This window comes from Hydrogenophaga sp. (assembly GCF_030373225.1).
Taxonomy (GTDB): domain Bacteria; phylum Pseudomonadota; class Gammaproteobacteria; order Burkholderiales; family Burkholderiaceae_C; genus Hydrogenophaga.
In genome coordinates this window covers 57,672-113,670 of the sequence record NZ_JAUCZG010000011.1, presented here as the reverse complement: position 1 = coordinate 113,670, position 55,999 = coordinate 57,672, and the positions used below count along the sequence as shown (strand labels likewise).

The window sequence follows — 55,999 nt, the reverse complement described above, 5'->3', positions numbered from 1 at the left end:
GGTGGGCGTGAGCACCTCGTCCTGCGCGTTGAGGGTCTCCAGCATGTAGTCGGCGAGCTGCTGCATCACCTCGCGGCGCACGGCCGCCCCCGGCGCGCCGAGGTGGTGGATCTCGACGAACAGCAGGCGGATCAATTGCGGTCCCGCCGCCAGGTGCGCCAGGTAGGCGCCCAGCGCCTGCTCGACCTGGTCCTGCCAGGGCCTCTCGGGCTGCACCGCGCCACGCAGCGTGCGCAGGGCCGACGCACTGGCCGCCCGGTACAGCTCGAGGAAACATGCGTCCTTGTCGGCGAAGTGCTCGTAGAAGGTGCGCTTGGACACACCCGCTTCGGCCACCACCGCGGCAATGGACGTGGCCGCCAGGCCCTGTTCGGACGCCACCTGCGCCATCGCCTGCAGCAAGCGTGCGCGGTGCTCGTTCGGGACCGCCTCGGCGGACAAGGTGTTCTTGGGTTTCATGAACCCGCATCTTAGGTGCAGCGCCTTGACAGGCAGCTCGTTGCGGCGCACGATTCGAAGCTGTGGTACGTCAACGTACCAGCCACCCACCCACTTCTGCGCCACGCCATGACCACCCTCACCGTTCGCCGCCTGCTGATCGATCTGGACCAACCCGTGGCACGCCACTGGTGTGCCGACGATGCCTTTCTCACCGCCTGGTTCAACGCCCTGTCGATGAGCTTCCCGGTGGGCGAGCAGTTCTTTCTCGATTCGGTGCGCCACGGCGCCCGTGGCCTGCCGCCCGAGCAGCAGGTGGCGTGGCAGGCCGAGGTGCAGGGCTTCGTGGGCCAGGAGGCCACGCACCGGCGCATCCATGGTTTGTTCAATGCACAGATCGAGCGGCACGGCCTGGTGAACACCTGGGGGCCCCGCATCGAGGAGCGCATGAAGATCCTGGCCGGCGCCGACCCGCGCCATCACCTGGCGATCACCGCGGCCAACGAGCATTTCACTGCCCTGTTCGCCGAATGGATGCTCTCCCACCCCGAGGTGTTCGAGCACACCGAGCCGCGGCTGAAGAACCTGTGGCTGTGGCACAGCGCCGAGGAGTCGGAACACAAATGCACCGCCTTCGACCTCTACCAGGCGCTCGGGGGCAGCCATGCCTGGCGCGTGAAATGGATGCGCCGCGTCACCGTGTTCTTCCTCACCGACGCGCTGCGCCAGACCGTCCTGAACCTGCACAGGGACGGCACGCTGTGGCGCTGGTCCACCTGGCGCAGCGCGGCGCGCCATTTGCTCGGCCGCGAAGGTTTGCTCAGCACCAGCTTCCGACCCTGGCGCGCCTATTTCCGCCCCGATTTCCACCCCAACCAGCAATCGAGCGATCTCTCCAGCCACTGGCTGAGCAACAACGCTGACCAGTACACGCGCGTCGGGGCGGGTTGAGCGCGCCGCCGTGTCGCCACCCCATGGGGTGTCATCGATAATGGCCCCATGTCCGAACGTGTCATCCCCCTGATCGATCAGCGCCTCGTCAACACCGTGGCACGCGTCCCCACCGCCCTGGTGGCGCCCACCGGCCTGTTGGGCGACGCGCTCGGTCGCCCGCTGCGCGACCTGCGCATCAGCGTGACCGACCGCTGCAATTTCCGCTGCAGCTATTGCATGCCGAAGGAAATCTTCGACAAGGACTACGCCTACCTGCCGCACAGCTCGCTGCTCACTTTCGAGGAGATCACTCGCGTGGCCACGCAGTTCGTGGCCCACGGCGTGCAGAAGATCCGCCTCACGGGCGGCGAGCCGCTGCTGCGCAAGAACCTGGAAATCCTGATCGAACAACTGGCGGCGCTGCGCACCACCGAAGGCCGGCCGCTCGACATCACGCTGACCACCAACGGCTCGCTGCTCAAGCGCAAGGCCGCCTCGCTCAAGGCCGCGGGTCTGCAGCGCGTGACGGTGAGCCTGGACGGTCTGGACGACAGCGTCTTTCGCGCCATGAACGACGTCGACTTCCCCGTGGCCGATGTGCTCGAGGGCATCGAAGCGGCGCAGGCCGCCGGCCTGGGGCCGATCAAGGTCAACATGGTGGTCAAGCGCGGCACCAACGACCATCAGATCCTGCCGATGGCGCGCCACTTCAAAGGCACGGGCATCGTGCTGCGCTTCATCGAATACATGGACGTGGGCGCCACCAACGGCTGGCGCATGGACGAAGTGCTGCCCAGCGCCGAGGTGGTGCAGCGCATCCACGCCGAACTGCCTCTGGTTCAGCTCGGTGCGTCCGCACCGGGCGAGACCGCCGAACGCTGGGGCCATGCCGACGGCTCGGGAGAAATCGGCGTGATCAGCAGCGTCACGCAGGCCTTCTGCAGCGACTGCAACCGCGCCCGCCTGTCCACCGAAGGGCAGCTCTACCTGTGCCTGTTCGCCAGCCAGGGCCACGACCTGCGCCCCCTCATTCGCGGCGGCGCCACCGACGCAGAGCTGGGCAGTGCGATTGCGGCCATCTGGCAGGGACGCAGCGACCGGTATTCAGAACTGCGCGCCAGCCTTCCGCCCGACGCCTCGACCGGCACCCGCAGAGTCGAGATGAGCTACATCGGCGGCTGATTGAAATACCCCTGCGCCGGTTCCACCGCATGCCGGGCAAGACACCTCTTTGATCGGAACGATTTGTGATCCACAGCCATGAAATCACGGGCCTGGTGCTCGCCGGGGGCCGCGGCTCCCGCATGGGCGGCCTCGACAAGGGCCTGCAGAACTTCAACGGCACGCCGCTGGCGCTTCACACGGTGCTGCGCCTGCAGATGCAGGAAGGCGGCCTGATCGGGGAGCTGATGCTCAACGCCAACCGCAATCTCGCCGCCTACGAGGCGTTCGGCGCGCCGGTGTGGCCCGACACCCTGAGCGACTTCGCCGGGCCGCTGGCCGGCTTCATGACGGGCCTGGAACGCTGCGAGACGCCCTACATGCTCACGGTGCCTTGCGACACGCCGCTGTTTCCCTTCGATCTGGCCCAGCGCCTGGCCAGGGCCTTCGACGACGAAAGCACCGAGATCGCCATGGCCGCCGCACCCGAGGAAGACGGGCAACTGCGACCGCAGCCGGTGTTCTGCCTGATGCAGGTGCACCTGCTCGAGAGCCTGGTGGCTTTCACGCAGGGGGGCGGCCGCAAGATCGACGCCTGGACTGCGCAGCACAAGACCGTGATCGTGCCGTTCGACCAGCCCGGTGACGATCCGCGCGCTTTCCACAACACCAACACCCTGGCCGAATTGCACGCGCTGGAAAAGGGCTGATGGCATGAAGACGATCGAGCAGATCGCGGCCGAGCTGCAGGGTTACGACCCGCAAGCGCTGAGCGCGGACCGTGTCAACGAATTCCTCGCCCAACTGGTGCAGCCGGTGACGGCCACCGAAGCGGTGGGTGTGTTCGAGGCGCTGGACCGGGTGCTCGCTGCCGACGTGATCTCGCCCATCAGCGTCCCGCCGCACGACAACTCGGCCATGGACGGCTTTGCGTTCGACAGTGCACTGCTCAAGGCGGGCGCGCCGCTGAGGCTGCGCGTGGCGGGCACCGCCTTCGCGGGCAAGGCCTGGGCGGGATCCTTGCAAGCCGACCAGTGCCTGAAGATCATGACCGGCGCCATCATGCCGGCCGCGCTCGACACGGTGGTGCCGCTGGAGTTCGTGAAGGTCGACGGTGATGTGGTCGAGATCCCGCCGGGCGTGGTGAGGTCGGGCGACAACCGACGCCTGCTCGGCGAAGACCTGATGGCCGGACAGCCGGCGTTGCGCCAGGGCCAGACGCTGGGACCGGCCGCCCTCGGCCTGATCGCCAGCCTGGGCTTGCCGACGGTGACGGTGTTCCGCCGCATCAAGGTGGCGTACTTCTCCACCGGCGATGAAATCCTCACCTTGGGTGAACCGATCCGCGAAGGCGCGGTGTTCGACAGCAACCGCTACACCGTCTTCGGCCTGCTCAAGCGCATGGGCGTGGACGTGATCGACATGGGCGTGGTGCGCGACGAGCCGGCCCTGCTCGAAGCCGCTTTCCGCGCCGCCGCGCAACAGGCCGACGCCATCATCACCAGCGGCGGGGTGAGCATGGGCGAGGCCGACCACACCAAGGCCATGATGAAGCAGCTGGGCGATGTGGCGTTCTGGCGCATCGCCATGCGGCCGGGGCGCCCGATGGCGGTGGGTCGAATCTCCGAAGCGGGCAAGTCCTCTGTGCTGTTCGGTTTGCCCGGCAACCCGGTGGCGGTGATGGTGACCTTCCTCGCGTTCGTGCGCCCGGCCCTGCAACGGCTCATGGGTGGCACGGCAACGCCGCCGGTGCTGCTGCAAGCGAAGAGCCTGGAGCCGCTGCGCAAGAAGCCGGGGCGCACCGAATATCAGCGAGGCATGGTCAGCCGTGCGGCCGACGGCTCACTCACGGTCCGCATCACGGGCAACCAGGGATCGGGCGTTCTCAGCTCCATGGTGCAAGCCAACGGCCTGATCGTCCTGCACCACGACCAGGGAAATGTTGCCGTTGGCGATCTCGTTGACGTGATGATGTTTTCTGGAGTGGTCTGAGGTTTTTCACCGGTGAGCCCGGTCATCGGCGACCACGGGGCACGGCTCCGCGAATGTCCTCCGGGGCCTGCGGCCCCTCCCCCTTTACTTCGCTGCGCCGCGTCCCATGGCCGCCGATGCCCTCGTTTGTACTCGTCCAGTGCTCACTCCAAGTTCACTTCACCTCGTGAGCGCATGGCGCTCTGCGCAGCGAAGTAAAGGAGGAGGCGGCTCCAGCCGCCGGGGGACATTCGCGGAGCAGAGCGCCATGCGCTCACGAGCCCGCGAGGTGCAGGAAAGAAACACAACGCCAGAAAGAATCACTTCGCCGCAACGACCTCTACAGGCACAGGCACATCCACCGGCGGCTGATGCGACTTCGCGCGCGACAACAGCGAATACATGGTGGGCACCACAAAGATCGTGAGCAGGGTGCCCACGCTCATGCCGCCCACGATCACCCAGCCGATCTGTTGCCGGCTCTCGGCGCCCGCACCACTGGCCAGGGCCAGCGGAATCGCGCCCAGCACCATCGCACCGGTGGTCATCAGGATGGGGCGCAGGCGCAGTGCCGCCGAACGTTTGACCGCCTCGAGCTTGTCCATCCCCTGCTCACGCAGCTGGTTGGCGAACTCCACGATCAGGATGCCGTGTTTGGTGATCAGGCCCACCAGCGTGATCAGCCCGATCTGGCTGAACACGTTGAGCGTGCCGCCGGTCAGCTTGAGCGCCAGCAAGGCGCCCAGCATGGAGAGCGGCACGCTCAGCATGATGATGAAGGGATCGACAAAACTCTCGAACTGGGCGGCCAGCACCAGGTAGATGAACAGCAGCGAGAGCACGAACACGATCGCCAGCGATCCCGATGAATTGCGGAACTCGCGGCTCTGGCCGTTGAGGTCGGTGGTGTAGCCCGCGGGCAGCAGCTCGCGTGCGGTGTCGTCCATGAAATCGAGGGCCTCGCCCATGGAGTACTCGGGCGAGAGGTTGGCCGTGATGGAGGCGCTGCGGCGCTGGCCGAAGTGGTTGAGTTCGCGGGGCACCACCACCTCGCGGGTGGTCACCAGCGAGGCCAGCGGGATCATGGCGTCGCCGCGCCCGCGCACGAACAGGCGGTCGATGTCCTCGGGTGTGCTGCGGTTGGCCGAGACCATCTGCACGACCACGTCGTACTGCTCGCCGTCGCGTTTGTAGCGCGTCACGGTGCGCCCGCCCAGCATGGTCTCCACCGTGCGTGCGATGGCATCCACGGTCACGCCCATGTCGGCTGCGCGCTCGCGGTCCACGTCCATGCGGATCTCCGGCTTGTTCAGCCGCAGGTCGGTGTCCACCTGCACGAAGCCCGGGTTCTGCGCGAGCTTGTCCTGGAACTGGCGCACCACCCGCGAGAGGTTCTCGTAGCTGTCGCCGGTGACGATCACGTAGTTGATCGGCCGCTCGCGAAAGCCCTGCCCCAGCGACGGTGGCGTGATCGGAAAGGCACTGATGCCGGGCAAGGCAGCGATCCTGGGCGCCAGTTCCCGTGCGATGTCCATGGTCGTGCGGTCGCGCTCTTCCCACGACTTGCCGCGCATGATCACGCTGCCTTGCGCCACCGACGGGTTGCCCACGATGGTGAAGATGCGCTCGAACTCGGGAATGTCCTGGCCCATGCGCTCGATCGCTTCGGCGTATTTGCGGGTGTAGGCCAGCGTGGCGCCATCGGGGCCGTTGATCGACGCCAGCACCACGCCACGGTCTTCCATGGGGGCGAGTTCCTGGCGCGTGTTCTGCAGCAACAGCCAGCTGCCCAGCGCACTGGCGAGCATCACCGCCACGACCAGCCAGCGCAGGTTCAGCGACCGACCGAGCACGCGCGCATAACCGTCACTCAGTGCGGTCAGGCGGCGTTCCATGAAGCTGTCGAAACGACCCGGTTTGGGGTTGTGCCGCAGCAGCTTGGAGCACATCATGGGCGACAGCGTGAGGGCCACGAAACCCGAGACCACCACCGCTCCCGCCAGCGCCAGCGCGAACTCGGCAAACAGCCGCCCGGTGCGCCCTGGCGTGAACGCCAGCGGCGCGTACACCGCGGCCAGCGTGAGCGTCATGGCCACCACCGCGAAACCGATCTCGCGCGCACCCTTGATGGCGGCCTCGAAGGGCTTCATGCCTTCCTCGATGTGGCGGTAGATGTTCTCCAGCACCACGATCGAGTCGTCCACCACCAGTCCGATGGCCAGCACCAGCGCCAGCAGTGTGAGCGTGTTGATCGAAAAGCCGAACAGGGCCATCAGCGCGAAGCAGCCGATCAGGCTCACCGGGATGGTCACCAGCGGAATGATCGAGGCACGCAGCGTGCGCAGGAACAGGAAGATCACCAGCGCCACCAGCACCGCGGCCTCGGCGATGGTGGTGTACACGGCCTTGATTGACCGGTCGATGAAGATCGAGTTGTCGTTGGCCACCTCCACCCGCACGCCCTCGGGCAGGTCGGCCAGGATGCGTGGCAGCATCGCCTGCACACCGGCAGACAGGTCCAGCGGGTTGGCGGTGGACTGGCGGATCACGCCCAGCGAAATGGCGTCGCGCCCGTTGTAGCGAACCGAGGTCCGCTCGTCTTGCGGCGCCTGCTCGACCCGGGCCACATCGCCGACGCGGATGGTCTGACCGTTGACGGTGCGCACACCGATCTGGCGAAACTGCTCGGGCGTCTGCAGGTCGGTCGCAGCGGTCACGTTGAACTCGCGCTGCGCGCTTTCAATGCGGCCGGCCGGCACTTCGAGGTTGGAGCGGCGCAAGGCGTCTTCCACGTCCTGCACCGTGAGGCTGTAGGCGGCCAGCCGGTCGGCATCGAGCCAGATCCGCATGGCGTAACGCCGTTCGCCGAAGATGCGCACGTCGGCAGCGCCCGGTGCGGTCTGCAGGCGCGGCTTGACCACACGGTTGGCCAGGTCGCTGAGCTCCAGCGACGACATGGCGTCCGAGGTGAGCGCCAGCCAGACCACCGGCTGGGCGTCGGCCTCGACCTTGGCGATCACCGGTTCGTCCACGTCCTGAGGCAGCCGCTGGCGCACGCGGCTGACCTTGTCGCGCACATCGGCCGCGGCCGAATCGGGATCGCGCTCGAGCTTGAAGCGCACCGTGATCTGGCTCTGCTCCTGGCGGCTGATCGAGGTGATGATGTCCACACCCTCGATGCCCGCGAGCGAGTCCTCGAGCACCTTGGTGACCTGGGTTTCGATCACCTCGCTGGAGGCCCCGCCGAAGGTGGTCGATACCGTGACGTTGGGCTCGTCGATGCGCGGGTACTCCCGCACGGTGAGGCCACTGAAGGCCACCGCGCCCACCAGCAGGATCAGCAGCGAGAGCACGGTGGCAAACACCGGGCGCCGGATGGCAATTTCAGGCAGTTGCATGGGAAGTCCCGGTGCTCGGGTGTCAGGGCCTGGAGGCAGGAGCGGCGGGCGCCGCCCCGGCGTTGGTGTTCGCCATGTTGACCACCCGCACGGGCGTGCCGTCGCGTTGCAGGCGCTGCTGCCCGGCCACCACCACGGTGTCGCCGGCGGCCACGCCCTTGACGATCTGCACCTCGGCGCCGCGGCGCACACCGGTCTCGACCTCGACGCGACGCGACACCAGCTTTCGCGCGTCGCCCTGCCCCTGCTCGTCGAGCAGAAAGACAAATTGCTTGCCACCCTGCGGCACCATCGCCTCTTCAGGCACCACCAGGGCCGCGTCGTTCACCGCGAACACGATGAGCACGCGGGCGAACATGCCGGGGCGAAGGTCTGAGCCGGGTGTTCTGGGCATCACCGCGCGCACCGACATCGAGCGCCCGTTGGCATCGAGCAGCGGGTCGACCGCCAGCACCCGGGCCTCGAAGGTCTGGCCCGGCAGCGCGTCGAGCTGCACCTGCACACCCTGACCGGCGGCGATGCTGCTCTGGTACCGCTCGGGCAGACGGAAGTCCACCGTCAGCTCGGAGGTGTCCTCCAGGTTCACCAGGGGGTCGCCATCGCCCACGTACTGGCCGAGGTTGATGCTGCGCAGGCCCAGGGTGCCGTTGAACGGCGCGGTGATGCGCATGCGCTGCATGCGCGCCGTGGCCAGCGCCACCTGGGCTTCGGCCACCTGCAGGTTGGCCTGGCTTTCTTCCACCACGCGGGTGGCCACGAAGTTCTCGGCCACCAGTTCCTGGTTGCGCTTGAGATTGGCGCGCGCGATCGAGAGTTGTGCCTGCGCCTGGCTGAGCTCGGCGCGCTGCAGGGTGTCGTCGAGCTGCACCAGCAGCTGTCCGGTCCTGACCTGTGCACCGTCGGCAAAAGCGATGCGGGCCACGCGACCACTGACCTCGGGCTTGAGGGTGACGCTCTGGCGCGAGCGCAGCGTGCCCACCGCCTGTGCGTCGTCCTGCAGCCGAACCGCCTTGACTTTCGTCACCTCGACGCCGGGTGTGCCGCCGCCGGGTCGGGCAGCGCCCGCAGGGGCTGCGGCGGGTGCGGCCGTGGCGGCCGGCGACCCTGGCTTGTTCTGCAGCCACCAGGCCGCGCCCGAGGCCAGGCCGATGCCCACAATCGCCACCAGCACATAAATCGGTTTCTGGGCCATGGTTGTTTCAGGAGAGGGTCAGACAGGGAATGCCGACAACGAGCAAGGCCCATGCCGGACCATCGGTTGCATGCTCACCGTTGCGCAATGTAACAGTGCTGAGCGAAGCGCTGGAGGCGAAGTTCCCATCGCCCCTCACGCCCGTCGGGTGCTGGTCAGCCGGGCACGCCGCGGTTGGCCAGCGCGTCGGCACGCTCGTTGCCAGGGTCTCCGGCATGACCCTTCACCCAATGCCATTCGATCTGGTGGATGCCGCCATGCACCAGGGCGTCCAGGCGTTGCCAGAGGTCAGCGTTCTTCACCGGCTGTTTGGCGGCGGTCGTCCAGCCCTTGCGCTTCCAGCCGTGGATCCATTCGGTGATGCCCTTGCGCACGTACTCGCTGTCGAGGTAGAGCGAGACCCGGCACGGGCGCTTGAGCGCGACCAGGGCCTCGATCACCGCGGTCAGTTCCATGCGGTTGTTGGTCGTTTCCCGCTCTCCCCCCCAGAGTTCCTTTTCATGCCCATCGGACTTCAGAAAGACGCCCCAGCCACCGGGCCCGGGGTTGCCCTTGCAGGCGCCGTCGGTGTAGATCACCACATGGTTCAAACGTCACACTCCTCGATGGGTTCTTGGGAAAAAGGAAATCTGTCAGCGCCGGTTGGCCACCGGCACCGGGGCGGGCGAAGCAGCGCGCCTGGGCTTCCAGGCCGGACCCAGCAGCCGCATGCCGCGCACCCGCTTGACCGCGACCACAAAATACACGGCGCCGAAAATCGGCCACCAGCGCGCGCCCGCCCGGTCCATCCACGCCGCGCGCTGCAGCCATTGGTCGGTCTTCATCGCCGGACGGTAGCAACCATACCGGTCCGACTCGAGCTCAAGGCTCAGCAGCTGCAGCCAGTCGCGCAGGCGCCAGGGACCGATGAAATCACCGGCGTCCGGCAGGAAGAGGTTGGAGGCGCCCAGCATCGACACGCCCATGCGCTCGCACAGGCGTGCGCGGCCCTGACGCAGGCCCCACAGGCTGCCGGGGTTGAAGCCGGAGATGACCACGCGCCCCTCGGGCACCAGCACCCGCTCCACCTCACGCAGCACCTGGTGCGGATCGGCGCTGAGTTCGAGCGTGTGCGGCAACACCACCAGATCAAGGCTGGCCGCTGGAAAGGGCAGCGCCGCGGCATCGGTGACCAGGGCAACGTTCAGGCGCGGCGGCGCACCGGCAGCCCCGCCCGCGTCCACCGCGGCGGTGCTGGCCGGCAGCGTCTCTTCAGGCAAGGCCAGCCAGCGGTGTGGCATGCGATTGGATCGCAGGGTCTGCAGCTCGGGCAGACCCAGTTGCAGCGCGTTGTAGCCAAACAGGTCGGCCACCGCCAGATCGAACTGGGCCTGCTCCCAGCCCAACAGGTATTGGCCTGGCGGGGTCTGGAACCATTCGGTCAAACCATTCATTTTTTCGGGCATCGATCGCTGGGGACGGGCATGGAAACAGCCGAAGTCTGCGACACTGCAAACCACCGGGCAAACCCCCGCACTCTACACGCCCAACCCATCGAGACACACCCTTCGACCCATGGAACTTTTTCCCCTGCCGGCCTTCAGCGACAACTACATCTGGACCTTGAGCGACGGCCAGCGCGCGCTGGTGGTGGACCCGGGAGAATCCGACGGTGTGCTGGCCTGGCTCGATCAACACCGGCTGCAGCTCGACACGATCCTGATCACCCACCACCACGCCGATCACACCGGGGGCGTGGCAGCGCTGCGCGAAGCCACGGGTGCACGGGTGATCGGGCCGGCGTACGAGCCCATGCCCGAGCCACTGCAGCGCGTGGGCGCCGGTGAAGAGGTCGAAGCGCTCGGTCTGCGCTTCGAGGTGATCGAGGTGCCAGGCCACACCGCCGGCCACATTGCCTTTTTTGCCGCCGGGGCCGAAGGCTCACCCTTGCTGTTCTGTGGCGACACGCTGTTTTCGGGTGGCTGCGGTCGGCTCTTCGAAGGCACGCCCGCGCAGATGCTCGACTCGCTCTCGCGGTTGGCCGCGTTGCCGTCGGCCACGCGCGTGTGCTGCACCCACGAGTACACGCTGTCCAACCTGAAGTTCGCCCAGGCGATCGAGCCCGAGAACGACGACCTCACCGCTTACACACGGCACTGCCAGCAACAACGTGCCCTGAACTTTCCCACCCTGCCCAGCTCCATCGGGCTGGAGAAACGCATCAACCCGTTTCTGCGCACGGCAGAGGCGAGCGTGGTGCAGGCGGCCCGGTCCCACGAGCCGGCCACCGCTGCCGATGCCGTGTCGGTCTTCGCCACGCTGCGGACCTGGAAAAACAACTTCAAATGACCCAAGCTTCCGATTTGCAGACACGCCCTCTCCCTTTTCCGAGCCAGCACCGCTGGCGTGCCGCTGCCGCCCTGGCCCTCGGCCTGTTCCTCACCGGTTGCGCCACGGTCGACACCGGCTCCGCCAGCAGCACCCCTGTGGTTCAAGACCCCGTGGCCACCGCACCGAGCGGGCCGCGCCTGCCCTCCTACCGGCTGCCCGGCAACATCCCGCTGAGCGACATCGGCGTGGCCAGCACCAGCGTGCCACCCGTGGCCACACTGGCCGCCCCGGCCGACCTGTGGGAGCGCATCCGCCGCGGCTTTGCCATGACCGACCTCGACAGCGATCTGGTGCGCGACCAGGAGCGCTGGTACGCCACGCGCCCCGACTACATCCAGCGCATGACCGAACGGTCGAGCCGCTACCTGTTCCACATCGTTGAAGAGATCGAGCGGCGCAACATGCCGATGGAGCTGGCGCTGCTGCCCTTCATTGAAAGCGCCTTCAACCCGCAGGCGGTGTCCAGCGCGCGCGCCGCCGGCATGTGGCAGTTCATGCCCGCCACCGGGCAATCGTTCGACCTCAAGCAGAACGCCTTTCGCGACGACCGCCGCGACGTGCTGGCCTCCACCCGCGCAGCACTCGACTACCTGCAGCAGCTGCATGGCCGCTTTGGCGACTGGCACCTGGCGCTGGCCGCCTACAACTGGGGTCAGGGCAATGTGAACCGTGCCATCACCAAAAACCAGCGCCTGGGCCTGCCCACCGGCTACACCGACCTCAACATGCCGCTGGAGACGCGCATGTACGTGCCCAAGCTGCAGGCGGTGAAGAACATCATGGCCCGGCCCCAGGCTTTCAACACCACCCTGCCCCAGATCGGCAATCACCCGTTCTTCGACACCGTCACCCTCGAGCGCGACATCGACGTCGCGGTGATCGCCCGCCTGGCCGAGGTGAGCGAGGCCGACTTCCGCGCGCTCAACCCGTCACTCAAGCAACCGGTGGTGATGGCCGCCGGCACACCCAACATCCTGCTGCCCTGGGACAACGCGGTGATCTTCCAGAACCAGCTGCAGACCCACACCGGTCCGCTGGCCAGCTGGACGGCCTGGGTCGTGCCCGCCACCATGACCGTGGCGCAGGCCGCTTCGCGCGTGGGCATGAGCGAGAGCGAACTGCGCGCGATCAACAACATTCCGCCGCGCATGAGCCTGCGCGCCGGCTCCAGCCTGCTGGTGCCGCGCACCGGCCAGCGCAACAGCGACGTGCCGCTGCACGTGGCCGACAACGCACGGCTCAGCCTGCAGCCCGATGTGGTGCTGCGCCGCTCCGTGGTCAAGGCGCGCAAGGGCGACAACCTGGCGCGGCTGGCACAGCGCTACGGCGTGAGCGCGGTCAGTGTGGCGGGCTGGAACAAGCTGGCGGTGAACGCCGCCCTCAAGCCCGGTCAGCGCGTCACGCTGATGCTGCCGCACAGGGTCTCGAAGGCGGCGTCCGGCAGCGTGCCGTCGAAGAAGCAGGCGGCGAGTTCCGGCAGCACCCGCAAAGTCGCCAAGACCGCCGGCAAGCCCACCAAGGCCAAAGCCAAGGCCGTGGCCGTGGCCGGCAAGAAGTCACCCGCCAAAGCCGCCTCGTCCAGCGCCAAGACGCGCGTGGCCGACACCGGCCAGGTGAACAAAAAGCCCTGAATCGGCGGCGCCTTGCCTCAGGCCTTGAAGCGGGCCTTGGCCTTGCGCGCGAACACGTTGGTGAAGGTGCTGGCCAGGTCGAACCGCTCCATCGAACCGGGCTCGTCGAACTGGGCCACCAGGCGCGCTGCGATCTCCGGGCCTCCGGGAGGCATCACGCCGTCCGGTGACCATGCCTCCCGCGCGCGGTTGAATGCGGCCAGGTAGAGCGAACGATCACCCTGGAAATACCGCTCCGGCACCACCCTGACGATGTCCGACGGGCCGGCCGTCTGCAGCCATTTGAGCGCATGCACCATGGCGTCGGCCATGGACTGGCTGGCGCGCGGGAACTGGGTGAGGAATTCGCCGGTGGCGCACAGACACGCCGAGGGCATCGGCCCACCGAACACATCGGCATTGCCGCGCAAGCTGCGCGTGTCGGCCACCACACGCAACTCACCCGCCTGCTCCAGGTGGGTGATGGCCGGGTCGGGGTAGCTGATGGCGTCCAGCGTGCCGTTGCGAAAGGCGGACACCGCCGCCCAGGCATTGGGAATCGCGACGAACTGCACATCGTTGGTCTTGAGACCTGCGCCACTGAACACCGCGCGCGCCACCCGGTGCGAAGTCGAGCCCAGCGCCTTAACACCGATGCGTTTGCCCCGCAGGTCGCGCACCTGGCGGTAGTGCGGCATGGTCCTGGCCGACACACCGACGACGATCTGGGGCGTGCGGGACTGCAGCACGAAGGACTGCAAGGTCTGGCCGCGCATCTGCCAGGCGATGGTGCTGCCGTAGGAGCCCGAGACGGCGTGGGCGGCACCCGACATCAGCGCCTGCAAGGACTGCGCGGCATCGGGGAAGTCCCTGAGCTCGACGTCCACGCCCTCGCTGGCAAAGTAGCCCAGCCGATCGGCAACCGTCAGGGGAAGGCACGAGAAGTCGGAGCGGTTGTCCACCGCAATCACCAGCCTGGGCGCCGTGCGTGGCAGCGGAGTGGCCGGCGGCGACGTCAGTTGGGCGCGCCCTTGCGGAAGCCCCGCTGCCAGGGCCATGGCAGCGGCCGCCCGACCCCAGTCTCTCCGATTCAACATGCCGGATCTTCCTCTCTGTATTGCTTTATGAATACACAGAGCCTAGGTGGGCCACCAAAAACCCGCATCGGGACCATTCCCGAGCGGGTTTGTACGGAGCGAAATCAGGGTCTTTTTTGCAAGCCGACGTAACCGGCCCGGTGCCTGCGGTCGCTGCGCTTCAGGCGAACAGGATCGCGACGTTCGCCACCAGGGCCAGCACCCAGACCAGCGTGCGAACCGTGGCCATGTCGGCCACGTACATCATGATGTAGAGCAGGCGCAGCACGATGTAGAGAAAGGCCAGCACATCCAGTCGCAACTGGGCCGCGCCGAGCTGGTGAGCGATGATCACGGCCCCGATGAAGAACGGCAGCGCCTCGAAGCTGTTGGCCTGGGCCGCATTGGCACGCGCGCGCCAACCGCCCTGCTTCTCCAGCCATTGCCGCGGATGGTTGTTGTCGTAGCCGCCCTCGCGCTTCGGCCTGGAAAACGTGCCCCACTTGGCCAGCCCGGCGCACAGGATGGGCAGCAGGGAGGCCACCAGCACGCACCAGTAGGCCACGGTCAATCCCGCCAGTTTCATGGATGAATTCCTTCAAGAAAATGCATCGGGTGGCTTCAGCGCCGGTCCACCAGCGCGTGCGCGATGGTGCCAAGGTCCACGTATTCCAGTTCGCTGCCCACGGGCACGCCGCGCGCCAGCCGCGTGACCTGCACGCCACGTCCTTTGAGCGCCTGCGCGATCACGTGGGCAGTGGTTTCGCCCTCGGCGGTGAAGTTGGTGGCCAGGATCACCTCACGCACCTCGGACACGCCGGTCGGCGTCTGCGCCGGGGCATCGATGCGGTCGAACAGCTTCTGCAGGCCGATGTCGTGCGGTCCCACGCCGTCGAGCGGGCTGAGTTTGCCCATCAACACGAAGAACAGCCCCTTGTACGCGCCCGTGCGCTCCAGCGCGGCCTGGTCGGCTGGCGTCTCCACCACGCACAGCTGGCTGCGGTCGCGCCGCGGATCGAGGCAGGTGTGGCAGATGGCGTCTTCGGTGAAGGTGTGGCACAGCGCGCAGTGCTGCACCGTGGCAGCCGCGTGGTCCAGCGCGCGCGCCAGCGCCAGGGCGCCTTCACGGTCGTGCTGAAGCAGATGAAACGCCATGCGCTGGGCCGACTTCACGCCCACGCCGGGCAGGCGGCGCAGGGCCTGCACCAGATGTTCGAGGGAATGGGCTTCGGCCATGCGCAGGAGCGGTGGCCTTCAGAAAGGAAATTTCATGCCGCCGGGCAGGCCGGGCATGCCGGCGGTGAGCTTGCCCATCTTCTCGGCCGAAGTCTCTTCGGCCTTGCGCACCGCTGCGTTGAAGGCCGCAGCCACCAGGTCTTCGAGCATGTCCTTGTCGTCGGTGAGCAGGCTGGGGTCGATGGTGATGCGCTTGACATCGTGCTTGCAGGTCATGAGCACCTTCACCAGTCCCGCGCCCGACTCGCCCGTGACCTCCACGAAGGCCAGTTCGTCCTGCGCCTTCTTCAGGTTGTCCTGCATGGCTTGCGCCTGCTTCATGAGGCCGGCGAGTTGTCCTTTGTTGAACATGCTGTGTCTTTCTTGATGGGAATGAATGGGGGAAGGTCTCAGGCCCGTGCGGCCTTGAGCGTGCCAGGGACGATTTTGCCGCCAAAGTCGCGCATCATGGTCTGCACGAAGGGATCGCCCATGATCTGCGCTTCGGCCTGACGCTGCAGCCGCTCGGCCTCCAGCGCGAGGCGTTTGGCCGGCGAATCGATCACCGTGCCGATCTCCACCACCAGGCGCACCTGGTGGCCAATGGTCTGCAGGGCAGTGGCCAGCCGCTCGCGGCTGTTGCCCTGGTTGAGCGACTCGCGCTCCACACGCAGCACCCAGCGGTCGGTGTCACGCGCCACCAGCTGCGACTGCAGGCCGAGCTCACGGACCAGCGCAGCAATCGCCTCGCTGCGCACCAGTTGCATGACGGCCTCGAACCAGAAGTCCCCTTCTTCACTGGGGGCCATGCCCGAGAGCGCAGCCGGTGCGGCCTGGTTGCGGGCCTGCGGCTGGTCGAGCCGGCCCGGCTCACCCGCGTCCCGCACCGGAATGGCCACGGTGCGGCTCGCGGCGGGCGCGGTCTCGCTGGTGGAAGCTTCTTCCCACGGTGGCCCGTCGTCTTCGGGCCAGGGCGCCTCGTCCATGTCGGGCGGGGCCGGGACCGGGCTGGCGATGGCGACCCCGGGAGCGGGCCCGGCCACGGCAGCAACCACCGCGGGCGCCGACACCACAGCGGGTTTCAGGACGGGTGCTGCAACGGCCGGCGCCGCCAGGGGCTCAGGCGCGGCCTCAGCGGGTTTCAGAGTTTTTTTTTCCGTGGTGGCGCTGGCAGCACCCGCGGGCTTGAAGGCCAGCAGCCGCAGCAGCACCATGGTCAGACCCGCGTACTCGTCGGGCGCAAGACCGAGTTCGGTGCGGCCATGCAGGCACAGGCTGTAGAGCAGCTGGGTTTCATCGGCGGGCAGGCTGGCGGCCAGACGCTGGATCTCGACCTCGTCGGGATCCTCCAGGCCATCGGCCGACACACGGCCCGGCACCGCCTGCAGCACCGCCATGCGCTGCAGCACCCCGGTCATGTCTTCCAGCGTGGTGGCCGCATTCAGCCCGTTCAGGCGCAACGCATCGATGGTGTCCACCACGGTGGCGCCATCACTGCGGGCCAGTGCATCGATCAGGCGCAGCACGTACGAACGGTCCACGGCGCCGAGCATCTGGCGGACCGTGGCCTCCTGCAACTGCCCCCCACCGAAGGCGATGGCCTGGTCGGTGAGGGAAAGCGCGTCGCGCATGGAGCCGCGCGCCGCGCGCGAGATCAGCCGCAAAGCCTGCGCCTCGGCAGGCACCTGTTCGGCCTGCAGCACCTGCAGCAGGTGCGCCTGCACCGTCTCGGGCGCCATCGGCCGCAGGTTGAACTGCAGGCAGCGCGAGAGCACGGTGACCGGCACCTTCTGCGGATCGGTCGTGGCCAGCACGAACTTGAGGTACTCGGGCGGTTCTTCGAGCGTCTTCAACATGGCGTTGAACGCCGTGTTGGTCAGCATGTGGACCTCGTCGATCATGAAGACCTTGAAGCGGCCCTGCACCGGCTTGTAGACCGCCTGCTCCAGCAGGGCCTGAACCTCGTCCACGCCACGGTTGGAAGCGGCGTCGAGCTCGGTGTAGTCCACGAAGCGGCCGCTGTCGATGTCGGTGCAGGCCTGGCACACGCCGCAAGGCTCGGCGGTGATGCCGCCCTGCCCGTCGGCGCCGAGGCAGTTGAGCGACTTGGCCAGGATGCGCGAGACCGTCGTCTTGCCCACGCCGCGCGTGCCGGTGAACAGGTAGGCGTGGTGCAGGCGCTGGGTGGTCAGGGCATTCGAGAGGGCTTGCACCACATGGCCCTGGCCCACCATTTCGGTGAAATTGCGCGGGCGGTATTTGCGGGCCAGAACGACATAGGACATGCGTTCGATTCTAAGCGGCGGGTTCCCGGTCGCAGCCCTGCGCCGCGCTGGCGCATCGCCTACAATCACCCTCGACGGGCCTTCCCGCATGGTGAAGCGGCCAACCGGGTCAGGTGGGGAACCAAGCAGCCCTAACTGTGAATCCAGTGCCGGGGTCAAGGCTCGTCACCTTCTTCTCAAGATTCGGTCGACCTGTCGCAAGGGCTTGACCCTTTCGCAGATCGGCTGCCCACCCTCCCATCGATCGTGATACAAGCGGCGGCAAAACCAGCGAGGTGGAGCCATGGGGAAGGTGTGTGCGAAGTGTGGAACCAACAACCGCGACAAGGCCCTGTTCTGCATGGGCTGCGGCGGGAAATTGACCGCCTTGCAGGGTCCGGCGTCGGCTGAAGACACGGCGTCAAACACGACCCCACCGCGCGCCGCAACCTTCCCACCCGACACAGGTCAGCCCGCTGCTGGTGTGAAGCCGCCGGCCGCAGGCAGCACGCTCTCGAGCCACCGCCTTCTCTCGCTGGCGGGCCTGCTGCTGGCAGCCGCTGCACTGGCGATCTGGTTCCATCTGCACCAGCAGAAAGGCCGGTCGATCCCGGCAGCGCCGGTGTCCGCGCCGGCACAACGGCTGCCATGCCCCCGCAGGCACCGCCCACCAGCGCGCCGGATGCCCGAACCCCCAGCCCCACGCAACAGCCGGTGGTCGACCCTGCCGCAGCGGCCGCCGGGCTCGAGGCGGAGCAGCGCCTGAACGCATTGAAAGCACAGAACGCACGGCTGAATCAGCAACGCCTGGAACGCGAGCGGCGCGAGCGCGTGCTGGCGGCTCAGGAGCAGGCCCGCGCGGTGCAGGCCCTCGAGCGGCAGCGCGCGGAGCAGGCACGCCGCCAGGCGCAGACGCCACCCGCGCAGCCGGCCGCTGCGCTGCCCGCTGCGCCCGCCGCAGCGCCACCCGAGGCTCCGGCGCTCAACGTGGCCCGCCTGTGCGAACCGGCCGGCAATTTTTTCGCGCGCGAGCTCTGCCGCCTGCGCGAATGCCGCAAGCCTGCTCTGGCGAACGATCCGGTGTGCGTGAGCTTCCGACAGATGGAAGAAGCCAACCGGGCCAGGCAACAGAACAACTAGTCTGCCTGCGCCACCGGTGCAGGCGAGATCCAGCGACCGACACCCTCCCCCGCCGCCACGCCGCTGGCCAGACAGGCCGTGAGCAGGTAGCCACCGGTGGGGGCTTCCCAGTCCAGCATTTCGCCCGCCACAAAAAGGCCCGGGCGCCCCTCCACCATGAGGTCGTTGTTCACGGCTTCCCAGCGAACGCCGCCGGCGCTGCTGATCGCTTCATCGATCGGTCGGGCCGCGCACAGGGTGATCGGCAAGGCCTTGATGGCGGTGGCCAGACGCAGCGGATCGTTGATCGCGTCCTTGTCCAGCACCTCGTGCAGGAGGCCCATCTTGATGCCGTCGAGACCGAGTCGGCTCTTGAGGTGGTTCGACAGGCTGCGCGACCCGCGCGGGTGGCGCACCTGGGCCAGCACCTGATCGGCACTTCGGTCGGGCAAGAGGTCGAGTTCGAACGTGGCCTGGCCGTTGCGCGCGATCTCTTCGCGCAGCAAGCTGGAAGCGGCGTAGATCAGACTGCCTTCAACGCCGGTCGTTGTCGCGACGAACTCGCCCTTGCGGTGGAACCCGTGGCCCAGGCTGTCGGTGGCACGGATGGCGACCGACTTGAACGGCTGGCCTGCGAACCGCTCGCTGAAATGCGCGCTCCAGCCCCGGGCCAGGCCGTGGGCGACCGAGCCTGCCACATCGAACCCGCAGTTGCTCGGGCGCAGCGGGCTCACCGCCACGCCCTCCGCCTGCAGCCAGGGCTGCCAGGCGCCGTCGGAGCCGAGACGCGCCCAACTCGCCCCGCCCACGGCCAGCACGGTGGCGCGGCTTTGCACGTTCACCCGGGCGCCGGGCGCATCGAACACCAGCGTGTCGCTGCCCGGCCCGGCCCACCCCAGCCAGCGATGGCGCATGTGGAACACCACGGGCACGCCGCCGGCTGGTGGATGGCGCAACCGCTGCAACCAGGCGCGCAGCAAAGGAGCGGCCTTCATGTCGACCGGAAACACGCGGTTCGACGTGCCCACGAAGGTGTCGACGCCCAGACCGGCGGCCCAGTCGCGCACGGCTTGCGGCCCCCAGCGCTGCAGCAGGGCCGCCACCCGGCCTTGCGCCGTGCCGTAGCGGGTGACGAAGGTCTCCAGTGGCTCGGCGTGCGTGAGGTTCATGCCGCCCTTGCCGGCAAGCAGGAACTTGCGCCCGACCGAGGGCATGGCGTCGAACAGGTGCACGGCCAGACCGGCGCGGCTGAGCACCTCGGCGGCCATCAGGCCGGCAGGACCACCGCCGATGATGGCCACGTCGAGAGTCAGGGATGGCCGTGCGCCGGGGTCGGTCATGGAGCGATCGGTGTGTCCTGCAGTTCGATCAGTCGACCGTGCAGGTTGATGAAGGCCAGGCGCACCACGGCGCCGGGCCGCGCAGCTTGCACCGCGCGTCGGTAGCGCTGCATCTGGATCAGAAGGTCCTTTTGCTGCTGCGGGTTTTCCGCGCTCTTGAAATCGAGCACCCACCAATCGCCGGTGTCGGTGCGGCGCACCAGCCGGTCCAGTCGCAGCAGCTCACCGCCGTGGAAGATGTCGACCTCGTTGCCGGTGGCGTCGACCATGGCACCGTCCCAGGCCCAGGCGGCTTCTCCCTGCACGATGCGCCGTGCCATCGCCTGTGCCTGGGCGGCCTGGGCCGGGCTCAGCGCGAACTCCAGGGACACGGCACGGGTGTGTGCGGCCGTCCAGTCGAAAGCCTGCGCACCGGTGGGATGCCACTGCAGCAGCCGGTGCAGCGCCAGTCCGATGCGGGTGCGTTCGTCGTCGGCCAGCGGAGCCACCTGGGTCACCACCGCCGTGCCGGGCGCTTGCGCCAGCGGGGGCAGAACAGGCAGGTTGAAGGCGTCGGGCAACGGTCCCGCCGCACCCGCTGTCGGCAACGCTGCGGCGGGCAAGTCCAGCGGCCGGGTCAGTGGCAGCAGGCGCTCGTACCAGGTGGGGGCAGCGCCGCGCGCATGTGGCTCGAAGCTGGAAATCACCAGGCGCGTTTCGGCCCGTGTGAGCGCCACATACAGGGCATTGAGCTCTTCGAGCGAGCGGGCCTGTTGCTCCACCGCCAGCGCGGTGGCCGCGCAGGCCGGTGGGTTGCGCTCGCTCGCCAGAAACACGAAGCGCCGCGGCACGGGCGCCTCGCCCGGCCAGTCGATCAACACGCCCATGCTCTCGGGCCGCGACGGACCGGTGTCGGTGTCGAGCATGAGCACGGTGTGGGCCTCCAGGCCCTTGGCGCCGTGGATGGTGAGCAGGCGCACCGCGCCGCTGTTGTGCGTGGGCGTGGCCTTGATGCCGCCGGCCTTGAGCGCGCGCACGAAACGGTAGGGGGTCAGAAAACGCCCGCCGTCCTGCGCCAGCGCGTTGGCCAGCAGGTCGCGCAGCTGGGCCAGCACCCCGGCTCGCTGGCTGGCGGGCACGGCCCGGGCGAAACGCGCCAGCACGTCGCCATCGCCATAGATGGCCGACAGTGCATCGTGAGGCGGCAGGCCCTGCACCCAATGGCGGTAGCGAAGCAAGCGCACGGCGGACGCGGTGAACGCCAGCGCCAGCGGCTCGGACACTGGCGGCAACGCGGCGCGCTCTGGATCTGTCAGGGCAGCGAAGCGCTGCAGCACGGCCCACCATGAAGGCTTGGTCGGCCGGGCGTCTGCGCCGGGGCGCACCGTCCAGTGCTGCTGCAGGCGAGCCAGCCAGGCCAGCGCATCGTCGCTCCAGCCGAACAGCGGTGACTTGAGCGCGCGCGCCAGGCTCAGGTCGTGGCGGGTGGACACCAGGGCGTCGAGCAAGGCCACCACGTCCTGCACCGCCGGGGCTTCGCACAGGTCGAGTTTCTCGGGCTGTTCGCTGGCGATGCCGCGTTCGCGCAGCGCCTCGAACATCCAGGCCAGCCGCTCGCGCCGGCGTGCCAGCACCATCACGCCGTCGGCGCTCAAACGACCCGCGCCGATCTCGCCGGCCAGCCAGTCGGCGGCCTGGCGCGCCTCCAGCGCCGACAGCGTGTCCTCCATCAGCACCCGGGGGGTCACCAGGCTGTCGCGCCAGCTGGCGACATCACCGCCACCGCCGCGTTCGCGCGCGCTGCGCAGCACCTGCGGCAGGGCCACCACCTGCCCGGCCTCGAGGCTCTCGGTGGTGTGCGGCCGGAAATCGCTGCTGTAGTCCCCCGCCTGCACGGCCGCCAGCATGGCGCTGTTGAGCACATCGACGACGGCCCCCGCGCAGCGGCGGGTGTGGTCGCAAGTGAGCAAGGCGCCCGAGAGGCCTTGCACCACAAAAGCCTGCGCGGCCTTGAACACCTGCGGCTCGGCGCGGCGGAAACGGTAGATCGACTGTTTCGGATCGCCCACCAGAAAGACACACGGCGCTTCGCCCGGTCCGGCGCCCGCATAGGCCGAGAGCCAGCCGTAGAGCGCCTGCCATTGCAGCGGATTGGTGTCCTGGAATTCGTCGATGAGCACGTGGCGCACGCGCGCGTCGAGCCGCTGCTGCAGCCAGCCCGACAGCTCGGCGTCGCCCAGCAGGCGGCGCGCGGCGGTCTCGACGTCGTTCATGTCGACCCAGCCGCGCTCGCGCTTGAGGTCGGCAAAACAGGTCAGCAACACCCGTGTGAGCCGGGCCATGCGCTGGTGGTGCAGCCAGGCCTGCTGCTGGGACCGGGCGGCCAGCACCCGCAGCGCGGTGTCCTGCGCGGCACGAACCTGTTCGATGCCGGCGATCTTGTCGCTGAACTTGCGCGGCTCGTTCTTCTGCGTGAGCAGGGTCTCGATCACCCGCGCGCCGTGCTGATCGGTGAGGGCCTGTTCCAGCTCCGACCCCTTGGCGGCAAAGGACGCGGCGCTGGCCTGCCCGAGCGCCACCGCGGCGGCCGACAGCAGCTGGCGGTTGGACGCTTCTTCGACCAGCCAGCGAAGCGGGTCGTCAAAACCTGTCATCCCGGGGAACTGCTCGACCATCGTTGCCACCGAGCGCTGCACCACGCCGGCGGCATCGGCCAGCGCAAATTCCACGCGCTTGTGCAGCGCCTTGCGCAGGGCCTGCCCGGCCTGATGCCGGCCGTGTGTGGCCACCGCGTCCACATAGTCCTGGCGATCGGACGCGCTGACGGCCAGGGCGCCATAAAACCGCGGCCACACCTGGTCGATCACCTGTGTGTCGTCTTCGAGCAGTTCGTACTGCACCGGCAACTGCAGCTCCTGCAACACCGACAGCGGGGCGCCACGCAGCAAGGCCGCGAACCAGCCGTGAAAGGTGCGCACCTGCACCGGCCGGCCCAGCGCCGTCACGCGGGCGTGCAGGCTGCGGGCTTGCGGCGCGCGGCGTTCGGCCTCGGTGGCCGGCAGGCCGCGCTGCCGCAGCGCGGCCACCAGTTCCGCGTCGGACAGACCGGCCCAGCGGCGCAGCTCTTCGCCCAGGCGCTTGCGCATCTCGCCGGCGGCCTTGCGGGTGAAGGTGATCGCCAGAATGTCCTGCGGCGGGCAGCCATCGAGCAGCGCGCGCAGGATGCGCGAGACCAGCATCCAGGTCTTGCCGGCGCCGGCACAAGCTTCCACCGCGATGCTGCGCGCGGGGTCACAGGCCAGCGCATAGAAAGCTTCGCGAGTCACCGGCGCACCATCGATGCTGTAGGCGGCGGTGTCGTTCATGGCAAAGCTTTCGGGGCGCGGGTCAGCCCGGGCGTGTACCGGCGGGCGCTCATGCCGGGCTCCAGAAATCCTTGCGGCACAGGCCACGCGCCTTGCAGAACTCGCACACCCGGCCTTCGCCGAGCGCGGGCATGGGATGCCCCGCCGCCACGCGCGCCATGTCGTGCGAGAGTCCGGCGCGCAGGTGCTCGCGCGCCTCCAGCACACCGGTGTGCTCCACCAGCCGGGTCGCGCCGTCGTTGGCTGCGGCACCGGGGCGGTCGTTGATGCTGAGGTAGGCCGCGCGCAAGGTGTCGTCGGGCAGCAGCGCGGCATAGAACGCCAGCTGCACGTCTTCCAGCGGCTCCTTCAGGCGATCGGTGGTTTTGCTGCGACGCTCGGTCTTGTAGTCGATCACGAACGGGATCGGACCCTCCGGGCTGTCCTGCGCATCCACGCGGTCGAGCTTGCCGTAGAGCTTCCACGGGCCGACGCTGGCGGTCATCACCGCTTCGGCCTGCACGAAGCGGGGGCCGGGTCGCTCGGCCGTGGCCTCGAACGTGGCCAGCCATTGCAGGTACCCATCGCGCGTGGCCGGCCAGGTCACCTCATAGGGCAGGAAGCCCGCACCACCCTCGCCCGCGTTCAGGCCCATGGCAGTGGCGGTCTCCAGGGCGAGCCGGTCGAGCGAGGCGCGATCGGCCGCCTCGCCCGGGCGGGCATCGCCGCGTTGCTCGTGAAAGGCGCGCAACACCGCATGCAGCCAGTTGCCCATGTCGCGCTGGTCGGGCTCCAGCGCCAGCTCGGACGCCTCGACCAGCCGCAACTGGCGCAGGGCAAAGAACCGGTAGGGGCAGTCGCGCAGGTCCTGGTAGGCACTGGCCGAGAGCGCTGCGGGCAACACGTCGCCGGCCGAGGGCGAGGGGCGCAGCGAGGGCGCCGACAGCAGCGCCGTTGACGGGCGCGGATCGCTGCCGTGGCGGGCATCCTGCGCCGGCAGGGCCAGCACCCAGGGGCTCGGCATCACGGGCTCACCGAGCTCCTGCGTTCGCCACAGCACATCCAGACGCGGCATGCGAAGCAGCGACTGCCAGCCGCTGGCCGCCGCCAGCGACAGCGCCTCACGCGAGGGCAGACCCAGCAGTTCGCGCTGGGCAGACGTCCACGAGCCGGGCGGCTCGGGGCTGGGGTCGAGATGCACCTCGTCGCACCCGGGCACCACGGTGGCGGCAAAGCAGCGGCCGAGCAGTTGAGCCATGGGCAGGATGACCACCGACGCTTCGCCAGCGCCACGCGGCAGGAAGGTGGCGCCCTCCAGCACCTCGCGCACCCAGGTCGTGAACGCGGCCAGCGGCAGACGCGCAGCAGCACGGCCGGCACCCGCAGCGGGCCCTATCGCCGAGAGCTCGGCCGCTGCGCCTTCGTCCAGCCGCAAGACCCGCACGGCCTGCTGACCCGCCGCATCGGCCTGCAAAGCGTCCCACAGCCCGGTGGCCCTCAAGGCCTGCGCCACGGCGTCCAGCCAGGCCATCAGGCTGCGCGGTGACTGCAGGCTCTCCAGCAACGCGTGCAGACCCTCGGGCAAGGCGGCACTCAGGCTGGCGGTGCGCACGGCGGCGCGCCATTGCGACACACCCGCCTCGCGCGCCAGCTGCTCCAGGGTGAGCACCGCTTCTTCCGGCCAGCGAGTGGCCTGCTTGAGCAGATCGAGCACGTCGTCCATCGAGGCGCGCGGCGAAGCTGCGCGCAACAGGCTCATGAGTCGCGCAGCGGCATGGGTGGTGGAGAGTTTCCAGCCGGTCTCGTCGCGCACCGCCACGCCGGCGCCGTGCAACAGGGCGCTGACGCGACGCGTGAGCAAACGGTCGGTGGCGACCAGGGCCACGGGCTGGTGGCCACGGTTGATCTGCGCGATCACGCAGGCGGCGGCGCGCTGCGCCTCGTCTTCGGCGTCATCGCAGGCGTGCAGCGTCGCGTCCGTCGGCCGGTGGGCCGGCGCGTGGACAGCGGTCCACGGCAGGCTCCGTGCGCGCGCGCCCCAATGCTCGACCAGCGCACCTGCCAGCGGATCGGTCTGAAACCCTTGCAGCACGACCAGCGTCTGCGCGCCGGTGCCGGGGCTGGCTTGAGGACTCCACAAAACGTCGGTGGCGTAGGCGGAGGTGCTCGCCCAGGTCAGCGCCAGCGAGGCCACCAGCCCCTCCCACTGCAGCGAGGCCGGACCGGGCAGCAGATCGGGTTGCAGGGCTTCGGCCCAGGCGGTGCGCCGCTGCGGCGGCACCGCCGCAGCCAGGGGTGCGAGCTGTCGCGCCGCCTCCACGAGGCGCCGCACCATCACGGCACGCAATTCGGCGTCGGCCCGGGCCGGCGCCACGCGGTCGATGAATGCGCCGGCCACGAGGATGTCGCGCGCCATGTCCATGCTCAGGTCGGTTGCGCCCGGCACGAAGGGCTGCAGTGAGGCCGCCCAGTTTCGACTGGATTCGAACCGTGGTGGAAAACCGTCGGGATGGCGGGCCGACCAGGCGCGTCGCCCCACCTCCATGAGTTGGGCGTAAGGCACGAGGAACACAACACCTCCCGGCTCCAGGCCACGCTCGGCCAGGTCACGCGAGAGGGTGTCGATCAATGTGGACCAGTGGCTGGCACCCGCGGCGGTCTCAGGCACGGATGCGTCGGCAAGACCGGACTCGGCAGGCGGTTTGGCTGGCGTCATGAAAAAGGGGTTTCTGTCACAATGGCCCGCACTGGTTGGCGCTGTGGTGACCTTCAAGCCCTTGAAGCCCGCGCGAGAGCCCAAACTTTAACCTCCCCGTTCAACGTTTTTTAGGATGAATCATGGCGAGCGACCTGATCAAACATGTTTCCGATGCAAGCTTCCAGGCCGACGTGCTGGAAGCGCAGGCGCCCGTCCTGGTCGACTTCTGGGCCGAGTGGTGCGGCCCTTGCAAGATGATTGCCCCCATCCTCGACGAGGTGGCCGGCTCCTATGACGGCAAGCTCAAGATCGCCAAGCTCAACGTGGACGAGAACCGCGATGTGCCGGCCAAGTTCGGTATCCGCGGCATCCCCACGCTGATGCTGTTCAAGGACGGTCAGCTCGCCGCCACCAAGGTCGGCGCCATGAGCAAGGCCCAGCTCACGGCCTTCATCGACCAGCAACTGGCCTGATTGCCTGGAAGGTGTGCCCGGGTGCAACGCCCGGGCACCTTTTCAGCGGCTTTGTTTTCCTGTCATAATTTCCCGCAGGCGGATCCGACAGACCCCGCCCTTCATTTGCGTACCGTCCGACTACCGGACGCCAGCGCCCCCTCCCCCGGTTCCCGACTCAACTCCCTCCCGGAGTGAATTCCATGCACCTCAACGAACTCAAGGCACTGCACGTGTCTGAAGTCCTCAAGCAGGCAGAAGCGCTTGAGATCGAAAACACCGGCCGCATGCGCAAGCAGGAGCTGATGTTCGCCATCATCAAGAAGCGCGCCAAGGGCGGCGAACTGGTTTACGCCGACGGTGTGCTCGAAGTGCTGCCCGACGGTTTCGGTTTCCTGCGTGCACCCGACACCAGCTACACCGCCAGCACCGACGACATCTACATCTCGCCCAGCCAGATCCGCCGCTTCAACCTGCACACCGGCGACATGATCGAGGGCGAAGTGCGCATTCCGAAGGACGGCGAGCGTTACTTCGCGCTCAACAAGCTCGACAAGATCAACGGCCTGCCCCCGGAGGACAACAAGCACAAGATCATGTTCGAGAACCTGACGCCGCTGTTCCCCAAGGAACAGATGCGCCTGGAACGCGACATCAAGAGCGAAGAGAACATCACCGGCCGCGTGATCGACATCATCGCGCCCATCGGCCGTGGCCAGCGAGCGCTGATCGTTGCACCGCCCAAGAGCGGCAAGACGGTCATGATGCAGCACATCTGCCATGCCATCTCGGCCAACCACCCCGAGGTGGTGCTGATGGTGCTGCTCGTGGACGAGCGCCCGGAAGAAGTGACCGAGATGCAGCGCACCGTGCGCGGCGAGGTCATCGCCTCCACGTTCGACGAGCCGGCGGCCCGCCACGTGCACGTGGCCGAGATGGTGATCGAGCGCGCCAAGCGCCTGGTCGAGCTCGGCAAGGACGTCGTGATCATGCTCGACTCCATCACCCGGCTGGCCCGCGCCTACAACAACGTGCTGCCCTCCAGCGGCAAGGTGCTCACCGGCGGTGTGGACGCCAACGCGCTGCAGCGTCCCAAGCGCTTCTTCGGCGCAGCACGCAAGATCGAAGAAGGCGGCTCGCTCACCATCATCGCGACCGCACTGGTCGACACCGGCTCCAGGATGGACGAGGTGATCTTTGAAGAATTCAAGGGCACCGGCAACTGCGAGATCCATCTCGACCGCCGCCTGTACGAAAAGCGCGTGTTCCCTTCGATCCAGCTCAACCGCAGCGGCACCCGCCGCGAGGAATTGCTGCTTCAGCCCGAGATCCTGCAGAAGACCCGGATCCTGCGCCAGTTCATGTACAACATGGACGAAATCGAAGCCATGGAGATGGTGCTCAAGAGCATGAAGTCGACGAAGAACAATTCGGAGTTCTTCGACATGATGAGACGCGGAGGGTGACCCCCCTGCTCGCCTGACGGCGCGTCCACCCTGAAAAGGGAGGCAACACCTGACACCCGGCGAAGCCGGTTCCTCGGTGTTTCTGGCCAAAGACCCCTCGCTGCGGCAATGAGGGCGCGCCTGCGGGCTATAATCTGCGGCTTTACCAAACGCGACAAGTACAGGGGAATGGTTCCCTTGCGGCTGCCGCACCTGAACCTCAAGGACACGTCATGAAAGACGGCATTCACCCCAACTACCGCGAAGTCTGCTTCCAGGACCTCTCCAACGGCTTCAAGTTCGTGACCCGCTCCTGCGCCAACACGAAAGAGATGATCAAGATGGAAGACGGCCGCGAGCTGCCGCTGTACAAGCTCGACACCTCGAGCGAATCGCACCCCTTCTACACCGGCACGCAGAAAAGCGTGGACAACATGGGTGGTCGTGTGGAGCGTTTCCGCAACCGTTACGGCAAGACGGCACCCGCTGCGAAGTAAGCACGCGGCCGGCTTGCGCCTTCGACAGCGCAACGCCCTGCACAAGAAAAGCAGCTGCTTGTCCGGCTGCTTTTTTTTCGCCCTCTCCTTGTCGCACCGCCATCCCGGGCGCCTTGTATATTCCCCGCAGTGAACCAGCCCACCCCTGCCATCGTCACCCAGTCGGCCGTGCGCCGCCTTCCGCGGATTGCCCTGTTCCTGTTCTGCGTCGCCTACGTGCTGCCAGGTTTCCTGGGCCGTGAGCCCTGGAAGAACGCCGACGTGTCCGCCTTTGGCGTGATGCTGGAGATGGCCGCCGGTCACAGCGGCTGGTGGAGCCCGCAGGTTCTGGGCGTGGCGGTGGAAGAGGCGGGCCCCCTGCCCTACTGGCTCGGGGCGGTGTTCATCAAGCTGCTGCCCTTCTTCTCGCCCGAATTCGCCGTGCGGGTTCCGTTTGCCCTGCTGCTGGCCCTCACGCTGGTGTGCACCTGGTACACGGTCTACCACCTCGCCCGCCAGCCGGCTGCGCAGCCGGTGGCCTTTGCGTTCGGCGGTGAGGCCAGACCCACCGACTACGCGCGTGCGCTGGCGGATGCCGGCTTGCTGGCGCTCATGGCCTGCCTGGGCCTGGCCCAGCTGTCACACGAAACCACCCCCGATCTGGCAAGACTGGCGCTGGTTTCGCTGTTGCTGCTGTCGGCGTCGCGCCTGGCACACAGCGGTCAGCGGCATCCGCTGCACAGCCTGGGACTGTGGAGCACGGCCTTGCTGGCCTTGATGTTCAGTGGGGCGCCATGGATCGCCATCGTGCTCGGCGGGGGCCTGCTGCTGATCCTGTGGCTGTCGCGCCGCCAGCCAGGCGAGTCCGACAACGACGGGCTGACCGACGAGGCGCCTGCAACCGCTGATCCACTGATCTGGGCGGCGGTGCTGCTGGTGCTGATCGCGGGCAGCGCGGCACTGGGCGGGCAGGTTCCACGGCCCGGCCTGCAAACGGCATTTGCCGCGATCCAGTGGCAGAGCTGGGGAAAGCTGCTCGTCTGGTTCACCTGGCCCGCGTGGCCGCTGGTGCTCTGGACACTGTGGCGCTGGCGCAATCAGCTGCTGCGCCCGCATGTGGCACTGCCCTTGTGGGCGGTGCTCGTGAGCGTGGTCGACAGCGCGCTCTCGCCCGAACGCGACCGCGCCCTGCTGCTCGCACTGCCGGCCCTGGCCGCGCTCGCTGCGTTTGCGCTGCCCACGCTGCGCCGCAGTGTTTCGGCGCTGGTGGACTGGTTCACGCTGTTGTTCTTTTCGGGTTGTGCGCTGGTCATCTGGGTGATCTGGGTGGCGATGCAGACCGGCGTGCCGGCCAAGCCGGCGGCCAACGTGGCCAAGCTGGCCCCGGGCTTCGTGCCCGAGTTCTCCCTGGTCCTGTTTGTCATCGGCGCGGCGGCCACTGCGGCCTGGCTCTGGCTGGTGGCATGGCGCGTCGGTCAGCACCGCCAGGCCCTGTGGAAGAGCCTGGTGTTGCCGGCTGCCGGCAGCACCTTGTGCTGGCTGTTGCTGATGACGCTCTGGTTGCCACTGCTGGATTTCGGCCGCAGCTACGGCCCGGTCTCGCGCCGCATTGCCACCCTGGTACCGGCGCAGGGCTGTGTGCTGGTGGATGGTCTGAGCCAGGCGCAGATCGCTGCCTTGCAACACCACGGTGGCCTCAAACTGGTGCGTACCGGCGGCGAGCCGGCTGCGGATTGCCAGAGCCTGGTGGTGGCGCCGGCAAGCCAGCGCACGCTCGACCAGCGCGTCGAGCTCACCCAGTGGGCGTTCAAGTCCACCGTGAGCCGCCTCACCGACACAAAGGAGAGCCTGCTGGTCTACCAGCGCGTTGGCAACTGATGCCCTGCTGGCTCAGCCGATGACGTGATCGCGCACCCGGTTGGGCGGCAAGGCGATCGCGAACCGTGAGCCTGCTCCAAGCGCACTTTCGGCATCGATGTGTCCACCGTGGCGCTGCGCAACATGCTTCACGATGGCCAGGCCCAGCCCGGTGCCGCCGGTTTCGCGCGAGCGGCTGCGATCCACGCGGTAGAAACGCTCGGTCAGGCGCGGCAGATGCTCGGCAGCGATGCCCGGCCCGGTGTCCTTGACGAAGAACTCGGCCCAACCGTCAGAGCGCAGGCGCCACCCGGTCTGGATGAGCCCACCTCCGGGCGTGTAGCGCACCGCGTTGCTGAGCAGGTTGGACATGGCGCTCAGGAGTTCGGTCTTCGCACCCGACACCCAGATGGCCGGACCCGGCATCGGCTCGATCTGGTGGGGCACGGCAGAAATCGCCTGGGTCAGACCCCTGGCTTCCTGCACCACATGGCTGAGCAGTTCCTCGCCCTCGATCCATTCGCCCGGACCGGGCGCGGGGCTGCCTTCGAGCCGGGAGAGCGTGAGCAGGTCGCTGACCAGCGTCTGCATGCGGTGCGCCTGCTGGCTCATGAGGCCGAGGTAGCGGGTGCGATCGGCCTCCTCCAGGGGAATGCTCTGCATGGTCTCGACGAAGCCGCTGAGCACGGTCAGCGGCGTGCGGATTTCATGCGACACGTTGGCCACAAAATCCCGGCGCATGGTTTCGGCGAGCTGCACGGCGGTCACGTCGCGCGTGAGCATGAGCTTTCGTTTCTTGCCGTAGGGATGGATCTGCAGCGAGATCTTGGTGGGCTGCGAGGGCCGGGGTCCGGGGCCTTCAATCTGGATCTCGTGGTTGAACTCCCCGCCGGCCAGGTAGGCGGTGAACGCCGGGTTGCGCACCATGTTGCGCACATACTGGCCCAGGTCGCGCTGGGGGTCGAACCCCAGGTGGTTGGCGGCCGTGAGGTTGGACCACTCGATGCGGCCCGCGGAATCGAGCAGCACCACCCCGTTCGGCGACGCCTGGATGGCGGCCAGAAAGTCTTCCAGCCGCGCATCGCTGTTCTGCGCCTTCTTCTCGAGTTTCTTGATCAGCTTGCGCGCCCGGTCGACCATCTCGCCCCAGGCGCCCGAGAGGCGCGGCTGGCGCGTCACATCGGCCTTGTTGAGCCAGCGCAGGAAACTGCGGGCGCGCAAACCGTCGATGACGGACCAGGCCAGGGCACCCACGAGAGATCCGGCGAAGGTCCAGCCGGGAGAATCCTGTGTCCAGCCCAGCACCGCGCCGAATGCCACGAGCAGCAGGAGCTCGATTGCCCGCCGCGTCATGCGGCGGATATGGGAGCGCCTTGCGCCGGTCGCCCGGTGTTGTTCATGGAGGTGAGCCGGTAGCCGGCACCACGAACCGTTTCGATCATGCCCGAGGCCTCACCCAGTGATTCCCTCAGTCGTTTGACATGCACGTCCACGGTTCGCTCCTCGATGAAAACATGGTCTCCCCAGACTTTGTCGAGCAGCGTACCACGGGTGTGCACCCGTTCTGCGTGCTTCATGAGGTAGTGCAACAGCTTGAATTCGGTCGGCCCGACCTTGAGTTCGGTGCCGCGAAACGTGATGCGGTAGGTGGCCGCGTCCAGTGCCAGCTCACCCACCTGCACCGAGTCGTTGACGATCTCGGGCGCCCGCCGGCGCAACACCGCACGGATGCGGGCCAGCAGCTCCTGGGTGGAGAACGGTTTGGTGATGTAGTCGTCGGCACCGGCATCGAGTCCCTGCACCTTGTCGCTCTCGTCGCTGCGCGCGGTGAGCATCAGGATCGGGATGGTCTTGGTGCGTTCGTTCTTGCGCCAGGCCCGGGCGAGCGAGGCACCGCTTTCACCAGGCAGCATCCAGTCGAGCAGGATCACGTCGGGCAGCACGGCATCCACCTCGCGCTGGGCGGCGGCACCGTCAAACACGACCGTGGGGGCAAAGCCGTTGTGGCGCAGGTTGACCGCAATCAATTCTGCGATCGAGGGTTCGTCCTCGACCACGAGGACTCTGGGAAGTTTCCTCATCCGACCACCGACTCCACGCGCGACATCGGGGTGTGTCGCACGTCTTCTCCCTTGACGATGAAGATGATCTGTTCGGCGATGTTCTTGGCGTGGTCGCCGACGCGCTCGATCGACTTGGCCAGGAACAGCAGGTCCAGGCTGGGGGAGATGGTGCGAGGGTCTTCCATCATGTAGGTGATGAGCTTGCGCAGGAAGCCGTTGTATTCGTTGTCGATGGCGTTGTCACCCTTGATGATGGCCACTGCCATGGTGGTGTCGAGCCGGGCGAACGAGTCCAGCGTCTTGCGCAGCAGGGCCGAGGCCAGGTCGGCGGCCATGCGCAGTTCGTAGCTGGGCAGGTTGCGTGGGGACCCGTTTTCGATGATGGATTTGACCATCCGCCCAATGCGCGCCACCTCGTCGCCAGCGCGCTCCAGGTTCTGCGTGGTGCGCGAAATCGCCATGAGAAAGCGCAGGTCGCGCGCGGTCGGCTGGCGCCGGCCGATGGTGGAGATGATCTCGTGATCGATCTGCATCTCCATCTGGTTGATCCGGGCCTCGTTCTCGATGACCTGCTCGGCCGACTCCAGGCTCATGTGCACCAGGGCATAGACCGCCTGATGGAGCTGGGACTCGACCAGGCCACCCATCTCGAGGACCTGGGTGGAGATGGAGTTCAACTCGGCGTCGAACTGGCTGGATATGTGTTTGTCGCTCATGAAGGCTCTCCCGTGGTGGCTCGGAACTGACCGATTTCGATTGCCCGGCCGTTCAGCCGAAACGCCCGGTGATGTAGTCCTCGGTCTCGGTCTTGGCGGGTTTGAAGAAGATCTGTTCGGTGGAACCGAACTCGATCAACTCACCCAGGTACATGTAGGCGGTGTAGTCGCTGCAGCGTGCGGCCTGCTGCATGTTGTGCGTCACGATGGCGATGGTGTAGTCCTGCTTGAGCTCGTGCACCAGTTCCTCGACCTTGCCGGTGGAAATCGGGTCCAGCGCAGACGTGGGTTCGTCCAGCAGCAGCACGGACGGCTTGACTGCCACGCTGCGCGCGATGCACAGGCGCTGTTGCTGACCACCCGAGAGCGACAGGCCGCTCTGGCTGAGCTTGTCCTTCACCTCGTTCCACAGCGCGGCCTTGGACAGGGCCCATTCCACGCGGTCGTCCATCTCGCTCTTGCCCAGGTTCTCGTAGAGCTTCACGCCGAAGGCGATGTTGTCGTAGATCGACATGGGAAACGGCGTCGGCTTCTGGAACACCATGCCGATGCGCGCACGCAGCAGGTTGATGTCCTGCTTCTCGTCCAGGATGTTCTGGCCGTAGAAGTTGATCTGACCCTCGGCGCGCTGCCCCGGATAGAGGCTGTACATGCGGTTGAGCGTGCGCAACAGGGTCGATTTGCCGCAGCCCGATGGGCCGATGAAGGCGGTGACCTTGCGCTCCTCGATGTTCATGTTGACATCCTTCAGGCCCTGGAACTTGCCATAGAAGAAATTGAGGTTGCGCAGTTCGAGCGCATTCTTGGCGGCGACGGCGGGCTGGGCTGCAGTGGCGGTGGCGGTGTTGGGCATGGTCAGGTCCGGATCTAGGATGGATTGGGTAAGCAGGGGCCGGCCTCAGCCCGGCGTTTTCTCGCGCAGGAACACACGGGCCACGATGTTGAGCACCAGCACCGACAAGGTGATCAGCAACGCACCGCCCCAGGCCAGGCGGATCCAGTTGTCGTAGGGGCTCAGTGCGAACTGGAAGATCACCACCGGCAGGTTGGCCATGGGCGCGCCCATGTCGGTGCTGAAAAACTGGTTGTTCAGGGCAGTGAACAGCAGCGGTGCGGTCTCGCCACTGATGCGGGCCACCGCCAGCAGCAGGCCGGTCATGACACCGCTCTTGGCTGCACGCAGCGTGACCAGCGTGGCCACCTTCCAGCGCGGCGCACCGAGTGCGAAGGCCGCTTCGCGCAGGCTGCCCGGCACCAGGCGCAGCATGTTCTCTGTGGTTCGCACAACCACCGGCACGGCGATCAGCGACAGCGCCAGGCTGCCAGCCCAGCCCGAGAAGTTGCCCACCGTGGCCACGGCGATGGCGTAGACGAAGAGGCCGAGCACGATGGAGGGCGCCGACAGCATGATGTCGGTCACGAATCGGGTGAGCTCGGCGGTCTTGCTCTGGTCGCCGTATTCGGCCAGGTACACACCGGCGAACACGCCGATGGGCGTGGACACCAGCACCGAGAAGCCGACCATCATCAAGCTGCCGACGATGGCGTTGGCCAGGCCGCCGCCTTCACTGCCAGGCGCCGGGGTGGACTGGGTGAACATGTTCCAGTCCAGCGCGGCAAAACCGTTGGTGAGCAGCACGCTCAGGATCCACAGCAGCACCACCAGGCCCAGCACCATGGCGCCCATGGACAGCGTCAAGCCGATTGCGTTGGTACGCTGGCGGCCTTTGTAGAGTTGGTTGTTGAATTCCATGTCAGAACCCCTTGGCTTTTTCGGCGCGCATCATCAGGATCTTGGCCGCCGAGAGCACCAGGAAGGTGATCACGAACAGCAGGAAACCGAGGGCGAACAGGGTGGAGAGGTGGAAGTCGGCGGCTTCGCCGAATTCGTTGGCCAGGGTCGAGGCGATCGAGGTGCCGGGCGAGAACAGCGAGGTGGGCATGCGGTTGGCGTTGCCGATCACGAAGGTGACAGCCATCGTTTCGCCCAGCGCCCGGCCCAGGCCCAGCATGATGCCGCCGATCACGCCCTTTTGCGTGTAGGGCAGCACCACGTTGCGAACCACCTCCCAGGTGGTGCAGCCAAGGCCGTAGGCCGATTCGCGCAGGATGGGGGGCACGATCTCGAACACGTCGCGCATCACCGCCGCCACGAAAGGCAGCACCATGAAGGCCAGCACGATGCCGGCAGCCAGGATGCCGAAGCCGTTGGTGCTGCCGCCAAACAGGAAACCCACCAGCGGCATGCCACCGAGCACGTTTTGCACCGGCACCTGGAAGTAGTCGGCGAACAGGGGCGCAAACACGAACAGGCCGAACATGCCATAGATGATGGACGGCACAGCCGCCAGCAACTCCACCGCCGTGCCCAGCGGCCGGCGCAGCCACACGGGGCAGGTTTCGGTGAGGAAGAGCGCAATGCCGAAGGCCAGGGGAACGGCGATCAGCATGGCGATGGAGGCGCTGGCGATGGTGCCGACGATGGCAATCGCGGCACCGAATTCTTCGTTGATGATGTCCCACTCCACGCGCCAGATGAAGTTGAAACCGAACTTCTGGAAGGTGGGCCAGGCGTTGATGAACAGCGAGACGATGATGCCCATGAGGGCGATCAGCACCAACAGCGAAAAACTCTGCGTGACTCGATGAAACAGGACGTCTTGAAAGCGTTGCCGGCGGGCAATCGACGCCATGTTGGGGTTGTCCAGTTGAACGGACACAGGTTGCGAACTCATGGTGGTTCCCAGGCTCATGTTGACTCCCATCCGGAAAAGATCCGACCCCCACAAATCAGCATCCGCCGGCCAGACTGAACCGACCGGCGGATGCGACTTGGGAGGCAGCCTAACTTACTTGGCGATCTGCGTCCAAACCTTGGAGCGGATTTGGGCGGTCAGAGCGTCCGGCAGTGCGACGTAGTCCAGTTCGGCGGCCATGCCCTTGCCGTTCTTGAAGGCCCAGTCAAAGAACTTCAGCACTTCGGCGGACTGCGCCTTGTCGGCCGGATCCTTGTACATCAGGATGAACGAGGCCGTGCTCACGGGCCAGCTGGTGGCGCCCTTGGCATTCACCATCGAGATGCCCATGCCGGGCACGCTGAACCAGTCAGCGCCGGCGGCGGCAGCAGCGAAAGCGGCATCGTCCGGGCTCACGTACTTGCCGTCAGCGTTTTGCAGCTGCAGGAAGTTCATGTTGTTCTTCTTGACGTATGCGTACTCGACATAGCCCAGCGCGCCCTTGACACGGTTCACGTTGGCGGCCACGCCTTCGTTGCCCTTGCCACCGACCGACGAAGCAGCAGGCCACTTGACGGCGGCGCCTTTGCCCACGGTATCGGCCCATTCCTTGCTGACGGCGGTCAGGTAGTCGGTCCAGTTGAAGGTCGTGCCCGAACCGTCGGCGCGGTGCACCACGGTGATGTTCTGGTCAGGCAGGGTCTTGCCGGGATTCAGGGCAGCCAGCTTGGGGTCGTTCCACTTGGAGATCTTGCCCAGGAACATTTCGGCCAGCACGGGGCCGGTCACGCGCAGTTCGCCTGGCTTGAAGCCTTCGAGGTTGATCACGGGAACCGTGCCGCCGATGATGGCGGGGAACTGGACCATGCCGTCCTTGTCGAGGTCAGCGCCGGAGACGGGCGCATCGGTTGCACCGAAGGCCACGGTCTTGGCGCGGATCTGGCGAATGCCACCGGACGAGCCGATCGACTGGTAGTTCAGGCCGGTGCCGGTTTCTTTCTTGTAGGCCTCAGCCCACTTGGCGTAGATCGGGAAGGGGAAGGTGGCGCCAGCGCCGGTGATGTCGGCAGCGATGGCGGAGCCCATGCCGGCGGTGGCCATGGCGGCGGCGGCGACGGCCTGAAGAAAGATACGTTTGTTGATCATGGAGACTCCTAGCGGTTGGGAAAAGGAACACCGACGAGTCTAGGCAGGCAATGTGACAAGACTGTGACATCCGATGAATGTCACAAAAGCGGGGCGCAACCGGGTCCGTTCAACCGCCAAGTCACAGATACCGGGCCGGGCATGCGTCACAATCCGGGCTCGCCTGCTCCTGCCGTTCCTTTCCCGGGGCCTCCCTGGTCCGCCCATCCCTTTCGCATGCAAAACGGTACCTTACTTGCCGCCATCGACCTCGGCTCCAACAGCTTTCGGCTGGAAATCGGCCGCTACCACTCGGGCCACATCGAACGCATCGAGTACCTCAAGGAAACCGTGCGCCAGGGCAACGGGCTGGACGAGGAAAAAAACCTCAGCCAGGCGGCCATGGAGCGTGGCTGGGAGTGCCTGGCGCGGTTTGCCGAGCGCTTGCACGGTTTCAAGCGCCAGCAGGTGCGCGCCGTGGCCACCCAGACGCTGCGCGAGGCAAGAAACCGCGACGATTTCGTGCGTCAGGCCCAGGCCATCCTGGGATTTCCGATCGATGTGGTTTCTGGCTATGAAGAGGCTCGGCTGATCTACCAGGGGGTCTCGCGCCTGCTGCCCCATTCCGACGAAAAACGCCTGGTGGTCGACATCGGCGGGCGCTCCACCGAGATGATCATGGGCCAGGGTTATTCGGCCCGCGCCATGGAGTCCTACCACCTGGGCAGCGTGGCCTGGTCAACACGTTACTTCCCGCGTGGACAGTTCAGTGCTGCCGCTTTCAAAACGGCCGAGGTGGCCGCCAAGGCCGTGATCGAGGATGCACTGGACCGCTTTCCGCCGGCCGGCTGGACGGTGGCCTACGGCTCGTCGGGCACCGTGAGTGCGGTGGCCGACATGCTTGCAGCCAACGGCTGGGCCTCGGGTGTGGTCACCCGCTCGGGTCTGGACTGGCTGCTCGATCGCATGATCAAGTCGGGCAGTGCCGAGCAGATGCGCCTGGAGGGCCTGAAAGACGACCGCCGCCCGGTGATCGGCGGCGGCGTGAGCGTCCTGCGTGCGATCTTCGACCTGTTCGGCATCGAACAGATGCTGCCCGCCCAGGGTGCGCTGCGCCACGGCGCGCTCTACGACCTGATCGACCGCGACAGCGACGGCGGCGACGTGCGCGAGCGCACAGTCAACTGGCTGGCGCACCGTTTCTCCGCCGACGAGGCCCAAGGCAAAAGGGTGAGCACGGTGAGCACGGCGCTGTTTGCACAGATTGCGGCGGTGGATGCGCAAAACGGGCGCTATTCGCAAAAACTGGCCTGGGCGGCCCGGCTGCACGAGATCGGCACCCATATCTCGCATGAGCGCTCGCACCACCACGGCGCCTACATCCTGGACAACGTGGATGCACGCGGCTTTTCCCTGCCCGAGTTGCACCGCATGAGCCAGCTGGTGCTGGGGCAACGCGGCAAGCTGCGCAAGCTTGAAGCGGCGATGCAGGACGAGCTCTTTGCCAAACAGCTCATGGCCCTGCGCCTGGCCGTGCTGCTGTGCCATGCGCGGCAGATGCCCGAGCACGAGTCGGTCAAGCTCGCCTACAAGCCGGGCGTCTTCCGGCTGGCGACCAATCCGGGCTGGGCCAAGCGCTACCCGCAGTCCGCGTGGTTGCTCGGTGAAGAGGTGGTGGCCTGGCAAAAATCGGCCTGGAAGTTCACCGCCGACATCCGGTGAGGTGAGCACGCTGCCGGCGACACGGCGCCGGTTCCGGGGTGCAAACCATTGCCTCGCAAGCGGTTTTTTTGCCGTCATGACACCGTCACAATCATATAAACGATTTATACGGTTTATACTGCGCTCCGTTTCAATCACTTACGGAGTCACCCATGACCAGCCAGAACAGCAAAGTCAGCCCCAAGAAGCCCAAGCTCGTGCGCGACAGTTTCACCATTCCGAAGACGGAGTTCGCCGCCATTGAAACGCTCAAGACGCGCGCCATTGCCCTGGGCACCAGCGTGAAGAAAAGCGAACTGTTGCGTGCAGGGTTGATGGCGCTGCAGGGACTGAGCGACGCCGCCTACAAGGCAGCGCTGGGCGCCGTTCCCACGCTCAAGACCGGACGCCCCACGGGCACCGATCAGAAGCCCGCAGCGGCGAAGAAGGCCACGGTCAAGCCTGCGGCCAAGGCAGCGGTGAAAGCGCCCGCCAAGGCGGCGGCCAAGCCGGTTGCCAAACAGGTCGTGAAGGTCGCGGCCACCAAGGTCGCGGTCAAGCCGGCGGCCAAAAAGGCCGCGCCGGCGAAAAAGGTCGCGGCCGGCTGAGTCCTGGCGGGAGCGCCGGGCCACGGCGCTCCGCTCAGATCAGCTCAGGGGTCTGAACCGTGACCACCACGGTCTGGTTGCCGTGGCTGCGCTCGCGGTGCCTCAGCCACCACAGGGCCCCCTTTTTCACCGAACAGTCGTCCTCGGCGAGGTTGAGCAGGCGGGCGATCACCCGTCCCAGGGTGGGCTGATGACCCACCACCACCACCGGCGATTTGCCGTGCGGCCACTGCACCAGCTCCAGCAAGGCCAGCGGATCGCCTTCGGGCAGCAGTTCCTCGCGCATCTTGAACTTGCGTCCGAGCGCCAGCGCCGTCTGTTCGCAGCGCGCGGCCGGACTGCTCCAGATGCGGGCCGCGTCGGGCAACTGGCGGTCGAGCCAGGCGGCCATGCGCGCGGCCTGTTTCTCGCCGCGCGGGGTGAGGCGCCGTGCCAGGTCTTTCGCGTCGCCGGGCAACCCGGTCAGCAGATCGGGGTGTTCATGGGCCTCGGCGTGCCGCCAGAGAATCAGGTCCATGGTGCGGCCTTCCATCGCTATCCCTTGCTGCCGTAACGCGTCATCAGACTGGCCTGCGCCGAATGCATCACGGTGCGGGTCTTGCCGCTGCCGGTGATGTTCGCCGGCAGGTAGCGGCCGTCGGGCTGGAGCAGCCAGGCGTCCTTGGTGTCGTGCAGGTAGGCCGACAGGCACTCGTCAATGACCCGGTGGCGCAGCGCGCTGTCGGTCACTGGCCAGGCCAGCTCGATGCGGCGCAGCATGTTGCGGTTCATCCAGTCGGCGCTCGACAGCCAGAGCTCTTCGACGTCGCCGATGCGGAAATAGAACACCCGGGAATGCTCCAGCAGCCGCCCGATCACCGAGCGCACCCGCACGTTGTCGGTGAACCCCGGCACCTGCGCGGGCAGGATGCAGGCGCCGCGGATGATGAGGTCGATCTTCACGCCCTGCTGCGAGGCGGTGGCCAGTGCACGGGCCAGCTGCTCGTCGGTCAGCGCGTTCATCTTCACGATCACACGGGCATCCTGCCCCGCCTTGGCGGCCGCACCGGCCGCCTCGAGCTTGTCGAGCATGGCCTTGTGCAGGTGGAAGGGCGCGATCAGCGCCTTGTTGAGCTTGGGCAGGCGGTTCTGGCTGGCCAGGTGCAGGAAGATCTGCTCGAGGTCGGCGGTCAGCGCGTCGTCGGCCGTGAGGTAACTGATGTCGGTGTAGAGCCGCGCGGTGCCGGGGTTGTAGTTGCCGGTCGACAGGTGTGCGTAACGCTTGAGGCCGCTGGCTTCGCGACGGGTGATCAGCAGCATCTTGGCGTGGGTCTTGAGACCCACCACGCCGTAGACCACCTGGGCGCCCACCGACTCCAGCCGCTCGGCATAGTTGATGTTGGCCTCTTCGTCGAAGCGCGCCTTGAGCTCCACCACGGCAGTGACTTCCTTGCCGCGGCGCACCGCTTCGCGCAGCAGGTTCATCAGCTCCGACTTGGCGCCGGTGCGGTAGATGGTCTGCTTGATGGCGAGCACATCGGGGTCTTCCACCGCCTCGCGCAAGAAGGCCAGCACGGCGTCGAAGCTCTCGTAAGGCTGGTGGATCAGCACATCGCCCTGTTGCAGCCGCTCGAAATACGACTGCCCGGGGGTGAGCTGAATCGGCCAGCCCCCGTTGTAGGACTCGAAGCGCAGCGCCGGTGCCTCCACCTTGTCGATCAGCTGGTTCAGCCGCACCAGGTTCACCGGCCCCGCCACGCGGTACAGCGCCTGGGGCGGCAGTGCGAACTGCTCCAGCAGAAAGTGGGACAGGAATTCGGAGCAACCAGCCGACACCTCCAGGCGCAGGGCCTGGCCGTAATGGCGCTGCTGCAGGCCCTTGCGCAGTGCGGTGCGCAGGTTTTTCACTTCCTCTTCGTCCACCGCCAGATCGGAATGTCGCGTGACGCGGAACTGCGAGAACTCGGTGACCTGGCGGCCCGGGAACAGGTCGCCAAGGTGCGAGCGGATCAGGCTGGAGATGGAGACGAAGTGGGTCTGCCTGGAGCCCTTGATGGGCGGCATGCGGAAGAAGCGCGGCAGGATGCGCGGCACCTTGACGATGGCGATTTCGTTCTCGCGCCCGAAGGCGTCCTTGCCCGCCAGGCGCACGATGAAATTGAGCGACTTGTTGGCCACCTGCGGGAACGGATGCGCCGGATCAAGCCCCACCGGCATCAGCAGGGGTTGCACTTCATTGACGAAGAATTCCTTCACCCAGCGCCGCTGGCGCGGGTTGCGCTCGCCGTGCGAGATGAGCTTGATGCCCTTTTTCTCCAGCAGCGGCAGCAGTTCGTCGTTGTAGATGGCGTACTGCTGGGCGACCAGCGTGTGGATCTTCTCGGTCAGCCGTTCAAACGACTGCGCCGTGTAGAGGCCACGCTGTTCGTTGGTCTGGGCCGCCGTCAGGTGGGGCGCCACGCGGACTTCGAAGAACTCGTCGAGGTTGCTGGAGACGATGCTGAGGTAACGAAGGCGCTCGAGCAGCGGAACATCGGGGCGACGCGCCCAGTCCAGGACGCGTTCGTTGAAGGCCAGGATGCTGTGGTCGCGATCGAGGAAAGGAAACTTGCTGTTGGAGTTGTTGCCGCTCATGTCTGATCTTGTTGTCGACGGATGCGTCGCCCTGCCGGCTGGCGCCACGTGCGCGGTCGCCCCCGCACGCACTGTGACGATTATTCAACGAGAGGATGACGTTTGTGTGACAGTTTCGCGAGGGTCTCGGCCTCGTGCCCCAACACCGACAGGCCGGTGCGCTGTCGCTGGCGGCGGTGGCGCGGCAGCACCACGAGGTGGGACAAAAACAGCGCACTGGCCTTGCCCCAGCCGAACTGCAGGGCGCGGTCCCGCACTTCGTGGCGCTGCAGCTTGAGCGCCTCGTGCCAGGCCTCGCGCAGGTTCTCGCGCATGGCGCCCGCGCGGCTGTTGCCCAGCACCTGCATCGGTCCGTCGACCGGGTAGGCGGCCACGGGCACCCCGCTGGCCATGGCCTCCAGCATGGTGCGGCCAAAGGTTTCGCCGCGGGCCGGAAAGACGAACACATCGGCGCTGGCGTACACCTGCGCCAGTTCGTGCCGCGGCAGCACGCCCAGCCAGTGCACGTTGGGATGGCGCGCCCGCAGGCTGGAGGCCAGTGGCCCGACACCACAGACGATCTTGCTGCCGGGCACATCGAGCGCCAGAAAGGCCTCGATGTTCTTCTCGCGCGAGATGCGGCCCACGTACAGGCTGACCGGGTGCGCCAGCGGGCCCAGCGGCGCGCTGGGCCCGCTGCTGCCGGCCAGCGCAAACAGCCGCGTGTCCACGCCGTGTGTCCACAGGCGCAGGTGGCGAAACCCGCGCGATGCCAGCATGTCGAGCACGCCCTGGCTCGGCGCCATCACACCGCTGGAGGGGCTGTGAAACCAGCGCAGCCAGGCATAACCCCAGGCCAGTGGAAGACCGAACGCACCTTTGAGGATCTCGGGGAACTTGGTGTGAAACGCGGTGGTGAACGGCCAGCGGCGACGCAGGCAATGGCGCCGGGCAGCCCAGCCCAGCGGTCCTTCGGTGGCGATGTGGATCGCATCGGCGTCGGCCGCATCCATGAGTTCTCGCAGCCGTGCACCTGGAAACCAGGCCATCTCGATGTTCGGAAATCCCGGGCCAGGACGGGTGCGGAACTGCCCGGGCTGGATCACCACCACCTCGTGCCCGCTGATCTGCAACTGGCGGACCAGTTCAGCCAGTGTGGTGGCGACCGAATTCGCCTGGGGTTGCCAGGCGTCCGTCACGATCAGAATCTTCATGTGTGTCTCCCTTCTGTGCGCCTTGTGCCGCGGCCCGTGGAGTCCAGTGGACCAGCTCCAGTCGTCCGTCCATGTGCTCGACCAGCGCGGACAGGCTCTCCACCCAGTCACCATCGTTGCAGTACAGCGTGCCGTCGATGGTGCGCATTTCGGGACGGTGGATGTGCCCGCAGACCACGCCCTGGTAACCGCGCGAGCGCGCTTCGGCGGCCACCGCGCGTTCGAAGTCGGTCACGTAGTTCAGCGCGCTCTTGACCTTGTGCTTGAGGTATTGCGAGAGCGACCAGTAGGGCAGCCCCAGGCGGGCCCGCAGCGAGTTGAGGTGGCGATTGAGCTTGAGGGTGAACTCGTAGGCGTTGTCGCCCAGGTAGGCGAGCCATTTGGCGCACTGGATCACACCATCGAAATAGTCCCCGTGCACCACCCACAGCTGGCGGCCGTCGGCGGTGGTGTGAACGGCCTCGTTGGCCACTTCGATGCCACCGAAGTTGTGGCCGTCGAACTGGCGTGCGAACTCGTCGTGGTTGCCCGGCACGAACACCACGCGGCAACCCTTGCGCGAGCGGCGCAGCAGTTTCTGGATCACATCGTTGTGCGCTTGCGGCCAATACCATTTGCGGCGCAGTTGCCAGCCATCGATGATGTCGCCCACCAGGTACAGCGTCTGGCTTGGGTATTCCTTGAGGAAATCGAGCAAGGGCCGGGCCTGGCAGCCGGCAGTGCCCAGGTGCAGGTCGGAAATGAAAACGGCCCGAAAACGGGCACGTTCGCTGGGGTCCTGGGTGGCATCGTCGCCCCCGCTCTCCGGGTTCCACGCACCGCCTTGGGTGAATCCGGGCGGCAGGCCGCTCTTCAGAGCCCAGCCACCCGGAACGTCGAGGGCTGTTCGCATCAAGCCCCCAGAAAATGTTTGCGGTATCGCACCGGCAGCTCGCTGATGCGCATGAGCATCGGCAGGTCGGCGGCGTTGAAATCCGGGTCCCAGGCCGGTGGGCCCAGCACCTTGGCACCCAGGCGCAAGTAACCCTTGATCAGCGCCGGTGGCTCCACATCGAGCGTGTCGTCGAGCCGTTCGATCGGCAGCGGCAGGCGTGGGCGCACATGAAAGTCGATCGGTGCCAGGTGCCTGTCCTTGACCTGGCGCCAGATGCTGGCCGCTGCGTGCCCGCCGCCGACCATGCCGTGCGGGCCCTCGTGCTGCATCGGGATGCTGGCGCAGCCGATCATGGTGTCGAGCCGGTTGCGCACCATGAAGCCGGCCAGGGCACCCCACAGCGCCATGATCACGCCGCCGTGCCGGTGGTCGCGGTGCACGCAGCTGCGCCCCAGCTCCACCATGCGCTCGCGCACCGCACGCAGCCGGGTGAGGTCGAATTCGGTGTCGCTGTAGGTGCTGCCCACGCGCCGGGCCTGGGCCGGGGTGAGCACCCGGTAGGTGCCGATCACCTGCCGGGTGGCTTTGTCGCGCACCAGCAGGTGCTCGCAGAAATCGTCGAACAGGTCGACGTCGTGCCCGGGCACCGCGTTGGGCAGGCGCGCACCCATCTCGAGGGCGAACACGTCGAACCGGAGTTTTTGCGCCTCGCGCACCTCGCTCTGGTGACGCGCCCACGACACCTCGATGCCGTGCGGCAGCGGCAGGGCCGGCACGGCGGCGAGGTGGGTCTCGGGCACAACGGCGTGGGGGAGAAGGACTGTATTCATGAACATGCAGTGTGAAAACCGGCCATGACCCGCCCGAGGCAATCGCGTGAAGTTTTCATGACATGCACCCGTCCGGTTTTCACTTGTATAGTTCAAGTACTATTGAATGCTTGAAGTTCCATTGAAAGCCATGAGCCTCGCCGACACCCTGAACCTGGGCTGCGCCTGCCAGACGCTGTCGCTGCCACGACTGCGCGAACAGCTCGAGACCACACCGGCGCTCGGTGGACTGGCCGCGCGACTGGCCATCAGCCACCCGCACCTGTTTTCGGCCAGCGCCGTCTTTCTCGACAGCAGCGTGGCGCTGCACATCCAGCAAGCGGTGTCGGCCATCGAGCGTGTGATCGCGCTGCCGGCCTGGCAAGCGCAGGCGCTGGCGCGGGCACCGGCGACGGCCGCGCTGAGCCACGGGCCGGCGGGCGTGTTCATGGGCTACGACTTCCACCTCACCGACACCGGTCCGCGCCTGATCGAGATCAACAGCAACGCCGGCGGCGCCCTGCTCAATGCGGCCCTGGCGCGCGCCCACAGCGCCTGTTGCGAGGCCTTCGGCGAGCTGCTCGACCCGCCCGACGCGATGCGCTCGCTCGATGCGGTGTTCGTCGGCATGTTCCGCTCGGAATGGGCGTCACAGCGCGGCGGGGCACCACTGCGCACCGTGCTGATCGTGGACGACGCGCCCGCGGACCAGTACCTCGCACCCGAGTTCGAGCTGTTCCGTGAACTGTTCGCCGCGCACGGCCTGTGCGCGCTGGTGGCCGACGCGGCCGACCTGCAGTGGCGCAACGGTGCGCTGACCCACCCCGCCCTGCCCTCCGGCATGGCGGTGGACCTGGTCTACAACCGCCTGACCGACTTCTACCTGCAGGACCCGGCCCACGAGGCCCTGCGCCTGGCCCACCAGGCCGGCGCGGTGGTCCTCACGCCGCACCCGCGCACCCATGCCCTGTTCGCCGACAAACGCAACCTGGTGCTGCTGTCCGACAACGACTGGCTCGCGCGTCAGGGTGTGAGCGAGCCCGACCGTGCGCTGCTGCAGTCGGTGGTGCCCGCCACGCAGCGGGTGGACCCGGACCATGCCGATGCGCTCTGGGCTGCGCGGCGCAGGCTGTTTTTCAAGCCGGCCGCCGGCTTCGGCGCGCGAGCGGCCTACCGCGGCGACAAGCTCACACGACGCGTCTGGAGTGAGATCCTCGCCGGTGACTACGTGGCCCAGTCCCTGGTACCACCCAGCGAGCGGCTGGTGCAGGTGCAAGGCGAGCCCCGGCTGCTCAAGCTGGACCTGCGTGCCTACACCTACCGGGCTCAGGTGCAGTTGCTCGCGGCACGAACCTGGTCGGGCCAGACCACCAACTTCCGCACCGACGGCGGTGGCTTCTCGCCGGTGGTGGTGTTGTCCGGCGCGCCCGATCCGCTGTCACAGGCCGGTCACGAAGCCGTTCAACACTTCAACGTGCATTGAAAGACCCGGGACACCCCCGACCACCACAGGAAACGATCGATGAAAGTTGGCATCAACGGCATGGGGCGCATCGGCCGCCTGGCCCTGCGAGCAGCCCTCGGCGCGGCCGAGCGCGAAATCACCGACCCACGCGCAGGCAACCGGCTGGAGGTGGTTCACCTCAACGAACTCAAGGGGGGTGCCACCGCCATCGCCCACCTGCTGGCCTTCGACAGCGTGCAAGGGAAATGGCGGGCCGACATCGCCGCCGAGGGCGAGGACACCATCCGCATCGAACAGCAGCGCCTGTCGTTCTCTTCTCACGCCGCACCGGCTGACATCCCCTGGGGCGACCTGGGTGTGGACCTGGTGCTGGAATGCACCGGCAAGTTCCTCACGCCCGAAACCATCCAGGGCCACCTGGATCGTGGCGCCAAACGGGTCATCGTGGCAGCGCCGGTGAAGACAGGCGGTGTGCTCAACATCGTTGTGGGGGTCAATGAGTCGCTGTACCAACCCGCACGCGACCGCATCGTGACCGCCGCGTCCTGCACCACCAACTGTCTGGCGCCGGTGGTGAAGGTGGTGCACGAAGCCATCGGCATCCGGCACGGACAGATCACCACGCTGCACAACCCGACCAACACCAACCTGGTGGTGGACGCCCCCCACAAGGACCTGCGCCGCGCCCGCAGTGCGCTCATGAGCCTGGCGCCCACGACCACCGGCAGCGCGACCGCCATCGCGCTGATCTACCCCGAACTCAAGGGCAAGCTCAACGGCCACGCGGTGCGTGTACCGGCGCTCAACGCCTCGCTGACCGACTGCGTGTTCGAGCTGCAGCGCGAGACCACGGCGGAAGAAGTCAACGCCCTGTTCGCCGCTGCGGCACAGGGTCCGCTGGCCGGCATCCTCGGCTACGAGACACGCCCGCTGGTGAGCGTGGACTACGCACGCGACACCCGCTCGAGCATCGTGGACGCCCCGTCCACCATGGTCACCGACGGCACGCTGCTCAAGGTCTACGCCTGGTACGACAACGAGATGGGCTACGCCTGCCGCATGGTCGACCTGGCCTGCCACATGCAGGCCCAAGGCATCTGAACACGCCGTCCGGGCTGAGCCCCTTGCCTTCGGACTGAACCCCCTCCGTTCGGGCTGAGCCTGTCGAAGCCCTCGCACACCATGAACACCGCCGAACGCAACTACGCCATCGTCACCGCCGCCTACTGGGGCTTCACGCTCACCGACGGCGCGCTGCGCATGCTGGTGCTGCTGCACTTCTACCAACTCGGCTATTCGCCGTTCACGCTGGCGTTCCTGTTCCTGCTGTACGAGGCCGCCGGCATCGTTGCCAACTTCGTCGGCGGCTGGCTGGCCACGCGCTACGGCATCACACGCATGCTCACCGTGGGCCTGGTCACGCAGATCATCGGTTTTTCCGTGCTGTCCTTCCTCGACCCGGGCTGGAGCGCGGCCATGTCGGTGGCCTGGGTGGTGTTGGCCCAGGGCATCTGCGGCGTGGCCAAGGACCTCACCAAGACCGCCAGCAAGTCGGCCATCAAGGTCACGGCCGACCAGGCGAAAAACCAGGGGTCGGGCCAGCTCTTCAAGTGGGTGGCGTTTTTCACCGGCAGCAAGAACGCGATGAAGGGTGTCGGCTTCTTCCTGGGGGGCTTGCTGCTGCAGACACTGGGTTTCCAGCACGCGCTGTGGGCCATGGCCGCGCTGCTGGCGCTGGTGCTGGTGGGCGTGGTGACCTCGCTGCCGCAAATGATGGGCAAGAACAAGGCATCGAAGTCGGCGAAGGAGCTGTTTGCCAAGAACACCGGCGTCAACGTGCTGGCCGCCGCGCGCGTGGTGCTGTTCGGTGCGCGCGACGTGTGGTTTGTGGTGGGTGTGCCGGTGTACCTGTACTCGCAGGGCTGGACCTTCACCATGGTGGGAACGTTTCTGGCGGCCTGGACCATCGGCTACGGTGCGGTGCAGGCGATGGCGCCGGCCTTTGTGAAACGCAGCAGCGACGGCCTGAGCACCGAGGTGCCGGCCGCGCGGCTGTGGTCGGCCCTGCTGGCACTGGTGCCCATGGCCCTGGCGGTGGCGGTGGCACTGGACGTGCCGCACCTGCCCTGGGTGGTGGTGGGCGGGCTGGGCGTGTTCGGCTTTGCGTTCGCGGTGAACTCGTCGGTGCACTCGTATCTTGTGCTGGCCTACGCCGGCTCCGAGAAGGCGGCCGAAGACGTGGGCTTCTACTACGCCGCCAACGCACTGGGTCGCTTCAGCGGCACGCTGCTCTCGGGTCTGCTGTACCAGTGGGGCGGGCTGCTCTACGCCCTGCTCGGCTCCGCCCTCATGCTGGTGCTGTGCTGGCTGGCCACCCTCAAGCTGCCCACCCGTGCGAGCCTGCAACGCACCACCGCCTGAAGGAAATTCCATGGACGAAACCCAAGCCGTCAGATCCCTCGGTGCGCTCGCACAGGAGACTCGCCTGCGCATCTTCCGTGCGCTGGTGGCGCAGGGGCCGGAAGGCCTCACGCCGGGTCACCTCAGCGAAACACTGGGCGTGGCCAGCACAGCGCTGTCCTTCCACCTCAAGGAACTCAGCCACGCCGGGCTGGTGACCCAGCGGCGCGATGGCCGCCACCTGATCTACCGCGCCGAATTCGGTGCCATGAACGACTTGCTTCAATTCCTCACCGCCCACTGCTGCCAGGGTGAGCCCTGCGAAGTGACGACGGGTTCTTCCGCTGTTCCCACCTGCACCACCTGCTGAAAGGCATGCCATGTCCACCAATGTCCACAACGTCCTGTTCATCTGCACCGGCAATTCGGCGCGCAGCATCATGGCCGAGGCCATCCTCAACCAGCTCGGCGCGGGACGCTTTCGGGCCTGGAGCGCAGGGAGCCACCCGGCGGGCGAGGTCAACCCCAACGCGATCGAACTGCTGGAGCGCAACCGGTTCAAGACCACCGGTCTGCGCAGCAAGAACTGGGATGAATTCGCCGGCCCCGATGCACCGCCGATGAACTTCGTGCTCACGGTGTGCGACAAGGCCGCCGGCGAGGTTTGCCCCGTCTGGCCCGGGCAACCCATGTCGGCCCACTGGGGCGTGGAGGACCCGGCCGCGGTCAAGGGCAGCAGGGAGGTCATTCAGCGTGCGTTCAACGACTGCTTCATCGTGATGAACCGCCGCATCTCACTGCTCACCGTGCTGCCGATTGAAAAGCTCGACAAGCTCGCGCTGAAAAAGGAACTCGCCGACATCGGACAGGTGAAGGCCTGATGGGACTGTTCGAACGTTATCTGACGGTGTGGGTGGCGTTGGGCATTGCCGTCGGCGTGGGCCTGGGGCTGGTTGTGCCCGCCGCCTTTCAGGCGGTGGCTGCGATGGAGGTTGCGCAGGTCAACCTGGTGGTGGCGGTGTTCATCTGGGTGATGATTTACCCGATGATGATCCAGATCGACTGGCACGCCCTGCGCGATGTGGGCAGGAAGCCGCAGGGGCTCATGCTCACGCTGGTGGTGAACTGGCTCATCAAGCCCTTCACCATGGCCGCGCTCGGCGTGCTGTTCTTCCAATACATCTTCGCGCCCTGGGTCGATCCGCAGTCGGCCAGCGAGTACATCGCCGGCATGATCCTGCTGGGCGTGGCACCGTGCACGGCCATGGTGTTTGTGTGGAGCCAGCTCGTCAAGGGTGATGCCAACTACACGCTGGTGCAGGTGTCGATCAACGACCTGATCATGGTGGTGGCGTTTGCGCCCATCGCAGCGTTTCTGCTCGGTGTGACCAACGTGATCGTGCCGTGGGAGACGCTGCTGCTCTCCACCGTGCTGTATGTGGTGCTGCCCCTGGTCGCGGGCGTGCTCACGCGTCAGATGCTGCTGCGCGGTGGCCCCGCGGCCGTGACGGCCTTCGTGGCTGCGCTCAAGCCCTGGTCGGTGGTGGGGCTGATCGCCACCGTCGTGCTGCTGTTCGGTTTTCAGGCCCAGACCATCGTGCGCCAGCCGCTGGTGATCCTGCTGATCGCGGTGCCGCTGGTGATACAGAGCTACGGCATCTTCTTCATCGCATGGTGGGGCGCGAGGTGGCTCAAGCTGCCGCACAACGTGGCGGGGCCGGCCTGCCTGATCGGCACCTCCAACTTTTTCGAACTGGCCGTTGCCGTGGCCATCTCCTTGTTCGGCCTGAACAGCGGTGCAGCACTGGCCACCGTGGTGGGTGTGCTGGTCGAGGTGCCGGTGATGCTCTCGCTGGTGGCGCTGGTCAACGCCTGGCGACCTGCCGACAGCACCCTGCCCACCTGATGCAGCCGACTCCCATGACCACTGATGCTGCCCAGCGGCTTGCCGACGACCTGCCGCCCCTGGCCAGCGAACATTTCCAGGTGCCCGACGGGCAGCGCCTGCGTCCCGGCACCGGCTCCACCCACGCGCCGCGCATCTTGCTGCTGTACGGCTCCTTGCGGCAGCGCTCCTTCAGCCGGCTGCTGGTCGAGGAATCGGTGCGCCTGCTGCAGGCCATGGGGGCAGAGCCGCGCGTGTTCCATCCGGGCGGCCTGCCGCTGCCCGACGATGCGCCCGACACCCACCCCAAGGTGGTGGAGTTGCGCGCGCTGGCGGCCTGGGCCGAAGGCATGGTGTGGTGCTCACCCGAGCGCCACGGCGCCATGACCGGCATCATGAAAGCCCAGATCGACTGGATACCGCTGTCGCTCGGCGCGGTGCGGCCCACCCAGGGCAAGACGCTGGCGCTCATGCAGGTCTGCGGCGGCTCGCAATCGTTCAATGCCGTCAACCAGATGCGGGTGCTCGGGCGCTGGATGCGCATGTTCACCATTCCCAACCAGTCGTCGATCGCCAAGGCGTTTCAGGAGTTCGACGACAAGGACCGGCTCAAACCCTCGGCCTACCTCGACCGGGTGGTGGACGTGCTGGAAGAACTGGTGAAGTTCACCTGGCTGACGCGAGACGTCGCGCCCTACCTCGTCGACCGGTACAGCGAGCGCAAGGAAACCGCCGGGGAATTGATGAAGCGCGTGAACCAGGGCGCCCTCTGAGCGGTGGCGACGCGGCCTGAGAGAATACGGCGCTGTGACGCCCGACCTCTCCAGCCCACCCCACCCACTGCACTGCCACCCGGCCACACCGGCCGGCCTGCCGCTGCGTGTGACGGTGGCGGTGGACTCGAACAGCCAGGGTCTGCAACTGCGGTACACGGTGAGCGGCAACACCGCCGCCTTGCGCCTTCCGACCGCCACCGAGCCCGGCCCGGCCGACGGCCTGTGGCAACACACCTGCCTGGAGGCCTTTGTGGCGCCCGAGGCGGGCGAGAGTTATCGCGAGTTCAACTTCTCGCCGTCGGGCCAATGGGCGGCGTACCGGTTTGCGGGCGAACGGCAACACGACCCCTCGACCAAAGCGGTCCTGCCCGCGCCCCGCATGCAACTGGCCATCACGCCTTCACAACTGACCCTCGACGTTCACCTGCCGGCAGCGGCCCTGCCCTCACCCGCGGCGACGCTGCGCCTGGCGCTGTGCGCTGTGATCGAAGAACACGACGGGCGCCTGAGCTACTGGGCACTGCAGCACCCACAAACGCGTCCCGATTTCCACCACCCCGCCGGTCGCTCCCTGCGCCTGGCCCTGCCCTGACCCCAACCCATGCAATTCGGCCTTGATCGTTTCCTGCAAGACCCGGCCCTGCGCGTGCCGCTCGCTGGCCGCCGTGTGGCCTTGCTGGCCCATCCTGCGTCGGTCACGCGCGATCTCACCCACGCGCTCGATGCGCTGGCCGCCCTGCCCGATGTGACGCTGGCGGCCGCGTTCGGACCGCAGCACGGCCTGCGCGGCGACAAGCAGGACAACATGGTCGAGTCCTCCGACTACCTCGACCCCCGCCTGGGCGTTCCGGTGTTCAGCCTGTATGGCGAGGTGCGCCGCCCGACCGACGCCATGATGGCCAGCTTCGACGTGCTGCTGGTCGACCTGCAGGACCTCGGCTGCCGCATCTACACCTTCATCACCACGCTGCGCTATGTGCTGGAGGCGGCCGCGCAGCACGGCAAGTCGGTCTGGGTGCTGGACCGACCCAACCCCGCGGGTCGGCCCATCGAAGGGCTCACCTTGCGCGCAGGCTGGGAGAGCTTTGTGGGCGCCGGCCCCATGCCCATGCGCCACGGCATGACCATGGGTGAACTCGGGCACTGGTTCATCGCCACGCTGGGGCTGACGGTGGACTACCGCGTGATCACCATGAGCGGCTGGCAGCCGGATGCGGCCCCCGGCTTTGGCTGGCCCACCGAGCGCAGCTGGGTCAACCCCAGCCCGAACGCGGCCAACCTGAGCATGGCGCGCGCGTACGCGGGCACGGTGATGCTCGAGGGCACGACCTTGTCAGAAGGCCGTGGCACCACGCGCCCACTCGAATTGTTCGGTGCGCCCGGCATCGATGTGCCGCGCCTGCTGGGCGACATGCGCCGGATCGCACCCCACTGGATGCGCGGTTGCGTCTTGCGCCCGTGCTTCTTCGAGCCCACCTTTCACAAGCACCAGGGGCAGTTGTGTGCCGGGGTGCAGATCCATGTCGAAGACCCGACCCACTACGACCACGCGGCCTTCAAGCCCTGGCGGCTGCAGGCGCTGGCGTTTCGCGCGCTGCGCCTGCAGGCCCCGGACTACCCGCTGTGGCGCGATTTCGCCTACGAGTACGAGCACGAGCGGCTGGCGATCGACCTCATCAATGGCGGGCCGCTGTTGCGCGAATGGGTGGACGATGTGGCGGCCGGGCCCGAGGTGCTGGACACAGCGGCCACCGCCGATGAAGCGGCCTGGGCCGGGGCGCGACAACCCCATCTGCTGTATTGAGAGGCGACGGGCCGTCAGCGCCGGGGGCTGGGGCGCACTCTGCTCACAGCCATTTCTGCAGGAACCGGGCGCTGCCCATGGCCGGGTCCAACTGGTAGCCGGCATAGCCGATGCGCTCGTACAGGCGCACGGCGCCGGCGTTGCCCGAGAGCACCTCCAGCGTCATCTTCACCGCGCCACGCTCGCGGGCCATCGACTCGGCCAGCACCAGCATCTGCTCGGCAATGCGTCGGCCCCGGTGGCTGGCCAGCACGGCCACATCGTGCACGTTCACCAGGGGCTTGCAGGCGAAGGTGGAGAAGCCTTCGATGCAGTTGACCAGGCCCACGGGCTGCTCCCCGTCGAAGGCCAGCACGCTGTAGGCCTGCGGCCGAGCAGCGAGTTCGCGCACGAGGTTGGCGCGGGCAAATTCAGACAAGCCCTCGCCGCCGCCGGCCGGGTCGCTGGCGTAGGCGTGCAGGAGCGTCACCAGCGCCGCCGCGTGAAGCGGATCGGCGTAGTTCGCACGCACGACCGACACCCCGCTCATGCGGGCACCTGTGCCCGCACGGCCGCCACCAGCCGCTCGGCGCAATCCAGCGCTTGCTGCGCATCGCGCGCCTCCACCATCACCCGCAACAGGGGCTCCGTGCCACTGGCGCGGATCAGCACCCGCCCGGTCGCGCCCAGCTCGGCTTCCACCGCCTGTGTCTGTTGCGCGAGAAAAGTGTTGGTCTTCCAGTCCTGGCCGGGCTGCAGCCGGACATTGATCAAGGTCTGCGGAAACAGCGTCACATCGGCCAGCAGCTGCGACATGGTCTTGCCGCTGTCCACACAGGCGTGCAGCACCTGCAGGGCCGACACCAGGCCGTCGCCGGTGGTGTGACGGTCGAGCATCAACAGGTGGCCCGAACCTTCGCCGCCCAGCATCCAGCCGTGTTTTTCGAGCTCTTCGAGCACGTAGCGGTCGCCGACCCTGGCGCGCACGAACTTCACGCCACGCGCCTTCAGCGCCACTTCCACCGCCATGTTGGTCATGAGCGTGCCGACCACGCCAGGCACGTCGTGGTCACGAGCAATGCGATCGGACACGATCAGGTAGAGCAGTTCGTCGCCGTTGTAGAGACGACCTTGCGCGTCCACCATCTGCAGGCGATCGGCATCACCGTCGAGCGCGATGCCGAAATGCGCGCCATGTTCCCTGACCGCCTCGACCATCGCCTGCGGGTGGGTCGCACCCACCCCGTGATTGATGTTGAGCCCGTCGGGCGAGCAGCCGATCTTGATCACCTCGGCACCCAGTTCGTGGAACACCGCCGGTGCGATCTGGTACGCCGCGCCGTTGGCGCCATCCACCACGATTTTCAGGCCCTTGAGCGAGAGGTTGTTCGTGCAGGTGCTCTTGCAGAACTCGATGTAGCGGCCGGCCGCGTCTTCCATCCGGCGCGACTTGCCAAGTTCGGCCGACGCCGCCCAGACCGGGGGCTCGTCCAGCGCCGCCTCGACCGCATGTTCCCAGTCGTCCGGCAGCTTGGTGCCCAGCGCACTGAAGAACTTGATGCCGTTGTCGGCAAACGGATTGTGGCTGGCCGAGATCACCACGCCGAGATCGGCGCGCTGGGCCCGGGTGAGGTAGGCCACCGCCGGCGTGGGCACGGGACCGAGCAGTACCACGTCCACACCCGCCGAGTTGAATCCCGACTCCAGCGCGGCCTCGAGCATGTAGCCGGAGATGCGCGTGTCCTTGCCGATCAGCACGGTGGGGTGCGACTCGGTGCGGCGCAGCACCCGGCCCACGGCGTGAGCCAGGCGCAGGACGAAGTCGGGTGTGATGGGCGCTTGACCGACTGTGCCGCGAATGCCGTCGGTACCAAAAAATTTGCGGGGCATGTCGTGTTCTCTGTCGTGTTCTGTGGGGAATGGGGCGGGCGCCGCGTGAAGCCGTGCGCCCTGCCAAAGGGGTACACGATTATCGCGGTGCGGGCGGCACCCACCCGGGCTGGATGGCCTGCCAGATGCGCAGCGCGTCCACCGTCTCGCGCACGTCGTGCACGCGCACCACCCGGGCGCCGCGCTCGACCGCCAGCAGCGCCGCCGCCACACTGGCACTGACCCGTTCGGCGGGCACCTCGCGGGCGGTGACCGCACCCAGTGAAGACTTGCGCGACCAGCCCGCCAGCATGGGCCAGCCCAGCGCCATGAGTTCGTTCTGACGCGCCAGCAGGCTGAAGTTCTGCGCCACGGTCTTGCCGAACCCCACGCCGGCATCGAGCACGATGCGTTCGTGCGCCACGCCGCGTTCCACGAGCGCATGGGCCCGATCGCGCAGGAAGGCGCCGACCGCCGGCAACACGTCACCTTCCATCGGCGCCACCTGCATGGTCTGCGGATCGCGGTGCATGTGCATGAGGCACACACCGCATCGCGGGTGTGTGGCCACCACGTCCAGTGCAGCGCCACGCCGCAGCGCCCAGATGTCGTTGACGATGTCGGCGCCGGCGTCGAGCACGGCCTTCATCACCTCGGGCTTGCAGGTGTCCACGGACACCGGCACACCCAGCCGGACCGCCTCCCGCACCACGGGCAGCACCCGGGCGAGCTCCTCATCGAGCGGCACCGCCGGGCTGCCGGGACGGGTCGACTCACCGCCGATGTCGAGCAGCCGGGCGCCGTCATGAATGAGCCTTTCACAGTGCGCGAGCGCGGCCGAGGTACCGGCATGCTGTCCGCCGTCCGAAAAGGAGTCCGGCGTCACATTGACGATGCCCATGACCTGCGGGGTCGAGAGATCGATGTCGAAACGGGTGGTCTGCCAGTGCATGAAGCCAACTTTGGTCGGAAACGACAACGGGGCCGAAGCCCCGTGTGTCTGGTCGGAAAGCGCGGCCGCTCAGGCGGCCGTGGGTGCCGGGTCG

Annotated in this window: 51 protein-coding genes and 1 other RNA gene (2 of these 52 only partly in view); 23 read left to right on the top strand and 29 right to left on the bottom strand. The window is 67.2% G+C overall.

The genetic code is table 11. The features are described from left to right. A protein-coding gene (locus QUV35_RS08540) for a TetR/AcrR family transcriptional regulator (RefSeq protein WP_300872683.1) crosses the window boundary here: on the bottom strand, positions 1-459 show its 5' portion. It extends 177 nt beyond the left edge of the window; the window shows 459 of its 636 coding nt (coding positions 1-459); it begins with the start codon at positions 457-459; its stop codon lies off the left edge, out of view. A 108-nt stretch (positions 460-567) separates the two neighbouring features. Between QUV35_RS08540 and QUV35_RS08535 the strand changes: the two genes are divergently transcribed. From QUV35_RS08535 to glp, 4 genes are all read left to right on the top strand, one after another. Then, complete coding sequence (locus tag QUV35_RS08535; RefSeq protein WP_300872681.1) at positions 568-1,389, top strand: metal-dependent hydrolase; 822 nt, start codon at positions 568-570, stop codon at positions 1,387-1,389. 48 nt (positions 1,390-1,437) lie between these two features. After that, on the top strand, positions 1,438-2,553 hold the full coding sequence (gene moaA, locus QUV35_RS08530; protein ID WP_300872679.1) for a GTP 3',8-cyclase MoaA: 1,116 nt from the start codon (positions 1,438-1,440) through the stop codon (positions 2,551-2,553). Positions 2,554-2,618: 65 nt separating this feature from the next. Further along, positions 2,619-3,242 carry a molybdenum cofactor guanylyltransferase MobA gene (gene mobA / locus QUV35_RS08525; RefSeq protein WP_300872677.1) on the top strand — a complete coding sequence of 208 codons (624 nt, stop codon included), beginning with the start codon at positions 2,619-2,621 and terminating at the stop codon, positions 3,240-3,242. Positions 3,243-3,246: 4 nt separating this feature from the next. Further along, a complete protein-coding gene (gene glp, locus QUV35_RS08520; RefSeq protein WP_300872675.1) occupies positions 3,247-4,524 on the top strand; it encodes a gephyrin-like molybdotransferase Glp in 1,278 nt (425 codons plus the stop codon). A 299-nt stretch (positions 4,525-4,823) separates the two neighbouring features. Here the strand turns inward: glp and QUV35_RS08515 are convergent, their stop codons facing one another. From QUV35_RS08515 to QUV35_RS08500, 4 genes are all read right to left on the bottom strand, one after another. After that, a complete protein-coding gene (locus QUV35_RS08515) occupies positions 4,824-7,901 on the bottom strand; it encodes an efflux RND transporter permease subunit (protein WP_300872673.1) in 3,078 nt (1,025 codons plus the stop codon). Positions 7,902-7,923: 22 nt separating this feature from the next. Then, a complete protein-coding gene (locus QUV35_RS08510; RefSeq protein ID WP_300872671.1) occupies positions 7,924-9,093 on the bottom strand; it encodes an efflux RND transporter periplasmic adaptor subunit in 1,170 nt (389 codons plus the stop codon). 155 nt (positions 9,094-9,248) lie between these two features. Next, positions 9,249-9,683, bottom strand: a complete 435-nt coding sequence (rnhA, locus tag QUV35_RS08505) for a ribonuclease HI (protein WP_300872669.1) — start codon at positions 9,681-9,683, stop codon at positions 9,249-9,251. A 42-nt stretch (positions 9,684-9,725) separates the two neighbouring features. Then, positions 9,726-10,526, bottom strand: a complete 801-nt coding sequence (locus tag QUV35_RS08500; protein WP_300872667.1) for a class I SAM-dependent methyltransferase — start codon at positions 10,524-10,526, stop codon at positions 9,726-9,728. Between the two features lie 121 nt (positions 10,527-10,647). Between QUV35_RS08500 and gloB the strand changes: the two genes are divergently transcribed. Then, positions 10,648-11,421 (top strand): hydroxyacylglutathione hydrolase, encoded by a 774-nt coding sequence (gene gloB, locus QUV35_RS08495; RefSeq protein ID WP_300872665.1) that lies wholly within the window; start codon positions 10,648-10,650, stop codon positions 11,419-11,421. After that, on the top strand, positions 11,418-13,094 hold the full coding sequence (locus tag QUV35_RS08490) for a transglycosylase SLT domain-containing protein (RefSeq protein WP_300872663.1): 1,677 nt from the start codon (positions 11,418-11,420) through the stop codon (positions 13,092-13,094). Before gloB ends, QUV35_RS08490 begins: the two co-directional genes overlap by 4 nt. Before the next feature lie 17 nt (positions 13,095-13,111). Here QUV35_RS08490 and QUV35_RS08485 read toward each other — a convergent pair whose 3' ends face one another. The 5 genes from QUV35_RS08485 to dnaX all read right to left on the bottom strand — a co-directional run bounded on the left by QUV35_RS08485 (position 13,112) and on the right by dnaX (position 17,649). Then, positions 13,112-14,170 carry an ABC transporter substrate-binding protein gene (locus tag QUV35_RS08485; protein WP_300872661.1) on the bottom strand — a complete coding sequence of 353 codons (1,059 nt, stop codon included), beginning with the start codon at positions 14,168-14,170 and terminating at the stop codon, positions 13,112-13,114. 160 nt (positions 14,171-14,330) lie between these two features. Continuing rightward, entirely contained in the window at positions 14,331-14,735 is a 405-nt protein-coding gene (locus QUV35_RS08480; RefSeq protein WP_300872659.1) for an MAPEG family protein, read from the bottom strand. Between the two features lie 35 nt (positions 14,736-14,770). Next, entirely contained in the window at positions 14,771-15,385 is a 615-nt protein-coding gene (recR, locus tag QUV35_RS08475) for a recombination mediator RecR (protein WP_300872657.1), read from the bottom strand. A gap of 18 nt (positions 15,386-15,403) precedes the next feature. Continuing rightward, complete coding sequence (locus QUV35_RS08470) at positions 15,404-15,736, bottom strand: YbaB/EbfC family nucleoid-associated protein (protein ID WP_300872655.1); 333 nt, start codon at positions 15,734-15,736, stop codon at positions 15,404-15,406. Positions 15,737-15,774: 38 nt separating this feature from the next. After that, a complete protein-coding gene (gene dnaX, locus QUV35_RS08465; protein ID WP_300872653.1) occupies positions 15,775-17,649 on the bottom strand; it encodes a DNA polymerase III subunit gamma/tau in 1,875 nt (624 codons plus the stop codon). 73 nt (positions 17,650-17,722) lie between these two features. On the opposite strand from dnaX, the gene ffs reads away from it, so the two are divergent. Further along, positions 17,723-17,819, top strand: an RNA gene (ffs, locus tag QUV35_RS08460) — signal recognition particle sRNA small type. A 457-nt stretch (positions 17,820-18,276) separates the two neighbouring features. Further along, positions 18,277-18,768 (top strand): hypothetical protein, encoded by a 492-nt coding sequence (locus QUV35_RS08455; protein ID WP_300872651.1) that lies wholly within the window; start codon positions 18,277-18,279, stop codon positions 18,766-18,768. Here QUV35_RS08455 and QUV35_RS08450 read toward each other — a convergent pair. Genes QUV35_RS08450 through QUV35_RS08440 form a run of 3 tightly spaced genes read right to left on the bottom strand, consistent with a single transcriptional unit; the run spans position 18,765 to position 26,126 of the window. After that, positions 18,765-20,087 (bottom strand): TIGR03862 family flavoprotein, encoded by a 1,323-nt coding sequence (locus tag QUV35_RS08450; RefSeq protein ID WP_300872649.1) that lies wholly within the window; start codon positions 20,085-20,087, stop codon positions 18,765-18,767. The two genes, QUV35_RS08455 and QUV35_RS08450, sit on opposite strands and share 4 nt — an antisense overlap. After that, positions 20,084-23,431, bottom strand: a complete 3,348-nt coding sequence (locus tag QUV35_RS08445) for an exodeoxyribonuclease V subunit beta (RefSeq protein WP_300872648.1) — start codon at positions 23,429-23,431, stop codon at positions 20,084-20,086. The genes QUV35_RS08450 and QUV35_RS08445 overlap by 4 nt, the downstream gene beginning before the upstream one ends. Positions 23,432-23,480: 49 nt before the next feature. After that, positions 23,481-26,126, bottom strand: a complete 2,646-nt coding sequence (locus tag QUV35_RS08440) for a PD-(D/E)XK nuclease family protein (RefSeq protein WP_300872646.1) — start codon at positions 26,124-26,126, stop codon at positions 23,481-23,483. 122 nt (positions 26,127-26,248) lie between these two features. On the opposite strand from QUV35_RS08440, the gene trxA reads away from it, so the two are divergent. The 4 genes from trxA to QUV35_RS08420 all read left to right on the top strand — a co-directional run bounded on the left by trxA (position 26,249) and on the right by QUV35_RS08420 (position 30,359). Beyond that, the gene (gene trxA, locus QUV35_RS08435) at positions 26,249-26,581 is read left to right on the top strand and encodes a thioredoxin TrxA (RefSeq protein WP_300872644.1); all 333 of its coding nucleotides are present in this window, start codon (positions 26,249-26,251) and stop codon (positions 26,579-26,581) included. Positions 26,582-26,763: 182 nt separating this feature from the next. Next, complete coding sequence (gene rho / locus QUV35_RS08430) at positions 26,764-28,026, top strand: transcription termination factor Rho (protein WP_056274742.1); 1,263 nt, start codon at positions 26,764-26,766, stop codon at positions 28,024-28,026. Between the two features lie 212 nt (positions 28,027-28,238). Further along, positions 28,239-28,502 carry a type B 50S ribosomal protein L31 gene (locus QUV35_RS08425; RefSeq protein WP_300872641.1) on the top strand — a complete coding sequence of 88 codons (264 nt, stop codon included), beginning with the start codon at positions 28,239-28,241 and terminating at the stop codon, positions 28,500-28,502. Positions 28,503-28,631: 129 nt separating this feature from the next. Then, complete coding sequence (locus QUV35_RS08420; RefSeq protein ID WP_300872639.1) at positions 28,632-30,359, top strand: hypothetical protein; 1,728 nt, start codon at positions 28,632-28,634, stop codon at positions 30,357-30,359. Between the two features lie 12 nt (positions 30,360-30,371). On the opposite strand, the gene phoR is transcribed toward QUV35_RS08420, so the two are convergent. The 7 genes from phoR to pstS all read right to left on the bottom strand — a co-directional run bounded on the left by phoR (position 30,372) and on the right by pstS (position 36,998). Then, on the bottom strand, positions 30,372-31,691 hold the full coding sequence (gene phoR, locus QUV35_RS08415) for a phosphate regulon sensor histidine kinase PhoR (protein WP_300872637.1): 1,320 nt from the start codon (positions 31,689-31,691) through the stop codon (positions 30,372-30,374). Continuing rightward, positions 31,688-32,419 (bottom strand): phosphate regulon transcriptional regulator PhoB, encoded by a 732-nt coding sequence (gene phoB / locus QUV35_RS08410; RefSeq protein ID WP_300872636.1) that lies wholly within the window; start codon positions 32,417-32,419, stop codon positions 31,688-31,690. The genes phoR and phoB overlap by 4 nt, the downstream gene beginning before the upstream one ends. Beyond that, on the bottom strand, positions 32,416-33,117 hold the full coding sequence (gene phoU, locus QUV35_RS08405) for a phosphate signaling complex protein PhoU (RefSeq protein ID WP_300872634.1): 702 nt from the start codon (positions 33,115-33,117) through the stop codon (positions 32,416-32,418). The genes phoB and phoU overlap by 4 nt, the downstream gene beginning before the upstream one ends. Positions 33,118-33,169: 52 nt before the next feature. Continuing rightward, positions 33,170-33,970: a phosphate ABC transporter ATP-binding protein PstB gene (gene pstB / locus QUV35_RS08400; RefSeq protein ID WP_300872632.1), complete on the bottom strand. Its 801-nt coding sequence runs from the start codon at positions 33,968-33,970 to the stop codon at positions 33,170-33,172. Between the two features lie 45 nt (positions 33,971-34,015). Further along, a complete protein-coding gene (gene pstA, locus QUV35_RS08395) occupies positions 34,016-34,870 on the bottom strand; it encodes a phosphate ABC transporter permease PstA (RefSeq protein WP_300872630.1) in 855 nt (284 codons plus the stop codon). A 1-nt stretch (position 34,871) separates the two neighbouring features. After that, on the bottom strand, positions 34,872-35,852 hold the full coding sequence (gene pstC / locus QUV35_RS08390; protein WP_300872628.1) for a phosphate ABC transporter permease subunit PstC: 981 nt from the start codon (positions 35,850-35,852) through the stop codon (positions 34,872-34,874). Between the two features lie 114 nt (positions 35,853-35,966). Further along, complete coding sequence (pstS, locus tag QUV35_RS08385; protein WP_300872626.1) at positions 35,967-36,998, bottom strand: phosphate ABC transporter substrate-binding protein PstS; 1,032 nt, start codon at positions 36,996-36,998, stop codon at positions 35,967-35,969. Positions 36,999-37,214: 216 nt separating this feature from the next. On the opposite strand from pstS, the gene ppx reads away from it, so the two are divergent. Next, positions 37,215-38,699 (top strand): exopolyphosphatase, encoded by a 1,485-nt coding sequence (gene ppx, locus QUV35_RS08380; protein WP_300872624.1) that lies wholly within the window; start codon positions 37,215-37,217, stop codon positions 38,697-38,699. A gap of 152 nt (positions 38,700-38,851) precedes the next feature. Beyond that, complete coding sequence (locus QUV35_RS18915; protein WP_366945413.1) at positions 38,852-39,286, top strand: hypothetical protein; 435 nt, start codon at positions 38,852-38,854, stop codon at positions 39,284-39,286. A gap of 34 nt (positions 39,287-39,320) precedes the next feature. Here QUV35_RS18915 and QUV35_RS08370 read toward each other — a convergent pair whose 3' ends face one another. The 5 genes from QUV35_RS08370 to QUV35_RS08350 all read right to left on the bottom strand — a co-directional run bounded on the left by QUV35_RS08370 (position 39,321) and on the right by QUV35_RS08350 (position 44,796). Continuing rightward, positions 39,321-39,803, bottom strand: a complete 483-nt coding sequence (locus tag QUV35_RS08370) for a histidine phosphatase family protein (protein WP_300872622.1) — start codon at positions 39,801-39,803, stop codon at positions 39,321-39,323. A 17-nt stretch (positions 39,804-39,820) separates the two neighbouring features. Then, positions 39,821-41,899, bottom strand: a complete 2,079-nt coding sequence (gene ppk1, locus QUV35_RS08365) for a polyphosphate kinase 1 (protein WP_300872619.1) — start codon at positions 41,897-41,899, stop codon at positions 39,821-39,823. A gap of 80 nt (positions 41,900-41,979) precedes the next feature. Next, positions 41,980-43,092 carry a glycosyltransferase family 1 protein gene (locus tag QUV35_RS08360; RefSeq protein ID WP_300872617.1) on the bottom strand — a complete coding sequence of 371 codons (1,113 nt, stop codon included), beginning with the start codon at positions 43,090-43,092 and terminating at the stop codon, positions 41,980-41,982. Beyond that, entirely contained in the window at positions 43,025-43,984 is a 960-nt protein-coding gene (locus QUV35_RS08355; protein WP_300872614.1) for a UDP-2,3-diacylglucosamine diphosphatase, read from the bottom strand. The genes QUV35_RS08360 and QUV35_RS08355 overlap by 68 nt, the downstream gene beginning before the upstream one ends. Next, positions 43,984-44,796 carry a GNAT family N-acyltransferase gene (locus tag QUV35_RS08350; RefSeq protein ID WP_300872612.1) on the bottom strand — a complete coding sequence of 271 codons (813 nt, stop codon included), beginning with the start codon at positions 44,794-44,796 and terminating at the stop codon, positions 43,984-43,986. The genes QUV35_RS08355 and QUV35_RS08350 overlap by 1 nt, the downstream gene beginning before the upstream one ends. A 130-nt stretch (positions 44,797-44,926) precedes the next feature. On the opposite strand from QUV35_RS08350, the gene QUV35_RS08345 reads away from it, so the two are divergent. From QUV35_RS08345 to QUV35_RS08305, 9 genes are all read left to right on the top strand, one after another. Beyond that, positions 44,927-46,258, top strand: a complete 1,332-nt coding sequence (locus tag QUV35_RS08345) for a hypothetical protein (protein ID WP_300872610.1) — start codon at positions 44,927-44,929, stop codon at positions 46,256-46,258. A gap of 39 nt (positions 46,259-46,297) precedes the next feature. Further along, positions 46,298-47,341 carry an ArsJ-associated glyceraldehyde-3-phosphate dehydrogenase gene (locus QUV35_RS08340; protein WP_300872608.1) on the top strand — a complete coding sequence of 348 codons (1,044 nt, stop codon included), beginning with the start codon at positions 46,298-46,300 and terminating at the stop codon, positions 47,339-47,341. A gap of 81 nt (positions 47,342-47,422) precedes the next feature. Then, positions 47,423-48,661 (top strand): organoarsenical effux MFS transporter ArsJ, encoded by a 1,239-nt coding sequence (gene arsJ, locus QUV35_RS08335; protein WP_300872606.1) that lies wholly within the window; start codon positions 47,423-47,425, stop codon positions 48,659-48,661. Between the two features lie 10 nt (positions 48,662-48,671). Next, positions 48,672-49,010, top strand: coding sequence for a metalloregulator ArsR/SmtB family transcription factor (locus QUV35_RS08330; RefSeq protein ID WP_300872604.1), 339 nt, complete (start codon positions 48,672-48,674; stop codon positions 49,008-49,010). Between the two features lie 10 nt (positions 49,011-49,020). Continuing rightward, positions 49,021-49,521: an arsenate reductase ArsC gene (locus tag QUV35_RS08325; protein ID WP_300872602.1), complete on the top strand. Its 501-nt coding sequence runs from the start codon at positions 49,021-49,023 to the stop codon at positions 49,519-49,521. Further along, positions 49,521-50,546 carry an ACR3 family arsenite efflux transporter gene (gene arsB / locus QUV35_RS08320; RefSeq protein ID WP_300872600.1) on the top strand — a complete coding sequence of 342 codons (1,026 nt, stop codon included), beginning with the start codon at positions 49,521-49,523 and terminating at the stop codon, positions 50,544-50,546. Before QUV35_RS08325 ends, arsB begins: the two co-directional genes overlap by 1 nt. Positions 50,547-50,560: 14 nt before the next feature. Further along, positions 50,561-51,298 (top strand): arsenical resistance protein ArsH, encoded by a 738-nt coding sequence (arsH, locus tag QUV35_RS08315; RefSeq protein WP_300872598.1) that lies wholly within the window; start codon positions 50,561-50,563, stop codon positions 51,296-51,298. A 34-nt stretch (positions 51,299-51,332) separates the two neighbouring features. Further along, the gene (locus tag QUV35_RS08310) at positions 51,333-51,893 is read left to right on the top strand and encodes a DOMON-like domain-containing protein (protein ID WP_300872596.1); all 561 of its coding nucleotides are present in this window, start codon (positions 51,333-51,335) and stop codon (positions 51,891-51,893) included. Between the two features lie 9 nt (positions 51,894-51,902). Beyond that, positions 51,903-53,105 carry a DUF1343 domain-containing protein gene (locus QUV35_RS08305; protein WP_300872594.1) on the top strand — a complete coding sequence of 401 codons (1,203 nt, stop codon included), beginning with the start codon at positions 51,903-51,905 and terminating at the stop codon, positions 53,103-53,105. Between the two features lie 43 nt (positions 53,106-53,148). Here QUV35_RS08305 and QUV35_RS08300 read toward each other — a convergent pair whose 3' ends face one another. From QUV35_RS08300 to ftsH, 4 genes are all read right to left on the bottom strand, one after another. Then, the gene (locus QUV35_RS08300; RefSeq protein WP_300872592.1) at positions 53,149-53,634 is read right to left on the bottom strand and encodes a GNAT family N-acetyltransferase; all 486 of its coding nucleotides are present in this window, start codon (positions 53,632-53,634) and stop codon (positions 53,149-53,151) included. Continuing rightward, on the bottom strand, positions 53,631-54,974 hold the full coding sequence (glmM, locus tag QUV35_RS08295) for a phosphoglucosamine mutase (RefSeq protein WP_300872590.1): 1,344 nt from the start codon (positions 54,972-54,974) through the stop codon (positions 53,631-53,633). The genes QUV35_RS08300 and glmM overlap by 4 nt, the downstream gene beginning before the upstream one ends. Positions 54,975-55,053: 79 nt before the next feature. Next, on the bottom strand, positions 55,054-55,905 hold the full coding sequence (gene folP / locus QUV35_RS08290) for a dihydropteroate synthase (protein WP_300872588.1): 852 nt from the start codon (positions 55,903-55,905) through the stop codon (positions 55,054-55,056). 69 nt (positions 55,906-55,974) lie between these two features. After that, positions 55,975-55,999, bottom strand: the 3' end of a protein-coding gene (gene ftsH, locus QUV35_RS08285; RefSeq protein ID WP_300872586.1) for an ATP-dependent zinc metalloprotease FtsH. It continues 1,895 nt past the right edge of the window; the window shows 25 of its 1,920 coding nt (coding positions 1,896-1,920); its start codon lies off the right edge, out of view — the gene reads right to left on this strand; its stop codon occupies positions 55,975-55,977.

What these genes read in the sequence shown, in the direction of transcription:
- QUV35_RS08535 (WP_300872681.1), top strand. Translation starts at nt 568, where the DNA reads ATGACCACCCTCACCGTTCGCCGCCTGCTGATCGATCTGGACCAACCC.
- moaA (WP_300872679.1), top strand. Translation starts at nt 1,438, where the DNA reads ATGTCCGAACGTGTCATCCCCCTGATCGATCAGCGCCTCGTCAACACC.
- glp (WP_300872675.1), top strand. Translation starts at nt 3,247, where the DNA reads ATGAAGACGATCGAGCAGATCGCGGCCGAGCTGCAGGGTTACGACCCG.
- QUV35_RS08515 (WP_300872673.1), bottom strand. Translation starts at nt 7,901, where the DNA reads ATGCAACTGCCTGAAATTGCCATCCGGCGCCCGGTGTTTGCCACCGTG.
- QUV35_RS08510 (WP_300872671.1), bottom strand. Translation starts at nt 9,093, where the DNA reads ATGGCCCAGAAACCGATTTATGTGCTGGTGGCGATTGTGGGCATCGGC.
- QUV35_RS08500 (WP_300872667.1), bottom strand. Translation starts at nt 10,526, where the DNA reads ATGAATGGTTTGACCGAATGGTTCCAGACCCCGCCAGGCCAATACCTG.
- gloB (WP_300872665.1), top strand. Translation starts at nt 10,648, where the DNA reads ATGGAACTTTTTCCCCTGCCGGCCTTCAGCGACAACTACATCTGGACC.
- QUV35_RS08490 (WP_300872663.1), top strand. Translation starts at nt 11,418, where the DNA reads ATGACCCAAGCTTCCGATTTGCAGACACGCCCTCTCCCTTTTCCGAGC.
- QUV35_RS08485 (WP_300872661.1), bottom strand. Translation starts at nt 14,170, where the DNA reads ATGTTGAATCGGAGAGACTGGGGTCGGGCGGCCGCTGCCATGGCCCTG.
- QUV35_RS08480 (WP_300872659.1), bottom strand. Translation starts at nt 14,735, where the DNA reads ATGAAACTGGCGGGATTGACCGTGGCCTACTGGTGCGTGCTGGTGGCC.
- recR (WP_300872657.1), bottom strand. Translation starts at nt 15,385, where the DNA reads ATGGCCGAAGCCCATTCCCTCGAACATCTGGTGCAGGCCCTGCGCCGC.
- QUV35_RS08470 (WP_300872655.1), bottom strand. Translation starts at nt 15,736, where the DNA reads ATGTTCAACAAAGGACAACTCGCCGGCCTCATGAAGCAGGCGCAAGCC.
- dnaX (WP_300872653.1), bottom strand. Translation starts at nt 17,649, where the DNA reads ATGTCCTATGTCGTTCTGGCCCGCAAATACCGCCCGCGCAATTTCACC.
- QUV35_RS08455 (WP_300872651.1), top strand. Translation starts at nt 18,277, where the DNA reads ATGCCCCCGCAGGCACCGCCCACCAGCGCGCCGGATGCCCGAACCCCC.
- QUV35_RS08450 (WP_300872649.1), bottom strand. Translation starts at nt 20,087, where the DNA reads ATGACCGACCCCGGCGCACGGCCATCCCTGACTCTCGACGTGGCCATC.
- QUV35_RS08445 (WP_300872648.1), bottom strand. Translation starts at nt 23,431, where the DNA reads ATGAACGACACCGCCGCCTACAGCATCGATGGTGCGCCGGTGACTCGC.
- QUV35_RS08440 (WP_300872646.1), bottom strand. Translation starts at nt 26,126, where the DNA reads ATGACGCCAGCCAAACCGCCTGCCGAGTCCGGTCTTGCCGACGCATCC.
- trxA (WP_300872644.1), top strand. Translation starts at nt 26,249, where the DNA reads ATGGCGAGCGACCTGATCAAACATGTTTCCGATGCAAGCTTCCAGGCC.
- rho (WP_056274742.1), top strand. Translation starts at nt 26,764, where the DNA reads ATGCACCTCAACGAACTCAAGGCACTGCACGTGTCTGAAGTCCTCAAG.
- QUV35_RS08425 (WP_300872641.1), top strand. Translation starts at nt 28,239, where the DNA reads ATGAAAGACGGCATTCACCCCAACTACCGCGAAGTCTGCTTCCAGGAC.
- phoR (WP_300872637.1), bottom strand. Translation starts at nt 31,691, where the DNA reads ATGACGCGGCGGGCAATCGAGCTCCTGCTGCTCGTGGCATTCGGCGCG.
- phoB (WP_300872636.1), bottom strand. Translation starts at nt 32,419, where the DNA reads ATGAGGAAACTTCCCAGAGTCCTCGTGGTCGAGGACGAACCCTCGATC.
- phoU (WP_300872634.1), bottom strand. Translation starts at nt 33,117, where the DNA reads ATGAGCGACAAACACATATCCAGCCAGTTCGACGCCGAGTTGAACTCC.
- pstB (WP_300872632.1), bottom strand. Translation starts at nt 33,970, where the DNA reads ATGCCCAACACCGCCACCGCCACTGCAGCCCAGCCCGCCGTCGCCGCC.
- pstA (WP_300872630.1), bottom strand. Translation starts at nt 34,870, where the DNA reads ATGGAATTCAACAACCAACTCTACAAAGGCCGCCAGCGTACCAACGCA.
- pstC (WP_300872628.1), bottom strand. Translation starts at nt 35,852, where the DNA reads ATGAGTTCGCAACCTGTGTCCGTTCAACTGGACAACCCCAACATGGCG.
- pstS (WP_300872626.1), bottom strand. Translation starts at nt 36,998, where the DNA reads ATGATCAACAAACGTATCTTTCTTCAGGCCGTCGCCGCCGCCGCCATG.
- ppx (WP_300872624.1), top strand. Translation starts at nt 37,215, where the DNA reads ATGCAAAACGGTACCTTACTTGCCGCCATCGACCTCGGCTCCAACAGC.
- QUV35_RS18915 (WP_366945413.1), top strand. Translation starts at nt 38,852, where the DNA reads ATGACCAGCCAGAACAGCAAAGTCAGCCCCAAGAAGCCCAAGCTCGTG.
- QUV35_RS08370 (WP_300872622.1), bottom strand. Translation starts at nt 39,803, where the DNA reads ATGGACCTGATTCTCTGGCGGCACGCCGAGGCCCATGAACACCCCGAT.
- ppk1 (WP_300872619.1), bottom strand. Translation starts at nt 41,899, where the DNA reads ATGAGCGGCAACAACTCCAACAGCAAGTTTCCTTTCCTCGATCGCGAC.
- QUV35_RS08360 (WP_300872617.1), bottom strand. Translation starts at nt 43,092, where the DNA reads ATGAAGATTCTGATCGTGACGGACGCCTGGCAACCCCAGGCGAATTCG.
- QUV35_RS08355 (WP_300872614.1), bottom strand. Translation starts at nt 43,984, where the DNA reads ATGCGAACAGCCCTCGACGTTCCGGGTGGCTGGGCTCTGAAGAGCGGC.
- QUV35_RS08350 (WP_300872612.1), bottom strand. Translation starts at nt 44,796, where the DNA reads ATGAATACAGTCCTTCTCCCCCACGCCGTTGTGCCCGAGACCCACCTC.
- QUV35_RS08345 (WP_300872610.1), top strand. Translation starts at nt 44,927, where the DNA reads ATGAGCCTCGCCGACACCCTGAACCTGGGCTGCGCCTGCCAGACGCTG.
- QUV35_RS08340 (WP_300872608.1), top strand. Translation starts at nt 46,298, where the DNA reads ATGAAAGTTGGCATCAACGGCATGGGGCGCATCGGCCGCCTGGCCCTG.
- arsJ (WP_300872606.1), top strand. Translation starts at nt 47,423, where the DNA reads ATGAACACCGCCGAACGCAACTACGCCATCGTCACCGCCGCCTACTGG.
- QUV35_RS08330 (WP_300872604.1), top strand. Translation starts at nt 48,672, where the DNA reads ATGGACGAAACCCAAGCCGTCAGATCCCTCGGTGCGCTCGCACAGGAG.
- QUV35_RS08325 (WP_300872602.1), top strand. Translation starts at nt 49,021, where the DNA reads ATGTCCACCAATGTCCACAACGTCCTGTTCATCTGCACCGGCAATTCG.
- arsB (WP_300872600.1), top strand. Translation starts at nt 49,521, where the DNA reads ATGGGACTGTTCGAACGTTATCTGACGGTGTGGGTGGCGTTGGGCATT.
- arsH (WP_300872598.1), top strand. Translation starts at nt 50,561, where the DNA reads ATGACCACTGATGCTGCCCAGCGGCTTGCCGACGACCTGCCGCCCCTG.
- QUV35_RS08305 (WP_300872594.1), top strand. Translation starts at nt 51,903, where the DNA reads ATGCAATTCGGCCTTGATCGTTTCCTGCAAGACCCGGCCCTGCGCGTG.
- QUV35_RS08300 (WP_300872592.1), bottom strand. Translation starts at nt 53,634, where the DNA reads ATGAGCGGGGTGTCGGTCGTGCGTGCGAACTACGCCGATCCGCTTCAC.
- glmM (WP_300872590.1), bottom strand. Translation starts at nt 54,974, where the DNA reads ATGCCCCGCAAATTTTTTGGTACCGACGGCATTCGCGGCACAGTCGGT.
- folP (WP_300872588.1), bottom strand. Translation starts at nt 55,905, where the DNA reads ATGCACTGGCAGACCACCCGTTTCGACATCGATCTCTCGACCCCGCAG.